Source organism: uncultured Senegalimassilia sp. (assembly GCF_934636665.1).
Classification (GTDB): Bacteria; Actinomycetota; Coriobacteriia; order Coriobacteriales; family Eggerthellaceae; genus Senegalimassilia.
In genome coordinates, this window is sequence record NZ_CAKUAT010000004.1 from 57672 (window position 1) to 115342 (window position 57671).

Consider the following 57671-nt stretch of genomic DNA (forward strand, 5'->3'; position numbering starts at 1 on the left):
TTCGTACAAGTCCTTCGCCATAGCGGCCATTTCCACCTTTCCATTGCCCGGCGGGCTATCCTGCCGGGTTCCTACAAATCACCGAGCGCAGTGCCCGCGATGCGGACCGCGCGTAATACCTTCGAATAGTCCATGCGCGTAGGGCCGATGACCGCCACCACGCCGGCGGAATCTCCGCGACCGTAGCGACTGGCCACAACCGATACGCCGGACAGCTCGGAGGCCTGGTTCTCCGAGCCGATGCGCACCGTGGGCCTGCCGTCGGTTTGGCATGCCGTATCGTCAAGGATGTGCAACAGCACCGTGTCATCCTCGAGCACCTGCATGACAGGGAGCACCGCCTGCGACTGGCTGAACTCGGGCTGGGACAGAAGCGAACTGAACCCCAGGCTATGGGCGCGAGAGCCCTCGCCTTCCCGCAAGCATGAAAGCACCTCGTCGAGCGTCATGCGCACAAGCGGGTCGGCGAACGCCTCCGACATGCCCCGGCCCAAGCCGTGCTCGATATCGTGCAGCGTGTTGCCGCCGAACACCTCGTTGAGCAGATGCTGCACGCGGGCCAACTCGTCACTGGAGACCTCTTCGGCGAAATCCATATGGCGGTTGAAGACCTGGCCGTCTTCGGTGACCACCACAACGAGCGCGTTGGTGGGCGTCAGCGAGATGAGCGAAAGCTGCTTGATGTGCAGATCAAGCACCGACGGGGCAAGCACGATGGACAGGCAGTCGGTAAGGCGCGTTAGGGCTTCGGAGGTTTGCTCGACCAGATCGTCAAGCTCCGAAGCGCTTTTCCTGAGTTTGTCCGCCGCCTCCTGGCAACGCTCGTCCTCTTGTTCGCCGCCTTCCTGAGAGAGCAGGTCGTCGACGAAAGCGCGGTAGCCTTGATCGGTGGGGATCCTGCCCGCAGAGGTGTGGGGCTGGGCGATATAGCCACCGTCCTCGAGAACCGAAAGCTCGTTGCGCACGGTCGCAGGGCTTACGCCGAGCTGATAACGTTCGGTAAGCGTGCGCGAACCTACCGGCAGAGCGCGCGCGACGTATTCCTCAATGAGCGCTGCAAGCACTTTTTGACGCCTATCCGAAAGCACGCTTCCCCACCATCCTTTCACCCACTACGGTATAATTATTTCGTAACTGCTAATATTAGCAGCGAGATGATGGGAGTGCTAAATATTGCACCGAATCGTAAGAAACGGACACTCTCATGCTAGATCGAACAGGGCGCCGTAGAGCTGATTGCCGCACAACCACCCGCGTTCGGTGGGGCGCCAGCGTCCGTCAACGTGCTCGCACAGCCCTTGCTCGGCAAGCGTATCAAACGTCGCCGGGGTCTTAGGAAGCAGCTGTGCGGCCCGCTGCACCAGTTCGTCCGAGACACCCTGCGACATACGCATGCCGAGCATCATGTCTTCAGCAGCCATTTCCCTAGCATCAAGATCATCGGTGACCTGTCCGTCCTGCACGCGCATGCGTCGCTCGGCGTTCTGAGTCATGCTGGCCGCGCTGCGCCCCAGGCCAAGGTAAGGAACGCCGGTCCAGTACGCGATGTTGTGACGGCACTCGAACCCGGGTTTCGCGTAGCTTGCCACTTCGTACCGTGCGTATCCGGCCTGCGAGAGGATGCGCTCCGCCGCCTGCATATGCTCGGCCTCGACGTCATCATCGGGTTCGGCAAGCTGTCCGGATAAGACCATGGCATCGAAGGGAGTATGCGGCTCGATGGTGAGCGGGTACACGCTGATGTGGGAAACTCCGCAATCAATGGCCGTTCGAACGCTGTCCTCGAATGACTCGATGCTTTGCCCGGGTATACCGCACATAAGGTCGACGCTGACGTTTTCGAACCTCTCCCGCGCGCATGCAACAGCCCGCTTCGCCCCTTGCGCATCATGGGCGCGTCCCAAAATTTCAAGCACGTGATCGTCGAAGCTTTGCACGCCGATGGAGAGCCTGTTCACGCCAAGCGCCCAAATATCGCGGACCATGGAAGGTGTCAGGCTTTCAGGGTTCGCCTCCATGGTGCATTCCACATCGGGTTCCAAACGCATGGAAAGCCCTAGGGTATAAAGCAACATAGAGAGCCGCGGCATACCCACATGGGAAGGAGTGCCGCCGCCCAGATACACCGTCGAGATGTTGCCGAGCTCCCCTTCTTTTGACTTGCGGCGGATTTGCAGGCACAGATCTTCCACGTACTCGTCGATTTGCGGGCTGTCGGCGGGCACGGCGGCGGTGGCGAAATCGCAATAGCTGCAACGCTTCACGCAAAACGGCAGATGCAGGTACAGCGCACGATAGGGATTATGCATGGCTTCCCGCAATCTCGAGCAGCTCGTCGAACACAGCGTCGAAATCGTCCACGCCCACGCAGGCGTTGATCTTCCCACGCGCCGCAGCGGCACCGGGAAGGCCCGTCATATACCACATGGCGTGCTTGCGCATGCGCACGATATTGCGCCCTTCGCGCTGCGCAAGCAGCCGCGCATGGCGGCGAGCCATGGCGATGCGCTCCTCGACGGTGGGCGCGGCAGGCTCCGGCAAGCCTGCAAGCGCCGCTGCGGCCTGGGAGAATATCCAGGGATTGCCTTCAGCGGCTCGTGCGATCATAACGGCATCGCAGCCGGTTTGCCGGGTAATAGCCACGGCATCTGCGCCGCATTTGACGTCGCCGTTGCCGACCACGGGCACATCCACCGCCTGCTTGACGCGCGCAATGACGCCCCAATCAGCGCACCCGCGATACAGCTGCTCGGCATAACGGCCGTGCACCGCAACCGCAGCGGCCCCGGCATCCTGCATGCGAACCGCGAATTCGGGCGCAGTTTCGCAGCCCATGGCCCAACCACGGCGAAACTTCACGGTAACGGGATGTTCCACCGCCCGGCTTACCGCAGACACGATGGAGGCGGCCAGGTCCGGATCGCGCATAAGCGCGCTGCCATCGCCTTTCGTGACGATCTTGCGCGCGGGGCAACCCATGTTGATGTCGATATAGGCAAGATTCTCGCCCATGACCTGCTCGATCCAAGCAGCTTGAGAAGCCATGGTGTCGGGCTCATGGCCGAACAGCTGCACGGCAACCATATCCTCGCCTTGCGCCAAATCAAGCAGATGACGCGTTTTCTCGTTGGCATAGGAAAGGCCCTTGGCGGAAACCATTTCGGTATACGTCAGATCGGCACCCTGCTGGCGGCACAGCGTGCGAAACGCCATGTCCGAAACGCCCGCCATGGGTGCAAGCAGCAGGCGATGGCGATTAAAGAAATCGTACATGCGCCCGCCCTACATCGCAGACAAGATGCTCACGCCGGAAACCAGCGTGAAGCCGAGCAGCACGATAAGGGCGATCACTACCACGATGCAGCCCAATCCTGCGGCCTTCGTACCGCCGCGCTGCGCCCGCTCGAGCTCTTCGCGAGCCTTCTTATCGTCGAACGCGTCGTCCAACCAGTTGTATTCGTCGCGCTTTGCGCCCATATTCCGCAACAGCCCCTAATCGTCGACCTTCAAAATAGCCATGAACGCCTCTTGCGGCACCTCGACGTTGCCGATGGCCTTCATGCGCTTCTTGCCCTGCTTCTGCTTCTCGAGCAGCTTGCGCTTGCGGCTGATGTCGCCGCCGTAGCACTTCGCAAGCACGTCCTTGCGCTTGGCCTTCACCGTTTCGCGCGCAAGCACGCGCCCGCCGATGGCGGCCTGAATGGGAACCTCGAACATCTGACGAGGGATGATCTCCTTGAGCTTCTCGGTGAGCACGCGGCCGCGATCGTAGGCTTTATCGCGATGCACGATGAAGCTGAGCGCGTCGATGGGCTTGCCGGAAAGCAGGATATCGAGTTTTACCAGGTTCGACGGCTTGTACCCATCGAAATCGTAATCAAGGCTGGCGTAGCCTTTGGTATTGGACTTGAGCTTGTCGAAATAGTCCATGATGAGCTCGGACAGCGGGATCTCCCACAGCATTTCCACCGTGTGCTGCGACAGGTAATTCATGGTGACGAACGTGCCGCGGCGCGCAACGGTGAGGTCCATGACGGCTCCGACGTAATCGGGCGGGATGAGGATCTTCGCCTTCAAGTAAGGCTCCTCAATGCGCTCGATCTCGCCGGGGTCGGGCATCTCCTGCGGGGAATGCAGGCTGATCATCTCGCCGCCTTGGCGGAACACGTGATACTCCACGGAAGGCGCGGTGGCCAGCAGGTCCAGGTTGAACTCGCGCTCCAGGCGCTCCTTGACCACTTCCATATGCAGCAGGCCCAAAAAGCCTACGCGGAAACCGAAACCGAGCGCATGGGACTTCTCAGGCTCCCAAATAAGCGCCGGGTCGTTGAGCGACAGTTTCTCAAGCGCCTCTTTGAGCGGCTCGTACTGGTCGGAGTCGATGGGGAACAGGCCGGTATACACCATGGGCTTGGCCTCGCGGTAACCCGGCAGGGGCTCGTCGACGCCGCCCTCGGCCAACGTGAGCGTATCGCCCACCTTCACCTGGGAAAGGTCCTTCAGGCCGGTGACCAGGTAGCCGACCTCGCCCACGCCGAGCTGTGGCAGCGGCTCCTCGGCGGGATGGCGCGCTCCCACCTCTTCGGCCAAGATGATCTTGCCGCTGGCCATGAGCTTGAGCTTCTGGCCCTTGCGCATGGCGCCATCCACCACGCGCACAAGCGCCACGACGCCGCGGTACGGATCGAAGTAGCTATCGAAGATAAGCGCGCGCAGGGGCGCATCGGCGTTGCCCTGGGGCGCGGGAATGTTGTAGACCACGGCCTCGAGCAGGTCATGGACGCCGACGCCGGTTTTGCCGCTTGCCAGCACGGCATCGTCGGCCGGGATGGCAAGACCGTCCTCGATCTCGGCCTTGACGCGCTCGGGTTCGGCACTGGGGAGGTCGATTTTGTTGATGAGCGGGATGATCTCAAGGTTGGCGTTCATGGCCATCATGGCGTTGGCCACCGTTTGCGCCTCGACGCCCTGGGTGGCGTCGACCACGAGCACGGCGCCTTCGCATGCGGCCAGGCTGCGGCTGACCTCATAGGTGAAGTCGACATGACCCGGCGTGTCGATGAGGTTGAACTGGTAGGTTTCGCCATCATCAGCGGTGTAGTTCACGCGAACGGCCTGGCTTTTGATGGTGATGCCGCGTTCGCGCTCGATGTCCATGCTGTCAAGCAGCTGGGCCTGCATGTCGCGATGAGCCACGGTGCCGGTCATCTCCAAGACGCGATCGGAGAGCGTGGACTTACCATGGTCGATATGGGCGATAATGCTGAAGTTTCGGATATGCGATGGGTCGGTCATGTGCCCTCTTGCTTTCTTAACGCCGTAGTATTGCGACGGCTACATGACGGGCTTGCCAGGCGCGTCAGCGCGCCGCGGACGATGTATTGCCGCCGTGCAACCATGATGTTTGCATAGAAACTTATTTTACCAGCTGACGGCCGTTCCCTGCCGCCATAGCACTACAATTCCACGTCAGCGGGCCCTGAAGCATCCGGCGATACCGTGACGAGCTGGGCTTTGACGCTTTGCCCGTTCACGCAAATCGCCCATGTGCCTTCGGACAGCTGAAGCCGAGCTGAACCGTCGGCCACCTTCGCCGACGAAACCTGCTCGGGGACGAATTTTGAACCGTCCTGGGAAACGAAGATAGGTTTGCAGACCAGAACCTGTTCGGCAGAGGTTTTGACGGATACGGTTCCGCTAGATTGAATGGCTGACGAAGGTGCGGCAACGTCGTAAACCTGTTTCTCGCCCGAATGGCAGCTGGAGCATTCCTGCCCCTGGTCGATAACATCATGTTGGCCAGAACCGCAGCCGACAAGCGCGAACGCCATCGCAAGCGCAAACACAGCGCCTGTGGAGATGACAGCCTTTTGAATACCCATTATTCAGCCCCTTTTGGATGAAACGTGCTATCGAGTTGTGCATTGTTCTGCACAACTGCAAATCAACAGGTGCAAAACCGTGCGATATCGGCTATTCTATCTCATTGCGTATCCGGCATATGCGTGCCCTTGCAATCTACGCAGGGCTTCCGCAGACAAGGCTGCATGAAGGATCATCGTGGTGCCGGGTGGCCGATTGGCTAGCTGAATGGGAAATCCTGTCCATTCCCGCATATGCGTTTATCACGCGTATTAAGCGCTTGATCGCATATGCCAATCCGTCACCTGTGCATCTCACCCACTCCTTCGCAGCTGCGCCGAATGCGCAAAGCAAGCCGAAAACGGCGAAACCACGTTAGAGCGAAGGAGTTTCACAATGGCAAACATCAAGAGCCAGAAGAAGCGCAACATCACCAACGAGAAGTCCCGTCAGCGTAACCGCGCCATCAAGTCCGAGCTGAAGACCGCTGTGCGCGCTGCACGTGAGGCCGTTGCTGCCGGCGACGCAACCGCTGCTTACGCCAAGGGTCTGTACGCTTGCCGTCTGCTCGACAAGGCCGTCTCCAAGGGCGTTATCCACAAGAACCAGGCCGCTAACCGCAAGTCCGGCGTGATGGCCCTCGTCAACACCATCGTCACCGACGAGGTGCGCGCCGCTTACGTGAAGCCCGAGGCCAAGAAGCAGGAGGCCACCGGCTCCAAGAAGGCGGCTCGCAAGGCTGAGAAGGCTGCCGCTTACAAGGCTGCTGCCGAGGAGAAAGCCAAGCGCGTTGCCGAGCAGCAGAAGCTCGAGGCCGCTGCCGCAGAGCGCAAGGCCAAGGAGGCCGCCGAGGCTGCTGCCGCCGAGGCCGCCGCTGAGGCTGAGGCCGCTGAGGGCGAAGAGGCTGCTGAATAGCAACTCGCCTACTGGTGAATCAAGAAAGGCTCCGGATTTCCGGAGCCTTTCTTTTTTATACAAATACGCATCCAACGCGATGATCGGGTGGGCTGGGCTCGAATCGAATGCGCACATCTCACCCGATCAACGAAGTATTCGAGCACGAACCGATGACGCAAAACGGGCTCGAATCGCACCATTACCCCCGCTTCGCGGTGACGTTCACCACCCATTCGCGGAATGCCTCATCAGGGTCGCCGCCGCTTTTCATTGCCTGCTCGGTATCACGAGCGGTGATAAGGGCCTGCCGCAACTCCTGCGGTGTGTACTTCCGCGCCCATGTCGCATGGTTTTTCACACGCCAGTCGGGCTGCTTAAGCGCGGCAGCTATCCCTCGCCCCTGCCCACGGGCGGCAAGGCTTTGCGCGCACATAAGCTCGCGGATGCGCGTGACGCACATAGGAAGAAGCGCGTGGGGCGATACCGATTTCATACGCTGCAAATCGAGCAGGCATTTTGCCGTGTCGCGCGCGGCGAACGCGTTCGTGAACTCCCAGGGCTTAACCTCAGCAGTGCGGCTGACAAGCGAGCGAACTTCTTGTTCCCCAACCGCAGCGGTACCGGAATGGGCAAGGGCCACCTTCTTGATCTCGGCATCAAGGTGAACGGTGTCCTCACCCACCAAGTTGACAAGGGCGATGGCCGCGCCTTCCGAAAACGTGACGCCATGCCCCACCGCCATGGAACGCACCAGCTTGGGCAGGTCGCGAGCCTTCGGCGGGGCGCAGTCGATCACCGCGGTCTTGCCGTGCTTGGCAACCGCTTTGTACAGGCGCGTGTTCTTCGCAAGCTTTTCGGCGATAAGGGCGAGCACGGTGGTCTCGCAAGGCGCATCCAAATAGCTGACGATTGGTTCCGAATCGGCCTTCTTCAGTTTATCGGCATCCCGAACCTCCACCAAGCGGACAGGAGATGCGAACGGAATGGTGTTGCATGCATTGACCACGTCATCGCCGGTGAATTCGGGCCCTTCAAACACGTCGGAGTTGAACGACAGGTCGCCCATGCTCGACAAACGCGCGCGAAGACGCTTCATGACGGCATCGCGCTTCAAGGCGTCCTCACCGGTGATGAGGTACACGGGAAGCAGGGATTGGTTGTTCTTCGAATCAGTCATAAGGCTATTCTACCGCAGCGTTTTCACGCTGATATGGTCCTTGGCGAATCTGCACGCCACATCCCCGTGCTCGTCGGTGCGCATCACCGCACTGCCTGCATTCTCAAGAGCCTCGACCGTCGATGCAGCAGGATGTCCGTAGCGGTTTCTTTCTCCCACCGAGCAGAGGGAAACCTGCGGCGACAACAGAGCGGCCTGATCTTGCGTCAGAGCGTTTTTGGACCCATGGTGTCCAACCTTGTACACGTCGACGTCGTCTATCAAGCCGGCGGAGAGCATTTCCGACACTTCCTCATGCTCGGCATCTCCCACCAACAAGCTTCGCCATTCCCGACTGCCGTCCCCATCGATATCGGTGTCGACGGTAAAGCACAGGCTATCGCAATTACCCCCTTCATCTCGGAACGCAACCGGCCAGACGCAGGCGAATTCGAAAACGCCGAACCGAAGCTTATCTCCTTGCGACACGCCCGTGACCTGCTCCTTCCCCACCAGCGATACAGCTTGTCCCCGGAGCTTTGCGCAGGATGCGCATGAGCACGTAAGGCCATCACACGCGAGAAGAACGCGGTCGACCTGCACCACGCCGTCAAGCGACGCCAGCGATCCCATATGATCATCGTCGGGATGCGTGATGATAAGGGCGTCAAGACGGGCGATATGGTGCCGCGCCAAGGCTTGGCGAAGCAAGGTATCTTGATTTCCCGTATCCACCAACACCGAATGCTTACCGCTGCGAATCAGGATGGCATCGCCTTGTCCGACATCAAGCGCGACAATTTCGTAGCCTCCATGGACGATGGGCACCTTCAACAGGGCGAACACGATAACGCAAACGATGCCGGTCACCGATAGAAACCGATACACATAACGATGATCCGGCTTTGGCCACCACAGCCATAGCCCGACCGAAACCACAAGACCGACAAGCAACGAGACCGAAGCGGGAGCAACGACCGGGATGCTCGCATAGGGAATCGACGCACAAGCCTGGACAACCTTGAGAAGCAAAGAAGCGCACCCGCAAGCAAGGGAGGCAACTATATCAGGCGACGACAGCAATGCGCAGGCAACCGCCCCTATGATGCCGGCTGCGCATACCGGACCGAAAAGCGGCGCAATAGCGATGTTGGCAATCGGAGCTGCTAAAGGAAGCTGGCTGAACAAGGCCGCCGAAAACGGTGTCGCAAGCACCGACGAGGCAAACGTCAACGCCAATGCCTCGCGGATAAAAGCCGGCAACCATCCCATGCAAGCCTTTAGCCACGAGTTGATCAACCCACCGAACACGACGATTCCCAGCGTGGCCAAAACCGACAACGCGAACGAAGACGACAACGCCGCCTGGGCATCGAGGGCAATCATAAGAGCGATGCAGCATCCGAGCGCAGATAACGACGATGCCCGGCGTCGGGCCGTCCACGACGTCATGCCGGCGAGCGTCATAAGCGTAGCTCGAATGGCGGAAGCTGGCATAGCGGTAAGCGCCAGATACGCGGCAAGCAACGCGATTTGAGCAGCTATTGAAATCGGTTTGGGAAAGCGCAAAGCACCGAGTATCGAGGCCACAAGCGCGGCTACGATAGACAGATGGGCGCCCGAGACCGCAACCACGTGCGCAAGCCCGCTGACCTGGAATTGCCGGTATACCGTCTCCGGCAAATCGGCCCTCCATCCACAGGCGATGGCAGCCGCAAGGCCAGAATCTCCGCGCAGCGGTTCAGTAAGCGCCCGCACAGCACGTTCCCGAAACGACAACAGCGCAGCACCTGGACCCTGAAGCACAACACGCTCGCAAGTTCTCAACTTAATATTTGCAGTAATGCCCCGTTGCCAGCCCCACAATGCACGATCTTCCGAAAGCTCCGATACCGTACCGTAACCGGTGAACCGCTGGCCATACATTGGAGCCTTGAATTCACCAGGGAAAGCAACTTTCGCCGTAAACGATCGCCCAGACCCTTCGGCCTGCACGCGAGCTGTGCAAGAAACGCCGAATTCGCCCTGTACGCCATCGGATAAGGCGGTGACATGCAACAGGCCCTGTGACCCAAGGGCCGCGTGCTGGGCTTGATGAAGTCGCGCACCTTGCGCAAAACCCAGAATGCTGCCGCCTAACAACCCCATCATAAGCACCAACGCAAGAAGGTGCTTTCGATAACGCCAAAGCAGGCAGAGGCAACATCCGCAACCAATGAGAGAACCCGCGCATAACGCAGCGCAAACGACGACCGAAAGGGAACGCGCCCAGAGCAAAGCGGCAACACATCCCGCCCAAACGCCTAGCGCAAATGCCAGCACGGGAGGGATAGCAGGACGCGAGGGAAACGATACATCGTCCTCCACGACCCGGTCGTCAGGAACAGCCAAGTCCCAAAGCAGCTCGCTTTGAGCGGCGCCTACCCGACGCAAATCGAATCCGCCAACGAAGCATACTTCTTATCGCCGATACCGGATACCCGCTTGAGGTCTTCAACGGTTTTGAACGGGCCGTTTGCTTGCCTGTCTGCAACGATACGCTGAGCCAATGCAGGCCCTACCCCATTGAGCTGCTGCAGCTGATCGACCGTTGCCGTGTTAATGTCGACTTTCCCGTTTACGAAAGCCCCACCTGATGACGCCGCAGGCGCACCGGAATCCGATGAAACAGGCGCCCCAGAGCCGGTAACTTGTTGCAAGCTGGGAACGATGATCTGCTCCCCATCCTGCACCTGACGGGCAAGGTTGAGCGCATCAACGGCAGCGTCCTCGGCAAAACCACCTGCTGCATCGACGGCCTGCTGCACCCGCGCATCGCCGGCAAGCTCATACAACCCGGGATTGGCGACCGACCCTCCGACATGCACAAACAGAGCAGCACTCTCGCTTTGCGCAGGATTAGCCTGCTCCGATTCATCGTACGAAACGTCGGCTTTCTCAACGGTGAAAGCGGAATCCGGCGCGACCACCGAAGCTAAGCCCACACCGCCTGCAACCAAAACGCAAATCGCCGCAGCCGTGATGCCGATCACCACGGGAAGTCGAGCGCCTCCCATATGCAGCTTGGCACGAACCGAATCCGCGTACCGAACGAAATCCATAAGAGCCCCTTTCCTTGATTTCGGAAAGCATAGCTCCGCCATCTTGCACAACCCTTGTCGAAAAGGCCGGTCTTAGTCGCATAAACCTTGCAGGATGAGTAAGAAGAAATCCGAGACGCGCGTCTTCCAAGCACCACGAAATGTCGTTGGAAGTTCGAGAGCGTCTCGAAGCAACGACAAGAAACCTTTCCATGCATCAAAAGCCAACGGCAAACGAATTCAAGTGACCGATCGACTCTCGCAAATCAGCTCCACTCGATACGCGCCTGTAATCAATTTCGATGACCGCACAACATGCCGAGTCTTGCTTGCGTATTGCCGAACACGCGAGAAGGCCGCGCAAAAAGCGCGGCCTTCTCGCTTGCATCTCATGTTGCGCCTGAAAATGAGGCGCCGACCCATGGCGATATTCGCTGGAAACGCTATTCCTTGCGAGGCTTTTTCTTCTTGTAGCCGGGGCACTTGTAGTCGTGCGGCTCCGCGGCGTCGGCGAGCTCGGACACCCATTGCTCGATAGGAAGCGCCGACTCAGCTTCAAGCACATCCTCGAGCTGCGCATGCGTTTCGGGGTTGCGCGGCATGAACAGCGTGCAGCAATCGGGGGCATCCTGGGACGAGATCTCGAACGTGCCGACCTGCTGGGCCATATCGATGATCTCAAGCTTGTCGGTGCCGATGAGGGGACGGAACACCGGCATATCCACCGCCGCATCGGTGCAGCGGATGTTATCCAAGGTTTGCGAAGCCACCTGGCCGAGCGACTCACCGGTTACCAGGGCCTTCGCCCCTTCCCGACGAGCGATCTCCTGCGCAACCTTGAACATAAGGCGGCGATACATGATGACGCGCAGCTGAGGAGGCACCGTCAACGAGATCTCGCGCTGGTAATCGCCGAACGGCACGACATACACGCGGCCGATGCATCCAGTCTTCTCAAGCACATGCGCGATATCGTCGACCAGATACTCGCTGGTGTCGCTGGTTTGCGGACGGCCGGAGAAATGCACGCCGATGCACACGGCGCCGCGACGCGCCATGCGCCACGTTGCCACCGGCGAGTCGATGCCGCTGGATAACAGACAGGCAACCTTGCCCGAGCTTCCAACCGGAAGGCCGCCGACGCCGCGCACGCTGCGAGCGTATACGTAAGCAGCGTTCTGCACCACTTCAACGCCCACCACCACGTCGGGGTTCTTCATCTGAACCTGCTTTTCGGGGTGCGCCTCGCACAGCGCAGCGCCGATGATGCGGTTCATATCCATGGAACCGACTTCGAAGTCGGTGTGGTTGCGACGAGCCTGCACCTTGAAGCTGGTGAAATCATCGACGTCGGCCATGGCCGCCAGCGCTGCTTGCTCCATTTGCGCCAAATCGCGCTCGCACTTGTAACCGGAGGATACGCGGGCAACACCGGGCACCTTGCGGATGAAGTCGGCGCAACGTTTCTCGGTCTCCCAATCAGTGCCCTCGCGCAGAAACACGCAAAGGCGGCCGGAGATGCGATGAATAGTCACCACATCGAAATCGGAGAGCAGCGCCTCAAGGTTTTTGAGCAGGCGCATCTCGAACGTGGAGCGGTTGTGGCCCTTCAGCCCGATTTCGTGATAGTGGACCAGGCAAATGCGCTGGAATTCGGTCATATGAACAACCCTTCGAAACATACGGTAAGCGGGTAAACGGAACAAACCCTCTGCCGTCCTGCAAGCCTTTACGCTGCTTGCATCACACGAACAATGCGGCAAATGATCAGCGTAGGCAGGCGCAGGACGCCAGAGGGTTCACACGTCAAACGAAAACTGCTTGGCGTAGAAAGGTTTAGTGGTTCTCGGCGTCGATGGTTTCCGGATCGTAGGAAACGTCGCCGCGGGCGATTTCGGAGAAGGCCATGGAAAGCGGCTTCTTATCTGCAGCTTTAGCGATCTCGACGGCGGTTTGCAGCTGGATGGCGCGATCGCGTTGGCCACGCATCATGTCGTTGATGTCATGGGCGCGCTTGGATGCCAGGGCGCACAGCAGGAAACGGTCGTTATCGGTTGCGTCCAGAAGGTCGGTGATCCTGGGTTCGATGATGCTCATAGGGTAGTTAACCTCGCGTTTTCTCGGCTTGTTCGTTCACATATGAGACGAGCTGCGAAACAGCTTCGTCAAGATTATCGTTCACAAGCTGTATATCATACTCCATTTTGCGGGAAAGCTCCACCCTCGCAGCCGCAAGACGCTGCTGGATGACTTCCTCGGTTTCAGTATCGCGTCCGCGAAGGCGCTGTTCGAGCACCTCCATGGAAGGCGGCTCGATGAAGATCAGGTGGGCTTCGGGCACCTTTTCCCTGATCTGGAACGCCCCCTGCACATCGATTTCAAGGATGACCTGCTGGCCTGCGGCCATATGCTCCAGAACGCTGGCCTTGGGCGTACCGTAATGGTTGGACCCGTACACCGCCCATTCGAGCAGGCCGTCGGAATCGATGAGCTGCTGGAATTGCTCCTTGGTTTTGAACTGGTAATGAACGCCGTCGACCTCGCCTGCGCGGGGGCTGCGCGTGGTGGCCGAAACCGAGACCCACGCGTCGGGAACCGCCTGCACAAGTCGGGCCACCAGCGTGCCTTTGCCAGCACCTGATGGCCCGGAGATGACGAACAGATTGCCGCGGCGCACTGCCTAGCCCAGACGCTCGAGAAGCGCGACCTGCTGACGCTCGCCAAGACCGCGAAGGCGGCGGCTTTCGGCGATCTGCAGCTCCTTCATGACCTTCTCGGCCTTGGCCTTGCCGTAGCCGGGAAGGGTTTCGATGAGCGTGGAGACCTTCATGCGGCCGATGACCGGGTCGTCTTTCATATCGACCACCTGGGCAAGCGTGAGCTTGCCGGCCTTGAGATCATCACGGACCTGAGCGCGCTTGATGCGAGCAGCCTTGGCCTTTTCAAGGGCCGCCTGACGATCTTCAGGGCTGAGTTGGGGAATAGCCATCAGTAATCTCCTTCGTGTAAATCAAGCGTTGTCGTGATACTAGCACGTCAACCGTCATCGACAACAACCAGTTACCCAAATCACAAAAAAGTTTTCGCAGAAAAATGGCCCTGCACCTGGGATTCCTCTGAATCTAACGCAAAGGCGCCCTTATTCAGCGACAAAACATTATGCACGAACGATGCCAGCTATGCCACGAACGCGCGAAATTCCCACTAGTCCAGCTCGGCCACGATGGCGTCGAAGGCGGCAGCCGGATCGGCGGCCTGCATGATGGGACGGCCGATGACGATGTGCGATGCGCCGTTTTCGAAGGCCTGCTTGGGCGTGGCGACACGGGACTGATCACCCAAGGCGCTGCCAGCGGGACGCACGCCAGGCGTGACGATATAACCCTCGGGGCCGAGCACCTCGCGAAGCATGGCTGCTTCCTGCGGAGACGCCACGACGCCGGAGATGCCGGAACGCTTGGCCTGCTCAGCGAGCACGTTGACCTGCTCGGACATGGGACGGGTAACGCCGGTGTCGGCCAGGGCGGCCTGGCTCATGGAGGTGAGCACAGTGATGCCCAACGTGATGGGCACGTCGAAACCGTATTCGGCAGCCGCGCGCTCGGCGCCCTTTTGCGCCGCGCTCATCATGGCGACGCCGCCGATGGTATGCATCGTCATCATGTCCGCGCCGCTAGCGGCCGCCGAATACGCCGCGCCCTCGACCTGATGCGGGATGTCGTGGAACTTCAGGTCCAAGAACACCTTGAAGCCGCGCTCTTTCAGAGCATACACCACCGCAGGGCCGTTGGCATAGAACAGCGTCATGCCGATCTTCATCCACGTGGCCTTGCCCTGCAGCTTGTCGGCCAGCTCGAAGGCCTCCTCGATGTCGCAGTCAAGGGCGACGATGACGCGGTCGCGCTCGGGGATATCGGAAAACGTGGTTAGCATTGCAACGCTCCAATCAGTTCGTTGACGTCTTTGACGCCATGACGCTCGCAATACTCGGCGATGCCGTCGATGACGTCGATGGTTGCCTGGGGATTGACGAAATTCGCGGTGCCCACCGCCACGGCGGTGGCGCCGGCGAGCAGGAACTCCACGGCATCGGTGCCGTTCGAGATGCCGCCCATGCCCAGAAGCGGCACCTTCACCGCGTTATGGCACTGCCACACGCAGCGCAGGGCCACGGGCTTGATGGCGGGACCGGAGAAGCCGGCGAAAGGACGCGACGTGAGCGTGCAGCGACGATCGGCGTCGATGGCCATGCCCATGAGCGTGTTGATGAGCGAGATTGCGTCGGCGCCGGCGGACTCGGCGGCTCGGGCGATCTCGGCGATATCGGTGACGTTGGGCGTGAGCTTGACGATGAGCGGGCGGGCGGTAGCCTGACGGCACATGCCCACCACCTTCTCGACGGACTCTACGTGCGTGCCGATGGTCATGCCGCCGGCATCGACGTTCGGGCACGAGATGTTGACCTCGTACGCGTCGACGGGTGCATCTTCGAGCGCCTCGATGACCTGAACGTACTCGTCGAAGCTGTGACCGGAAACGTTGACGATGGTGGTTGCGCCCACCTCGGCAAGCCACGGCAGCTCGCAGGCCTTCAGATGCTCGACGCCGGGGTTTTGCAGGCCGATGGAATTGAGCATGCCCGAAGGAACCTCTGCGATGCGCGGGGAGGCGTTGCCCTCCCACCCGTTAAGCGAGACGCCCTTTGTGGTGACGGCGCCCAAGGCGGAGACGTCCACGAAGTCAGAGTACTCGCGGCCGGCGGCGAAGGTGCCAGATGCCGTGGTCACGGGGTTTTTCATGGAAAGCCCGCCGAGGTTGACGGCCATGTTCACGTTCGTGGGGGCCGCGGTTGCGGGAAGCATGGGGGTTGCAGTCATCTACCACACCACCTTTTCAGCATCGAAAACCGGGCCGTCGACGCACGAGCGCTTCTTGCCGTCGACCGTATCGACCACGCATGACAGGCACGCGCCCACGCCGCAGGCCATGCGCTTTTCCAGGGAGATCTGGCACGGCACGCCAGCACCGACCGCCTGACCTGCCACGATCTTCATGAGGGGCTCAGGGCCGCAGCACGCCACGTACTGATACGGCTTCCCGTCGACGCCGGCGGCAAGGGCCTCTTCGACCAAAGAGGTGCAGAAGCCTTCTCGACCGAGCGTGCCATCGTCAGTTGCCACGCGCACATCGCGGGACAGAAGCTGCTCGTAGCGCTTCAGGCACACGAGGGCATCGGCGGTCTGCGCGCCGAGCACCACGTCCACGTGCACACCCGAACCGACGAGCTCCTGACACAGCATGAACAACGGGGCCGCGCCAACGCCGCCGCCCACGAGCAGTGCGCGCTGCGCACCGGCGGGCGCCTGCCAGCGTCGACCGACCGGCCCGATGAGCTCGGCGGATTCGATTTCGTTGGCCACATCAGGTGCGAGCGCGGCAAGATGGTTCGTGCCGAAACCCACCGTTTGGTACAGCACGTCGAGCGTGCCGCCGGCCGTATCGGCCGCGTACACCGAGAACGGGCGGCGCAGCACATGGCCTTCCATTCCGGGAATCTTCATATGCACGAACTGACCGGGTTCGATCGCGGCCGCGATGGCCGGCGAGGAAAGCGTCATGAGATACAGATTCGGGCCGACGCACTCGTTCTCCAGAATGCGGACCCGCTCGTTCACAAGCGCCACAGGGCTCCTTCCGTCACGGTGGCCGCGATGCGGCCCTTGCTACGTTGGAAGCGATTGTACCATTGCTGCAGCTGGCAGGGGAAAATGCCGACAGTTCGAACGCAAACGGACCACGAGCGCGCCCGAAGCGCCCATGCGGGGGTAGATAAGATGCGATGGGCGAAAAAAGGCGACGAGAACGGCGCCTCGCACAGCAAGCGAAAACGCCGCTGCGCGAAGCCCGCCCCGTCATCCTCTTCCCCATCGGCTCGCATTCCTACGGGGCTCATTAAGCGAACGCGATGACCATGAGCGTGCGAACCGGACTATCGGACCGCACGCCCATAAAGTCCATAGGCCTTATTGCACCGGATCGCCCTCAAGCGGCAAAAGATGCTGCGGGAGATCTTGAAGCGCGATCACCGTCAGACCGTTCGCGCGCATGGCCTCCAAGCCGGCGGCCATGGCCTGAGCGCCCGCAAGCGTGGTGATCTGCGTAACGCCGTGCTTGACCGCCTCGGTGCGAAGCTCGTACCCGTCGTCGCGGGTAGCATGGCCGAACGGCGTGTTGATCATCAGGGCTATCTTGCCGGCTATTAGCATGTCGAGCACGTTGGGCGCGCCTTCGCTGATCTTCTTAACCGGTGTACAGTCTACACCGGCGGCGCGCAGCGTGCGCGAAGTGCCGTCGGTTGCCACGATGTGAAAGCCGAGGCGCACGAAATCGCGCGCGATGGGCACGATGCCGCGCTTGTCGCGATCGCACACGCTCACGAACACCGTCCCCCCTTCGGGAAGCTTATAGCTGATGGCAAGCTGCGTCTTGTCGAACGCGCAGGGGAAGTTCTCCGCTATGCCCATAACCTCGCCCGTCGACTTCATCTCAGGTCCAAGGATGGTATCCGCGCCCGGGAATCGACCGAAGGGCATGACCGCCTCCTTAACGCTGAAATGGTCAAGACGACGCTCGTCGCTGGGAAGATGCAGATCGGCGATGCTCTCCCCCGCCATGATGCGGGCCGCGGCCTGCATCAAGGGCACGCCGGTGGCCTTCGAGGCGAACGGCACGGTGCGGCTGGCGCGCGGATTGGCCTCGATCATGTAGATGACCTGGTCCTTGATGGCGAACTGGATGTTGAGAAGGCCCACCACGCCCAAGCGGAGCGCCAGGCGGCGCGCGATGGAACGCAGACGTGCCTGGATGGCGTCGGAGAGCGAGAACGGCGGCGTGCAGCACGCTGAGTCGCCGGAATGGATGCCCGCCATCTCGATGTGCTCCATAATTGCGCCAACGTAGGTTTCGGTGCCGTCGCACAGGGCGTCAAGGTCCAGCTCCACGGCTCCCTCAAGGAAACGGTCGAGGTACACCGGATGATCCGGCGTGATTTTGGCCGCTTCCGCCATATAGCGCTTCAACTGGCGGTCATCGTAGACGATGCCCATGCCGCGACCGCCGAGCACGTAACTCGGGCGCACGAGCAACGGGAATCCGATGTCGGCAGCGACCTTTCGCGCCTGATCGATGGTGGTCGCTTGCCCAGCTGCCGGATAGGCGATGTCAAGCTCGTCGCATACAGCGCGGAACCTGTCGCGATCCTCGGCAAGGTCGATAGCCTCGGGCTTCGTGCCCATGATATTGACGCCGGCTTCTTGCAGGGCCGCCGCCAGCTTCAGCGGGGTTTGCCCGCCTAACGTGACCACCACGCCCTCGGGCTGCTCGATGTCGACGATGTCCATGACGTCCTCGAACGTGAGCGGCTCGAAGTACAGCTTATCGGAAGTATCGTAATCGGTCGACACGGTCTCGGGATTGCAGTTGACCATGATCGTCTCGTACCCCGTATCGCGCAACGCATAGCTGGCGTGCACGCAGCAATAATCGAATTCGATGCCCTGCCCGATACGGTTCGGACCAGCACCCAAGATCATGGCGCTTTTGCGACCCGGCGTGCGAACGGCCTCGTTTTCGTCCGCATCATAGGTTTTGTAGTGGTATGCCGTGGTGCCGGGGAACTCCGCCGCGCAGGTGTCGACCGTCTTGAACGCCGGCACGACGCCGAGGCGCTTGCGCTGAGCACGTACCTCCAGCTCTTCGGCGCCGACGAGGTGTCCGATCTGCACATCTGACAAGCCCATGCGTTTCAGCAGGCGGAAGGCGTCCGCATCGAGCTGCTCAAGAGACATGCCGCGAAGATTCTCCTCGACGGTGACGATATCGCGCATACGGTCGATGAACCACGGATCGATGCCCGTGACCTCATGCAACCGCTGCGTACTCCATCCGCGGCGAAGCGCCTCGGCCATATAGAAGATACGGTCTTGCGTGGGACGCCCGACCAGCTCATCGAAGCCGTCCTGCTCCAGCACGTCCTTGCATTTACCGTCGGCGTTCAGGCCGGCGCGCCCGTTTTCCAGCGAGCGCATGGCCTTGCCTAGCGCCTCCTCGAACGTACGCCCGATCCCCATGACCTCGCCGACGGCCTTCATGCGCGTGGACAGCACGTCGTCAGCGCCCTGGAACTTCTCGAACGCGAAGCGAGGAACCTTCACCACGCAGTAGTCTATGGAAGGCTCGAAGCATGCAGGCGTGGCCTTCGTGATATCGTTGACAATTTCGTCAAGCGTATACCCGACGGCAAGGCGCGCCGCGGCCTTGGCGATGGGGAAACCGGTGGCCTTGGAAGCAAGCGCCGACGAGCGCGAAACGCGGGGATTCATCTCGATGACCACCATGCGCCCGTTATCCGGGTTCACGGCGAACTGCACGTTCGAGCCGCCCGTTTCCACGCCCACCTTCTCGAGGATGGCGAGGCTTGCGGCGCGCATGCGCTGGTATTCCACATCGCTGAGCGTTTGAGCAGGAGCGACGGTGATCGAATCGCCCGTGTGCACGCCCATGGCGTCAAGGTTCTCGATGGAGCAGACGATGATGCCGTTTCCAGCCTTATCGCGCATGACCTCCATCTCGTATTCTTTCCAGCCTTCGATGGATTCTTCAACGAGCACCTCGCCGGCAGGCGACAGCTCAAGGCCCTGCGAAACGATCAAGCGCAGCTCCTCCTCGTTGTGCGCGATGCCGCCGCCGGCGCCGCCCATGGTGAAGCTCGGGCGCAAAACCACCGGATATCCGAGCTTTTCCACGATGGCAAGCGCATCCTCGACGCGATATGCATAATCGCTGCGGGCCGTTTCGATGCCAAGCTCCGCCATGCACTCGTTGAACAGCTTACGGTCCTCGCCGCGGTTGATGGCATCAAGGTCGCAGCCAATCATCTCGACGCCGTATTTCTCCAGAATGCCCGATTCCGCCAGCTTGACGGCGGCATTCAAGCCCGTTTGCCCGCCCAAGGTGGGCAGAAGCGCATCCGGATGCTCGCGAGCAATGACCCGCTCGATGAACTCGACGGTGATGGGCTCGACGTAGGTGCGGTCGGCCATGGCGGGATCGGTCATGATGGTCGCCGGATTGGAGTTGACCAGCACCACGCGATAACCCTCATCCTTGAGCACCTTGCAGGCTTGCGTTCCGGAGTAGTCGAACTCGCACGCCTGGCCGATAACGATAGGGCCCGAGCCGATGACCAGAATGGTTTCGATATCGTTGCGTTTAGGCATTCGCGGGCTCCTTCGCTGCTTCGGCACCGAACCGCCAGCCAGCCAAGCGGTCGACGGCGATGTCGATGTAAAGATAATCCTTGCGTCCCTCCATCAAGCGCGCGAACGCCGTGAATAGATAGTGCGCATCGGTCGGGCCCGGGGCGGCCTCGGGATGGTACTGCACGCAGAATGCGGGAACGTCCAAAAACGCCACGCCTTCCACCGTGCCGTCGTTAAGGTTGACATGGGTGAGCTGTATGCGCCCGAAGCGCTCGTTTCTCACAACGGGGGCGATGCCGGCACGCACCCAGAAACGCAGGTCATCGTGATGCTCGGCGTGCCCGCCGGACAGTTCGGGCACAAGCTCGCCCATGCTGGGGAACAGCACGCCGAACCCATGGTTTTGCGCCGTGGTCTCCACGCGACGCGTGAGAAGGTTCATCACGGGATGGTTGCCGCCTCGATGGCCGAATTTGAGCTTCTCGATATCAGCGCCGGCGGCCTTGCCCATCATCTGGTGTCCCAGGCAGATACCGAACATCGGTACCTTGCCCAACAGCTTCTCCACCTGGGAATACGTGCCCGAAACCGCATCGGGGTCACCGGGGCCGTTGCTTAGGAACACGCCATCGGGATGCTGCGCGAGCACATCATCGGCCGGCGTATCCCACGGCACGCACGTGACCGAGCATCCGGCGCGCACGAGCCCGTCGAGGATAGAGCGCTTCACGCCGCAATCGTAGGCAACCACGTGGAAGCGGGAAGCGGGCGCTTCGGTCAAGGCGAACCGCACGCTCTTTGGCGCATCATCGGCGGTATGCGCATAGGAGCGTTCGCACGACACCGTGGCGGCAAGGTTTTTCCCCACGATGCTCTCGCTCGCACGCACTTTCGCCAGCAGGCTGTGCGCATCGTGGTCGACAGTGGAGATGACCGCACGCTGGGCGCCATGATCGCGCACGTGGCGCACGAGCGCACGCGTGTCCACGCCCTCGATCGCAATCACGCTGTTGCGCTTGAGATACTCGGCAAGCGGCATATCGCTTCGCCAATTGCTCGGCGTTGCGCACATATCTCGAACAACCAGGCCTCGCAGGGCGGGCTTGCCCGATTGCGCGTCCTCAAGGTTCACGCCGTAGTTCCCGACCTGCGGATAGGTCAACGCGATGATCTGGCCTGCATAGCTGGGGTCGCTGATCACCTCGAAATATCCCTCGAGCGAGGTGTTGAAGCATATCTCGCCGAAAGCCTCCCCCGCAGCACCGCACGCGGTGCCGAAAAACACCGTGCCATCCTCTAAAGCCAAAGCCGCCCTCGCGCCAACCCCCTTCGAGGTCCCGCGTAGCAGCTGTTCTGCGATGTTGCTCACATGCAACTCCTTTCATATTGGCAAGCACGCACCGACTCCGTAAGACCGAAACCTCGAAGTCGAGGGCCGAACACCATGCGATGAAAGCCGACCGTCGCCTGCCAAATTCCTTTTCGGTCTCTCCGTACCGCCCTTAAAGGACTTGAAGAAGTATACATCTCAATAGATGGTTCGCTACTGTTTATGCAGTTTTATTACCTGTTGTTAACGTAATATGCATTGGAATTGCTTAACATTTTTGTGCAGGCGCACATAAACCCCTGGTGGGACGCAGATTTCGTGCAGCATTTTCATTGAGGGGAACCTCCCATACGTAGTAGGATGTCCGATATACGCGGAAATATTCCGGAATCGGGAAGGGGAACCGATGGGAATCGACGAACAGGCGACAAGCCAACCTCCAGGCGCGATGCGAGGCGCCATCGTGGGAACGGTGGCTTTGGTAACGGTGTTTGCGGCCGCCTCCGCGCCCATCCCGCTCTACGCCACGTGGCAGCAACAGCTGGGGCTATCCGCCTCCGACGTGTCCATGACCATCGTCATGTACCTGTTCGGCGTGCTTTCCGTCCTGTTCTTCGCCGGATCGCTATCCGATGCATCCGGGCGCAGGCCCACGGTGGGCGCCGCGCTTGCCTGCGGCGTTGCCGGCTGCCTGTTGTTCATCGGCCTGTCAAGCGGCCCCATGCTGCAGTTCGCTCGTTTCGTGCAGGGTGTTTCCTGCGCGCTCTCCATGAGCGCCACCTCCGCATTCGTGATTGACTGCGCCTCGGAGCGCCACCGCACGTTCGGCATGACCATCGCAAGCACGGGATACTTGATCGGGCTCACCGTCGGCTCCCTGGGCGTCGGATTTTTCGCCACCGTTTCCACCGCCTATTGGCAGGTGTTCGCCGCCATGGCCGCGATCATGCTTGTCACGATGCTCGCGCTGCCCTTCACGCCCGAAACGGTGCACAACCGTATCACCTGGAAAAAAGCCGTGAAGCCGATGGTGCACGTGCCGCCCCATCTTCGAACGCTGCTCCCCATCGTGGCCGGCGGCTATATCTCCACCTGGTCGGTCGGCTTCTTCTTCCAGTCGCTTTCCACGCCGGCATCGGTGGACTACTTCGGGGCAACCGACCCGCTCATCCCCTCCCTGGTGCTGGCGTTGGCCATGGCGCCAAGCGCGTTGGGAGGGCCTGTTTCGGCGCGCATGGGCACGCGACCTTCTATGGTCGTCGGCTACATCATCATGTTCGGCACGATCATCGCGCTAGGGGTGTGCATGGTTTTGGGGCTTTTAGTCCCCTATCTGGTGCTCGAGGTGGTGTTCGCGATTACTACGGGCATGATCTTATCCTCGAGCCTGCATATGCTCATCAGCGCATCCACCCCGCAGGAAAACGCCAGCGTGGTGACGCTTGCCAACCTGACCGGCTATGTGGGGTCGACCGTGGTCTCAACCATTCAAACAGGGCTCACCGCCACATTCGATTTGGCAACGGTGTACGCCTTCATCGCGCTCCTGGCCGCCATCTCCATCGTGCCGGGATGCATATCGATGGCCAAGCATCAACGATAACAGTTAGCGAAAGACCCTTCGCTTCCGGATAGGGAAATGCGTTTCGACGCTCCCCCATGCCATGCGACGGGCTAGCAATGACGAGGAGGGGACATGACCGACAACTGCGAAGCATCGAACGCGAAAGACTTGCGAAGCGCCATCATCGCGGCGTGCGCCATGCTGCTGACCTTCGCCGCGGTGGCGGTGCCTGTGCCGCTGTATGCCGAGTACAAGATTGCCCTGGGGCTGACCGACGCCGACATCTCGTTGACCATGGTTTCCTATCTTACCGGCGTGCTGACCACGTTGTTCGTAGGAGGGTCGCTCTCGGATGCGCTCGGTCGCAAGCCGCTTGTGGCCGCTGCCCTGCTATTCGGCTCGCTTGCCTGCGCGCTTTACATCTGGCTGCCTAACGGGGCCGCCTTGCAAATCGCCCGTATGGTGCAAGGCGTATCGTGCGGTCTTACCATGAGCGCAACCTCGGCTTTCATGCTCGACTGCACCTCGCAGCGCTATCGCACGTTCGGCACCACCATCGCCAGCACCGGATGCCTGATCGGCATGATGATCGGATCTTTAGGCATCGGCATATACGCCACGTTCTCGCGCAACTATAATCCCATGTTCGCCGTGCTCATCGTGATGATGATGCTCAACGCCGTCCTGCTTCCGTTTGCGCAGGAAACGGTCACGCAGCGGATCACCATCCGCAAGGCAATCAAGCCGCTCGTGCATATACCGAAAAACCTTCGCCCAGTGTTCCCGCTTGCCGCAGGATGCTATATCGCGGCATGGGGCACCGGCGTGTTCTTCCAATCGCTGTCCACGCCTGCTGCCGTAACGTACTTCCAGTCAACCGACCCGCTTATTCCCGCACTCATGTTCGCGCTGGCCATGGCCCCGAGCGCCCTAGGCGGCCCTATGTCCGCCCGCACCACCACGCGTTTCGCCGTATACGGTGGCACGGCATTGCTGTGCGTCACTTACGCGATCTTGTGGTTCACGTTGACGAAGGGCGTGACGGTGCCGTTCCTGATCGCCGATGGCGTGTTCAGCGTTTCCACCGGCATCCTGCTGTCGGCTAGCATGCACATGCTCATCAGCTACAGCGACCCCGCCGACAGCGCGAGCGTGGTGTCGCTCATCAACTTCACCGGCTATGTAGGGTCCACCGTGGTAAGCATCGCCATGAGCGCCATCGCCAACACCTTGCCTTTGAGCACCGTGCTGATGGTCGGTTTCGCCATTTCCATGGTGTTCATGATCCCCGGTTTCGCAACGAGGGCGCTGCACAAGTAGCGCGAATCACCTGCAACAGCACAATTGACCTATGCGAACGCAAAAAGGGACGTCCCGGATTCCATCCGGGACGTCCCTTCGTTTGTGCGCTGGTAAGTTTCGCGCTATTCGACGATCTTGCCGTCTTCCATAGTGGCATAGCCGCCGACGTACACGTCGGTTGCACGGCCGGTGAGCTCGGCCCCGATGAAGCCGGAGTTCTTCGCCTTGCTGCAGAAGTCCGCAGCGTCGACGGTCCAGGCGGCCTCGGGGTCGATGACCGTCAGGTCGGCGGTGCAGCCGGCCTCGAGGGCCACACGCTCCACGCCCAGGATAGCGCGCTGGTTGGCGCCCATGAGCTCGGTCATGCGCTCCCAAGAGATCTTGCCGGTGGCCACCAGGTTGGTGATGACCAAGCCCAGGCTGGTTTCCAGGCCGATCATGCCGAACGGCGCCAGCTCGAACTCGCGGTCCTTCTCCCATGCGGTGTGCGGGGCATGGTCGGTGACGATGGCGTCGACGGTGCCGTCGACCACGCCGGCGATAAGGGCTTCAGCGTCGGAAGCCGTGCGCAGCGGCGGGTTGACCTTGAGCGCCGTGGAGTAATCGTCGCCGATGTTGTCCTCGGTAAGGAACAGGTGATGCGGGGTGACCTCACAGGTGACCGGCAGGCCCTCGGCCTTAGCGGCACGGACCATGTCAAGGCCGCGAGCGGTGGAGATGTGCTGGATATGCAGCTTGCAGCCGGTCAGGCGGCACAGCGCGATATCGCGAGCGATCTGCAGCTCCTCGCCTTCAGCCGGCCAGCCCAGAAGACCCAGGCGCGTGGAGGCGACACCCTCGTTGACCTGACCGTCGCCAACCAGGTCCTCGTCCTGGCAGTGGCTCATGACCACGCGGCCGAACTGGCTGGCGTAATCCATGACGCGGCGCATCATGCCGGCCGCCTGGATGCCGCGGCCGTCATCGGTGAACGCGACGGCGCCGTGTGCGGCCATGTCGCCCATCTCGGAGAGCGTCTCGCCCTTCAGGCCCTGCGAGCAGGAGCCCGACACGTGCACGCGGCACTTGCCGGCCTGAGCGGCGATGGATTTCACATACTCGACGGCGACGGCGTTGTCGACGACCGGGTTGGTGTTGGGCATGGCGCAAACCGCCGTGAAGCCGCCATGGGCTGCGGCGCGGGTGCCGCTGGCGATGTCTTCCTTCTGCTCGAAACCCGGCTCGCGCAGATGCACATGCATGTCCACCAGGCCCGGGACGACGATCTTGCCAGCCAGGTCGCGCTCGACGCCCTTCTCCAGGGTGAGACCCTGACCGACCTCGACGATCTTGCCGTCGCGGATGAGGATGTCGGCGGTTTCGTTCAGACCGACCTGCGGGTCGATCACGTGCGCGTTCTTAAGCAGTAATGCCATCTTCGCTCCCTCCAAGCAGCAGGTACAGGGCGGCCATGCGGGTCAGGATGCCGGCATAGACCTGGTCAAGGATGACCGAACGCTCCGGGTGGTCGGCCATAAAGGAATCCAGCTCGACGCCACGGTTGATGGGGCCGGGATGGCAGACGATGCAGTCGGGGCGCATGAGCTTGTTGCGCTTCTCGGTGAGGCCGTAGAGCATGTTGTACTCGCGCAGGCTGGGGTACGGCGCGCCCTCGAGGCGCTCGCGCTGGATGCGCAGCATGTACACGACGTCGAGCTCGGGGAGCACCTCGTCGATGTTGTGCGAGATGTGGTCGACGCCAAGCACCTCGGGACGTGCGGGCAGCAGCGTGGGCGGGGCGATGGCGGTGACCTCGCAGCCCATGATCTTCAGAGCCGGGATGAGGCTGCCGCACACGCGGGAGTGCCCGATGTCGCCGACGACGCCGACCTTCAGGCCATCGAGACGACCCTTGGTCTGCCAGATGGTGTACAGGTCGAGCAGCGCCTGCGTGGGATGCTGATGCTTGCCGTCGCCTGCGTCGATGACGTGGACGCCGGACACATCGGCGATCTTGCGCGGCACGCCGGCGTGCTTGTCACGCACGACGATCATGTCGATCTTGTAGGAGCACAGCGTTTCCACCGTGTCCACCAGGCTCTCGCCCTTGACCGAGGAGGTGGAGCTGCCGCCGAAGTTCAGGCTTGCGGCGGACAGGCGTTTCTCGGCCATCTCGAAGCTCGAGCGCGTGCGGGTGGACGGCTCGTTGAACATGTTGACCACGGTGAAGCCCTTGAGCGTGGGCACCTGCTTGATGCGGCGCTCGTTGACCTCTTTGAACTTCACGGCCGTTTCCAGGATGGCCATGATGTCATCGGAGGAATACTCCGTGATGTCGATAAGATGCTTATGGTTGAAAGCCATTCCCTATTCACCTCCCAGCGGTGCGGCGCCGATGTGCGCGCCGTCGGACATTTCCAGAATCTCGACCTCGGACTTGCCGTCCACTTCCTCTAGGAACAGGCGCACGTTCTCCTGTGCGGCGGAAGGCACGTTCTTGCCGACGTAATCTGCGCGGATGGGGAGCTCGCGATGCCCGCGGTCCACCAGCACGGCCAGCTCCACGCGGGCCGGGCGGCCGATGTCCATGAGCGCGTCAAGCGCGGCGCGGATGGTACGGCCGGTGAAGAGCACGTCGTCTACGAGCACGACGTCCTTGCCGTCCATATCGAAATCGATTTCGGTGGAATGCACTTCGGGGGCGAAGTGAGTGGCGAAGTCGTCACGGTAGAAGCTGATGTCGAGCTTGCCGAGCGGCACCTTCGTGCCCTCGATCTGCTCGATCTTCTCAGCCAGGCGCTTGGCGAGCAAATCGCCGCGCGTGACGATGCCGACGAGCGCGAGGTTGTCCGCGCCCTTGTTGGTCTCGAGGATCTGATGCGCGATGCGCACCAGAGAGCGCTCGATCTCGTCTGCATCCATGCAGACGTTCTTGACCGTCCCTGCGTCAGTCATACACACCCTTTCTCTAGTCGAGTGCGTACAGACAGACACGTCTTTCGGGAAAGCCGCCGAGTTTTTCGGCCCGCCCGAACCTTGACGCCATGTCGCAAGGCATAAAAAACGCCTTTGCGGCTGACAAAGGCTTCATCTCAGATCCGCTCTTGTGAAAGCGAGCGATTCGGGTGTTACCTTGTCGGTCTCTCTGTACCGCATTTAAAGGAACTGTTGGAAGTTTATGCGGACCGGCCCGGTTTGACAACCCCGAATATCGAAAAAACAACCCGAGCGGTTGGTTTTTATGCAACGAGACGCAATCGGCGGGCGCAGATGGGCGAGTCGGCCCCACCCGCCGATGCGATGCGCATCAACGCTAGCCGACCAGCGCCGTCATACGGGCAGCCAGCGAATCCCAAGATACGGCGGTGGCGTCGAGCCCGGTTCCCTCCAAGGGCTGCGCCGCAGCCGCTTGAAGCTGTTCAAGCAGCGCATCGGAAAGTCGCTGCTCGAAGGCCGGCAGATCCTCTGGCACAGGCACGTCTACGCCCTCGATGCGCGGCGGCTCCACAAACGAAACGGGGGCTTCCGGAAGACTTGCATCGAGCCACAGCCGAACGCCGGGCAGGCTCGTGACCACCGCACGGCACCCGCTTGCAAGCGCCTCCACCGTCACAAGCGGCAGCCCCTCGAAAAACGAGGGCAGGACGAACACGTGGCTTCGGTTATAGGAAAGCACCAGGTCGTCTTGCGAAACGCGCCCGCCGAAAACCACCGGGAAACGGCAGCGGCCAGCCAGTTCGACGATGCGATCATATTGCGCCTGGTTGCTGTAGCCGCCGACCAAGCGAAGCTCCACGTCCTGCGGATCGAGCGGCAACAGGTCCATGGCGCGAATAAGGCTTTCCACGCCCTTGGCCCGGCAGATCTTTCCCACGTACAGCACGCCCAAAGGCCGGGAGGCGCGCAGGCCAACACGAGGGGCGAACTCCTGGGAGTTGTAACCGGTCCCCACGACGTGGATGCGATCGGCGGGAAGGTTGAACAGCTCGGCGATTTCGGCCTTCTGCGCCTCGTGCAGCGCCATCACGCCATCGAGCGAGCGGACAGCTGCCGTGATGCGGTCCTTCTCCAAGTCGTGGTTGCGCAGCTGGCGAAGGTCGGTGGAGTGGCACACGCCCCAGATCGGGCAAGGACGCCCCTTCGGGCCAACCGCTCGATCGCCCTGCCCATTCGCAGCCGGTAACCGATTTTCACCGGACAGGTCGTCAAGCACGTCGCAAGCCGTGGAGCATACCAGGTACAGGTGGTGGCAGATGATCGCATCGGGCTTGAAGTCGAGCACCGCCTGGCGGATGCGCTGCCCGAACGCGCTGCGGAAGGCTTGGGCCATCTCCGGGGTCATGTCGCGATATCGCGTGGCCTCGTAGGGCATGACGTCGCTCATGCCGACCACGGGAAACGGCAGCTCGGGCGTGCGGAAACGCACCGGGAAGAACTCGACGCCGGGAGCGAGCTGCGGCGAATCTTCTTTGTCGATGCCGGCGATGATGGCCACCTGGTGCCCGACGGCGGCCATGGAGGCCACCGTTTCGGCCAGGTACACGCCGCTGCCGGTGCTATCGGGCTTTTGGGCGGAGATGCAGAGGATACGCATGAAGGTCCTTTCGGGAACTGGATGGCGTTGGGTTCGGGAACATGACGGGCGACGCTACGAACTTGCGATATCGCGCAACGCGTTCAGGGCATCGTCGCAATCCTGCGGCGAGTTCATGGCCCCGAAGCTGAAGCGCACGACCCCCTGCTGCTGCGTGCCGAGCGCCGTATGCATAAGCGGTGCGCAATGGGCGCCGGGACGGACGCATACGCCCCATCCCTGCGCGAGCCTGTCGGCTATCTCGCCAGAATCGGCATCGCCGATGTTGACGGCCACGATGCCGCAACGCCTCCCCGATCCGCCGCCGAGCACCCGCACGCCACGGATGTCCGCCACGCCGTCCAGGAAACGCGCCACCAGGCCCTCGATGTGCGCCTGCACGTCGGCCACGCCGCGCTCCGCAAGCCAGGCGCACCCCGCTGCAAGGCCCGCCAAGCCGTGCGCGTTGGCCGTGCCGGCCTCGAGCGCCTCGGGCATGAAGCGCGGATGACGCTCGTCGAAGCTGTGCACGCCCGACCCGCCTTCCACAAGCGGCGCGATGTCGATGCCCGGACGCACGCACAACCCGCCAGTGCCCTGCGGCCCGTACAGGCTTTTATGACCGGTGAAGCACACGACGTCAGCGCCGATGCCCGATGCTGAGAACGCCCATGCGCCGGCGGTCTGCGCTGAATCGAGGATGAACAGCGCACCGGCCTTATGGGCGGCGGCGGACATGCGCTCGATGTCGTACACATCGCCGGTGACGTTGGAGGCATGCGTGACCGCGACCAAGCTGGCGCCGACAAGCGCACGCTCATAGGATCCCCAATCAAGCGAGCCATCGGGCAGGATGGCGGCAACGCGCACCTGGCAGCCGCGCTCGTCACGCGCTCGATTGAGCGGACGCAGCACGGAATTGTGCGAAGCGGCCGTGGTCACCGCGATGCCACCCGCAGGAAGCAGCCCCTCGATGGCGATGTTGAGCGCCATGGTAGCGTTCAAGGCGAACGAAACGCTGCCGGCGCCCCAGGCGTCGAGCAGGTCGGAAACCGCCTGACGTGCCCTGAACACCGCCATGCTCGCATCGAGCGCAGCCTGGTGCGAACCGCGCCCGGGGCCACCGAAAGACGTCATGGCCCCGCATACCGCATCGATGACGGCCTGGGGCTTGTGCATGGTGGTGGCCGCATTGTCCAGATAGATCATGGCATATACCCAATCGTTTGAATGTGATATCGGTTACCGGTTTCCACCGGAATCTTGAGAGCATCATGAAGGCAGATCGAGAAAGACGGATGCGCCCCTCGAAACGCACAAGATGGACTGCATGGCACAAGCCGCACAGCCCATCCGCGAGCAGCAACGCCGACAACGGCGCAAAACGCTACGCTGCGCCTTCCAGTTCGGCGGCCATGATAGCCGCGCCCAAAGCCCCCGCGAAGCGTGCGTCCGGGCATGAACCTACCGGGGCGCCCAGCTCGGCCTCCAAGCGCGAGCGGACGTACTCGTTTTCGCACAGGCCGCCCGTCAGGTGATAGCGCGCCGCAGGGACCTGCCCCACCAGCGTGCACACGCGTGCCACCACCGAATCGATGACGCCGCGGGCGATGTTCTCACGGGGCTCGCCCTTCCCTACCAAGGAGATGACCTCGGATTCCGCGAACACGGTGCACATATTGGAGATGACGGTAGGCTGCCCTGCCGCCGCCAAACGAGCAAGCTCGGCTTGGCTTACGCCCAGACGATACGCCATGATCTCCAAGAAGCGCCCGGTCCCCGCGGAGCATTTATCGTTCATGACGAACTTGCGCACCTTGCCGCCGGCCAAGCCGATGGCCTTGGTGTCCTGCCCGCCGATGTCGATGACGGTGCCGTCTTCGCCGAAGAGCACCAACGCGCCGCGAGCGTGGCAGGTGATCTCGGTGACTACCTTGTTCGCATATGGAACGGCGACACGGCCGTATCCCGTGGCGACCACCGGCGTCTCGCCCACCTCGAAGCCCTCGCAAGCAAGCGTGCCGCGCACCTGCTCGGCGACTTCCACGCTGGAAAACCCCGTAGGGATGACCAACTTGAACGCGATAGCGCCCGAGAGGTCCGCCACGACGGCCTTCGTAGCCGTCGATCCGATATCGATGCCGATGCCCGCCATGTACGTTGCTCCTTGCCTTCGGTTTCGCACCCCATGAGACGACGGCATTGCCGCGCATGGACCTTGATGCAAAACTATGCATACCTTTCAGCAACTATACTATACTGGCATTGGTACCAGCCCGACCCCATAAGAAAGGACCGCGCATGAGCACGGACAACCCTGCGAGCGGCGCTCTGTGCGACGGCGACCGCATACGCCTGACCACGCTCACCGACAAAGGCGGTTGAGCGGCGAAATGGGGTCCGGGAGACCTCTCCGAGATACTGCGCGACATCGCGCCGGCCGTGCCCGACCCGAACCTGCTGCTGGGCTTCGACACCGCAGACGACGCCGCGGTTTGGCAGGTGGATAAGGACAACGCCGCCGTGCTGACGCTCGACTTCTTCACGCCGGTGGTGGACGACCCGTACGAGTTCGGAGCCGTGGCCGCGGCAAACGCCCTGTCCGACGTGTTCGCCATGGGTGGAAGGCCCGTCACCGCGCTCAACATCCTGGCCTTCCCCAGCTGCATGGGCACCGAAGTGGCCGGAGACGTGCTGCGCGGCGGCGCGGACAAGGTGCGCGAGGCAGGGGCGTTCGTGGTGGGCGGCCATTCCATCGAGGACGACGAGCCCAAGTACGGCCTCTCCGTGTTCGGCCTCGTGCACCCCGAGCGCATGGTGCGAAACGGCGGGGCGCAGCCAGGAGATGCGCTGTACTACACGAAAACGCTCGGCACGGGCATCATGAACGCCGCCCTGCGGGCGAAGCTGCGCGGCGACGAGGACCTGCGCCCGGTCATCGACGGCATGATGGAGCTCAACCGCGCGGCCGCCGAGGCCATGCTGGAATGCGACGTGCACGCATGCACCGACGTCACCGGCTTCGGCCTGGCAGGGCATTTGCACGAGATGCTCGAAGCGTCGGACTGCGCAGCGCGCCTGGACTGGGACGCTCTGCCGTTGTTCGACGGCGTGTACGAGCTTTCGTGCGATTACTGCCGCCCCGGCAAGACATTCGGCATCATCGATTGGGCAAGCGCGTTCGTGGAACAGGGCGACATCGACGATTTCGAGTTCGACGACCGCATGGGCGTGTTGTGCGACCCGCAAACCTCCGGCGGCCTGCTTGTGGCCATCCCACCCGAGAACGCAAGCCATTTCGAAGCGGAGTGCGAGCGGCGCCAAGGCCGCAAACCCTCCCGCATCGGAGCGTTCGAAGCCGGGCCGGCAGGCAAGATCTTCGTGAACTGGTAAACGCGAAGGCCGGTGCACCGCAAAACGCTGATTGACCCGGCGCCGCACATAGCCTCAACAGGCATGACGCAAAACAGGGGAAGCCTTCACATGACGGCTCCCCCTTTCGTTCAGTACAAATCCACTTCGGTGATGGCCTCGAAGGCAAGCCCCCGCTGCGCAAGCGCCTGCTCAAGCGCTTCACGCTGCTCGGCCGGAACGCTCCAGGCAAGCCCGCACCCGGCCGAGATCTCGGAGGGCACCGGGATAACGCGACCCGGCAGCCCGCCGCCGGCCGCGGCGGCTTGCACGGCCATCGCATCGGCCGTGCTATGGAACGTCACCACCGCATGCGGCGTTTTGCATCGCTGCATCGCACGTACCGCCCGTGGTTAGGGGCGCACGACGACGCCGGCCTCAAGCTGCTTTTGGACGATGACGTACATGTTCGTCACCTCGCCCACCGCAAGCTTGTCGGCGATGCCGAAATGGTTGAGGCAGGTTCCGCAGCTGAAAATCTCCACACTGGCTTCGGCAAGCTTTTTCAGGTCGTCGAGCACGGGGCTGCCCTCGACGGTCAGATGCACGCCGCCATTGTAGGCCAGGATAGCCGCCGGCAGTTCGTCTTGCTGGGTGAGCGCGAACACGAACGCCTTCATAAGCGTGGCGCCAAGCTCATCGTCGCCTGCTCCCATGAACTCGCTCGACAGTACGACCACCTTGCTGCCCGCCGGCACGAGCGGCTGGCATTCCTCGCATACCTCGGCGGCAGCTTGAGCGCCCTTCGTGAAGGTCACGGCGAACTCGGCTTCGCCGCGCTCCTCGGAAGCGGTTTCGATCTTGAGCGACTTGCCAAGATTTTCCAGGTTGTGCATGGCGGTCTTGTTATCCACCACCACCTCAAGGACGCCCTCGCCCATGCCGGCAAGGGCCTTCTTCGCGTTCACCACGGGCAACGGGCACGCCTGTCCCTTGCAATCGAGCTTCTCCATGAGCATCTCCTTTCCGCGGCGTTTTGCGCCGCACTTGCGCAAACCTTTCCGCTACAGCATCTCGATAAACGCGCCCAGGCGGGTTTCCACCTGGCCGGCATCGTTGGTGGAATAATCGGTTTCAAGCTTCATATAAGGCACGCCGGCCTGCTCGCAGGCGCGCTGCACGCGCACCGCCTCGATATTGAAGGTATGGCACGCCTGCAACACCACCTCGACCACGCCGTCCACCTTGTATTTGTCCACCATGTCCATCATATGCTCGATGCGGCCGTCGTTGGGCGACATAACCGAGCAATTGATCTGCAGATAACGATCGGAGATGGCGCGCAGGATGTCGGGCGCATCCTCGTCGACGAACATGCCCTGCGTGCGCTCGCCGGAGCAATCGTCGATGCACACGATCACGCCGCCGGCGCGTTCGGCGGTCATGCCCACCTTCTGGATGACGCCGCCCGTAGGGCAGCCCGTGATCATGATGCGCTTGGCGCTTGCGGGCACCGGACGCTCCCCCGCCTCGTAGGCGCTGCGGCGCTTCTGCGCCAGGTCCTCGAGGGTTTGCGCATAGGAATCCACGTCGAAGCTGAACGTGGCGCGCAGCAAGGTGGCCATAAGCTCCACGCCGCTCATCGCGGGGGGCTCGTTTTGCTGCAGGTTGTACAGATCCATCATGGCGCGGCGGACGCGGTTGCGCTTGCGGACCGCCTCGCGCAGGGCCTCGTCGGTGATCTGGACGTCGAAGCGCTGCTCGAGCTCCTCTTTGAGCAACTTGCATTCCTCGTACCAGATATCGCCGGCGTAGCTGCGGTTGCGCGCCTGGGGCAGCTGCATGACGTGCACCGGCTTGATGTCGGCGAGCAGCTCGTACATCTTCTTCTTGCCATCGCAGGTGGTCTCGCCCAAGATCATGTCGCTAAAATAGGTGAAGGGGCATTTGTCGGTGAGCGCGAAGCCGTATGTGCCCTTGATGAGCGGGCACAGGTTTTTCGGCAGCACCGTCTCGGCATCGGGGATGGTCTCGTTGTTCATGCCGCACAGGCCCACCGCGCCCGCGCCCGCGGCATCCACCAGCTCAAGCGGGCTGTACGAGCACAGGTAACCGCACAGCTTGCCGCCTTCCTGCTTGTAGTCCATAGCGTTGACGAAGCTGGCGCGGCGCGCCTCGTCGAAGGTGTCGTAGATGCCGGGCAGGTCGATGGGCACCGCCGGTTCGTTTGCGGGGTCGAACATGAAAAGCCTCTATTCGTTTCTCGTCTGTGGTGATGCGCGCAAAAGGACATACGCGAAGAACGCAAGCATGCTTGCGCGTGCAGAATAAAGCGCGCCCGATGGCAGAAGACAGCGCGACTTTCGCTCGACTATAGCACCGCCGCCCAACCGCACCGTCGCGCAAAATGAAAACGGCACCTGCAATCCGCAAGTGCCGTTCGCAAAATCGGTGAAGGCGGGAAGTGTAACCGCAACGCTACTTCGCGCTATTCCTGGCGTACACGAACCAGTAGGCTAAACCGACCAGGACGCCGCCGATGATGTTGCCCACCGTCGCGGCGGACAGGTTGTACAGGATAGCCGTCACATCAAGCGCGCCGGCGTTGGCGACCGCAGCGCCGAACCCGGCGGACTTCATGAGCAGGCCCGTGGGCAGGAAGAACATGTTCGCCACGCAGTGCTCGAAGCCGGCTGCCACGAAGAAGCTGATGGGTAGCATGATACCGAGAACCTTGTCCACCACGGTACGCGCCGAAAAGCCGATCCACACCGCCAGGCACACCATGACGTTGCACATGATGCCCTTGGCCATGAGCACGAGCCAGTCGGGGGTGACCTTGCCGACGGCCACCGACACCATGGCGTCGCCCACGGCGCCGCCGTTCATCGAGCCGACGCCGCACCAGTAGATGAGCGCCACCACGATAAGGGAGCCGACCAAGTTGCCCAGCCACACGATGACCCAGTTGCGCACCAGGCCGCCGATCTTGATCTTCTTCGAAGCCAGGCCCGTGACCATGAGCATGTTGCCGGTGAACAGCTCGGCGCCGCAGCACAGCACAAGCACCAGACCCAAGCTGAAGCAGATGCCGCCGACCATGCGCTGAGCGGCGAACGGCACGGCCGAGTCGCCCAGAAACACCAGGAAATACGTTGCGCCGAACGCGATGAACGCGCCGGCGAGCATAGCCAGCACGAAGCACTTCGCGCCCGCCATGCCTGCCTTGCCCACGGCCAGCGTCTCGGCCTTCGCCTCGATCTCGGCGGGGCCGAGCGCATCAGGTCGTAGGGCTTTCACATCCGATTGATCCATTGCCATGGAAACCTCCCCCTGTTCGCGATGTCTCGTCTGTAGGAAAAACACGGTAATTCTTGCATAGCTACGCGCATGAAACGACCTCATTGGCGCGAACGGCGTGAATTGACCCGTCTGCGATAGCATTTGCCGGGCATTTGGCGCACTCGCCGCCTTGCCCCGAGCCGTTACGGGCTTGCCTGCTATATTGAGGTACGGAAAACATGCGGCGCACGCACAAACGGCGCCGCCGCACGCTATAAGGAAAGAGGATCCATGCCCGAACCACGTACCGACCTTTTACGCGCATTGCCCCAGGTCGAAGAGCTTATGCAAGCCGCTCCCATGAAGGCGCTCGAAGCGATCGTCCCCCGCTCGATGCTCGTCGACCGCGCTCGCGCGGCCGTAGATGCGCATCGCCAGCTCATCTTGGCGGGAGAGGCGGACAAGGTCGACATCGAGGCCATCTTGACCGACGCCGTCAACGGAGCGCTGGCAACGCTGCGCCCGAGTCTCAGGCGCGTCATCAACGCAACCGGCGTGGTCATCCACACCAACCTCGGCCGCAGCGTGCTTGCCGAACCCGCCGTGCAAGCGGTGATGGAGGCCGCGCGCGGCTACTCCACGCTCGAATACAGCATCGAGAACATGGCGCGCGGCAGCCGCCACGACCATGTGGAGCACCTGATCTGCGCACTCACTGGCGCCGAGGCCGCCATCGCCGTGAACAACAACGCGGCGGCCGTCATGATGGTGCTCGCCGAGTTCGCGGCCGGCCACGAGGCCATCGTCAGCCGCGGCGAGCTCGTCGAGATCGGCGGGAGTTTCCGCGTACCCGACATCATGGCGCAATCCAACGCGCGCATGGTGGAGGTGGGCGCCACGAACAAGACGCACGCCTTCGACTACGAGCGAGCTATCACGCCCGACACCGCCATGCTGCTCAAGGTGCACCCCTCCAACTACCGCATGATCGGCTTCACCGAAAGCGTCTCGAAGACCAACCTGCGCCGCATCGCCGATGCGGAGAACGCCCGCCGCGCCGCCGCCGGCGAAGCCCGCCCCGAACTGCTCGTCTACGAGGACCAGGGCTCGGGCGCCTTCATGCACCTCGACGTGTTCGGCGAATACGCCGAGCCCACGGTGCGCGAATCGCTTGCCGAAGGGTGCGACCTGGTCAGCTTCTCGGGCGATAAGCTGCTCGGCGGCCCGCAGGCCGGCATCGTGGTGGGCCGAAAGGAATACATCGACCGCCTGAAGAAGCATCCGCTCGCCCGCGCGTTACGCCTGGACAAGATGACGCTCGCCGCCCTTGAGGCTACGCTGCGCCTGTACCTGGACCCCGAGGACGCGCTTCGCCGCATCCCCACGCTGCGCATGCTCACCGAAGATGCTGAAACGGTGCGCGAACGCGCCGAGGCGCTGATGGCGGCCCTGGCCGAGCGCGTGACGCCCGAGCAGGCGCACCTGGAGATCGTCGAGGAGACGGGCCGTGCGGGCGGAGGATCGCTTCCCATGTGCGACATCCCCACGTTCTGCGTGCGCATGCGCTTCGAAACCGGCAACGCGCAGGGCTGCGAGGAGCACCTGCAGCGCAACCGCGACGTACCCGTGATCGGGCGCATCAAGCGCGAATGCGTGCTGTTCGATGCGCGCACCATCACCGAAGAGGATATCCCCGAGATCGCCTGCGCCGTGGCCAGCTACTTCACGGCCGTCGAAGCGGGAAAGGAAGCATAGCGCGCCATGGCAACCGAATCGAAACGAGACCTGGTGCTGGGGACCGCCGGCCACATCGACCACGGCAAATCCACCCTGGTCCAAGCGCTCACCGGCACCGACCCGGACAGGTTGAGTGAAGAGAAACAACGCGGCATCACCATCGAGCTCGGCTTCGCCCAGCTGAAGCTGCCCGACGGAAGCGCTATGGGCGTGGTCGACGTCCCGGGTCACGAGCGCTTCGTACGCCAGATGATCGCGGGCTCCACCGGCATCGACGTGGCGCTTGTGTGCATCGCCGCCGATGACGGCATCATGCCGCAGACCGAGGAGCACCTGGCGGTGCTGCAGCTGCTGGCCGTGCCCACCTGCGTGGTGGCGCTGACGAAATGCGACCTGGTGGACGAGGAATGGGCGCTGTTCATGGAAGACGAGGTGCGAGCGCGCCTGGCATCGACGCCGTATGCCCAGGCAGCCATCGTGCCCGTTTCCGCACGAACCGGGCGGGGACTGGACGAGCTGCGGGAAGCCATACAGCTTGCGGCCGGCGCCACCGCCGGCCGCGCCGAGCAGGAGGCGATGCGCCTGCCCGTGGACCGCAGCTTCACCATCAAGGGCGCCGGCACCGTGGTCACGGGCACGCTCTGGAGCGGTATCGCGCACGTTGGCGACGAGGTGGAGGTGCTACCCTCGGGCCTGCGCACCCGCATCCGCGGCATCCAGGTGCACGGGCAGGCGGTGGAGCAAGCAGCGTCAGGGCACCGCACCGCACTGAACCTGAACGCCGTGACCACCGACGACGTGCGCCCGGGCAGCTTCATCTCCACCCCCGATGCCGTCACCCCCACCGACCACTTCGACGCCGATATCACCTATCTCGGCCTGCCCGACCAGGACAAGCCGCTTGAAACCGGCTGCCGCGTGCACGTTGCCCACGGCACCACGGAATGCATCGGGCGCGTGCTGCTCATGGACGGCGTGAAAAGCATCTCCCGTGGCCAGACGGCCGCCGCACAGATCCGTACTGAATGTGATTTACCGGTTGCATACGGTGACCGGTTCGTCATCCGCTCATACTCCCCCGTCCACGTCATCGGCGGCGGCGTGGTGCTTCGCGCCCACCCGAAGCGCACCACCACGGTCAGCGAAGCGGACCGAACGCTGCTCGACGCGCTGCGCACGGGCGATGGCGCGAAGGCGGTGCAATCCGCGTTCGATGCGGCAGAGTTTCCCGTAACACCCGCCGATATCGCCCATACAACCGGGTTTCCCCTTGCGGAAACCGCAGATGAGCTTGAAACGCTCGCGAAGCGCGGCGGCGCAGAGAAGCTGCCCGGGACCGCGGGCGCGAACGTCCGGTTCGCAACCAAACGCATGCTGCAGAAGCTTTCGGGGGCGATCGAGAACGCGCTGCTTCGCTTCCATAGCGCAAACCCCGCCGCAACAGGCATGTCGAAAGAGGCGCTGCGCCAAGCCTGCATGCCCCGCTGCGCGCCCGACACCTTCGATGCGGTACTTGCACGCGCATGCGCGGAAGGCAAAGCCGTGGCCGATGGCGGCATGATCAGCCACCCGCAAGCCGGCGCCGGCGCTCGCAAGCTGGAGGAAGGCAACGCCGAAAAGCTGGCCGAGCTGCTAGCTGCGGCGGGTTCGAAACCGCCTACGGTTGCCGATCTGCTCAAGCAAGCGGACCTTGCGCCGAAGCAGGGATACAAGGCGCTCGGGCTGCTGGAGAAGCAAGGCCGGGCCGTCAAAGCCAGCGAGGAGTTCTGCTTCGACGCCGCTGCGCTGACCGCGCTCGAGCAGGCTGTACGAGATGCATTGGCAAACGGCCCCGCTTCCGCGGCCGATCTCAAAGATGCCATGGGCCTGAGCCGCAAGCACGCCATCCCTGTGCTCGAGCACTTCGACGATACCGGCGTCACCCGCCGCGTCGGCGATATGCGCGAGCTGGCAAGCTAGGCTGAGAACACCGATCGGTATCGCGATAAACCGATTCAGCAGCCCACCGAAGGGTGCAGACCCCGCCCAAACGGCGTAGTTCGCATGCCTAACACGCCTCCCTTTCGCTAAACATAGAAGGGAGGCGTGTTATTTTAAAGCGAACGGAAACGCGATGCCTTCCCCAACAACCCGCAACCGCCCCGCAAGCTAAAGCCAACGACATAAAAAAAGGAGCCCAAAAGGCTCCTTTTGCGTCTTCTATGGCGGAGACGCGTGCGAATCGAACACACCCGAGACGTTCTGCGCGCCTCACAACGGCTTTGAAGGCCGCGGGGCCCACCAGGACCCATCCATCTCCACGTGATTTCGTCATTGATTGTACCCGAACCGTAATCTGATGCGGCCCCATTCGATAAACGGCGCCTTTTTTCCAAAAAATGGTTGGATAACAGTAGCAAATACTAGGATTCGCGCAAAAACAGGATGCCGACGAGCGTGAGGACGACCATCGCGATTCCCATCATGCCTGCTGCCGCGATCACCCGTTGTTTGAGCGAAGGCCGCTCAAACCAGTCGAACAGCTTCTCTAGCGGCCGGGTGTCGACAAGCAATGGAATCGGCCAGTCCATGGCCAGCCACACGCATACATACGACACCGCGCAAGCGACCGCAGGCAAACACGCCATATCCCCTTGCGGGTTCATGCCGGAGGCGACGCATGCGTAGCCCATGAACACGCCCCAAGCGGCCACCAAGATGTCCCATGCCACCCCCACGCCTAACGGCAGGCGGTGCGCGATGCCGGACCAAAACTCCCACAGCCACTGCAAGGCCGCTTTTGCGCCGTGCACAAAAGCCTTGAATCCTCCCCGCTCCTTGATATCACGCGATTCGGATACGCCAGGCGCCGCAACAGACACAGCCGACTCGATCGCAGCAGGCGCGATGCCGGTATCATCCGAATCGACGACGCGTCCGATGTTGACGGACCGCAAAGCGTCATCCATTCCGAGACCAGGCTGGGGTTCGGGATCTTGCACGCAAACCCCACCAGCAGCAAGAGCTCCCCGGCGAAAATCAACGGGGCACCCCACCGCGTACATGAACGCCGCGCGCATCGCGCCCACCGTCCTGAAGCGGTCAGCGGGATCGAAAGCCGTCGCCTGGGCCACCACGTCGCGCACCGATTCAGGAACCCCATGCACACTCAATCGCTGCTGAACCGTCGAGGGAACGGGCGTCTCCTCGCACAGTAGGTAGAACAGCACCATGCCCAAGGCATAGATATCGCTGCGCACATCGGTTTGCCCGTAGCCGAACTGCTCGGGCGGCGCATACGCGCGCGTTCCGAAATGGCTCGTATCGCACGCGGCATCCTTATCGAAGGTGCGGGCGATGCCCAGGTCGATCACCAATACCGTATCCCCATCGACCATAAAGTTCGACGGCTTGATGTCGCGGTGGATAAGCGGCGGGTCAAAACGTCCGTGCAGCTCGACAATCGCATCGCATATGCCAGGAAACAGTCGTTTGGCCACGTCAAGCGATGGACAGGCCCTTGCCCGACTTACGCCCCTTCACGCACGCGACCGTGCCTATGAGCGCAAGCACGAATCCGATTGCGGCGAGCAAGGCGGATAAGTTGTTGATGATGGGCAAAAACGATGTCGCCAGGGCGATGATCCCCAGCACGAAGCCGGCGATTCCCAGCCCCGATTTCGACAGCTGTGGCGCCGGCGCGGTTTGCACGGTGTTGGTTTCCATGAGCATTCCCTTTCCCTAAACGATGCACTGACGTGCTGAAACGATGTCAATGCTAGAGAAAGCGCCTTGTGTTTTCATTAGCTGGCAGCTACGATTCCGAAACCTTTTCGGCGAAAAGGGAGGGCGGCCAGACGCGAACGAGGCAAAACCTTCTCAGCGAAAAGAAACTGCTCCCGCATGAAAAACAACGACGCCCAACCGGTCACCATCGGTTACCGGTTGGGCGTCGAAACAATTTACAGGACCGGGACTATCACGCAGCTCGCGATACCAAGCGCGGTGTGCACCCGCGCATACCCAGGCTATCGCGCAGCTAGGCAACATCAAGCGCGGATTGCAACTGCATCCCCGGCACACAACGCCAAGCGTGCGTCCCGCCAGTGCGATTAGCCTGCGATGCAGGTCGCAGATTAGGCCTGCATGCCCAGCTCCAGGGCACGCAGGTTGCCTGCCAGCTTGTCCTTCTTGCGCGCAGGCACCACGGCGGCTACTGCCGCGCGGATGGTCTCCTCGCTGCAGAAGCGGGTTTCGGCGAACAACTTGCCCACCAAGATGACGTTGGCAAGACCCTTCAGCCCCGCTTCCTCGGCAAGTGCCGTGGCGGGCACGGCACACACCGTGGCCCCTGGGATATCGGGGATGCGCGGCACGAGCGTGCTGTCCACGATGACCAGGCCGCCGGGCTGCACGCTCTGCTCGAACTTGTCGAGCGACGGCTGGTTCATGACGATAAGCACGTCGGGGTTGAGCACGAGCGGGCTGCCGATGGGCTCGTCGGAGATGCACACGCTGCAGTTGGCGGTGCCGCCGCGCATCTCAGGCCCGTAGCTGGGAAGCCATGAAAGCTCGCGATCCTCAAGCAGGCCGGCGTTGGCGATGATCTTGCCAGCGAACAGGATGCCCTGGCCGCCGAATCCGGCAAGCACGGCCTGCATGCAACGTTTCGGTTCGCTCATCGCGCACCCTCCTTGCCCTCGGCGCGGTTCTCGGGATGGGCCACCGGGCAGTCGGCGCTGCGCGCGGCCGCAGCCTGCGCCGCATCGGCGAACCCGTCGGCCACCACATCGCGGTACACGCCCAGCGGATAATACGGCAGCATGTTCTCGCGCATCCACGCGAAGCTGTCCTGCGGCGTGAGGCCCCAGTTAGTAGGGCACGTGGACACCACTTCCACAAGCGAATAGCCGATACCGTCGATCTGGTTCTGGAACGCCTTCTTGATGGCGCGCTTGGCCTGGCGCACATGCTTGGGCGTGTCCACCGTCACGCGCTCCAGATATGCCGGGCCGTCCAGGCTGCTCAGAAGCTCGCACACGCGAACCGGGTAGCCGGCGGTGGAGACGTCGCGGCCGTAGGGACTGGTTTGCGTGACCTGGTTCGGCAAGCTGGTAGGCGCCATCTGCCCGCCGGTCATGCCGTAGATGGCGTTGTTGATGAAGATGACGGTGATATGCTCGCCGCGCGTTGCCGCGTGCACGGTCTCGGCCATGCCGATGGAGGCAAGGTCGCCGTCGCCTTGATAGGCGAACACCACATTGTCCGGCAACACGCGCTTGACGCCCGTGGCAACCGCCGGGGCGCGACCGTGCGCAGCCTCGATCATATCGCAGCCGAAGAAGTCCGGCGCGGTGACGGCGCATCCCACCGGCGCGACGCCAACGGTGCGGCCTTCGATATCAAGCTCGTCGATGACCTCGGCGACCAAACGGTGCACGATGCCGTGCGGGCAACCCGGGCAGTAGTTCGTGACCACGGGCAGCAACGACTTCGGACGCGAGAACACCACGCGACCTTCGCCTTGTTTCTGCTCAGCCATGCTATTCACCACCCTTCCCCGCAAGCTTGCGGATCGCACCCAGCACCTCATCGGGCGTGGGAATGATGCCGCCCGTGCGTCCGAAGAACTCCACGGGAACGCGGCCGTTGACCACCAGGCGCACATCATCGACCATCTGGCCCATGTTCATCTCAACCGACAAAAACGCCTTCGCGTTCCCCATGCAGCCCTCGATGGCGTCCACAGGGAACGGCCAGAGCGTGATGGGGCGCAAAAGGCCTGCCTTGATGCCCTCGGCGCGGGCGCGCACGACCGCCGAATGCGCGATGCGCGCGGTGGCGCCGAACGACACGAGCACGATCTCGGCGTCCTCGCACATGAACGTTTCGGCGCGCTGCTCGCGTGCCTTCACCGTCTCATAGCGCTCGAAACGCTCGATATTCAGGCGCTCGAGCTCGTCTGCCGTCAGGTAAAGCGAGTCCACGATATTGTGCTTGCGCGCGCCCTTATGGCCGGTAGTGGCCCAAGGCTTCTCCGGCAGCTGCTCCACGCGCTCAGGAAGCACGACGGGCTCCATCATCTGGCCGAGCATGCCGTCGGAGAGGATCATGGCTGGCATGCGGTACTCGTCGGCCTTCTCGAAGGCCAGATACGCCAGATCGGCCATCTCCTGGACGGTGGAAGGCGCGAACACGAGCACCTGGAAGTCGCCGTGGCCCATAGCGCGCGTGGCCTGCCAGTAGTCGGACTGGGAAGGCTGGATACCGCCGAGACCCGGGCCGCCACGCTGCACGTTGACGATAACGCCGGGAAGATCGGCGCCTGCCATATACGAAATGCCCTCGCCCTTAAGCGATACGCCCGGCGAAGACGACGACGTCATGACGCGAGCGCCCGCGGACGATGCGCCGTAAACCATGTTGATAGCTGCGATCTCGCTTTCCGCCTGCAGATACGTGCCGCCCTCCTTGGGCATGCGCTTGGCCATATAAGCGGCAACCTCGGTCTGCGGCGTGATGGGGTAGCCGAAGAAAAAGCGGCATCCGGCACGGATGGCAGCCTCGGCCATAGCCTCGTTGCCCTTCATGAGCACCTTTTCCTGAGACATCAGCGCATCACCTCGATCGCAACGTCAGGGCACATAAACGCGCACGAGCAGCAGCCCGTGCACTTGGACGCATCGATCAGCCGGGCCGGATGATAGCCCTTCGCCGTGATGCGGGAGCGGTCAAGCTCGATGATATGGGCCGGGCATGCATCCACGCACAACCCGCAGCCTTTGCAGAAACCGTCATCGACCGTTATCGCTGCCATGAGCCTTCCTTTCTCGTCTGAGCCGGCACAAGCGGCCGGCCTATGGTTATCGAACACTCCCCCGAAAAAACTCCTTGAACAGAGGCATGGCCCCGCCCGAATCCACCGACGCGGACTTTGCCCTTACTCCCAGGGTTTTCGCACATGTACTGAAACAGGATAGCGCACACCCGGGATATCGGCATCTTCGAGCATACGACGGGGCACCGCGGAAAACGCCAGAGGCAAACCGGCCAGCGCGGCGACCTCCTGCGCGAACCCGACACCGCGGCTGAGCACTTCCCCGTCGGTGAAGTCGGCCAGGTGCGTGTTGTTCGCCACAGCCGTGGCATGCAGGTGGCTGGCCGCCTCGATCTCGCGAAGCACGGACAGCGCCTCAGTGGGATCATGGGTTAGGTTGCGGCTGCGGTTCACCACATACAACAGGTCGTAGTCCCCCTCGGCGACGCCGCGGGCGAACCTGCCGAGCGCCGTAGCGCCCACATCGTCGCCGCCTGCATCAATGAGCAGCAGCCTTCCCGCTTCCCTGCGCGCCCAATCTAAAGCTGCCGAAACCTGCCCGGAGATGGCGGGCGCATCAAGCGTGGTCCCCGCGTAGCGCGGGGCGATCACCTGAACGCCGGCATCCTCGAGAAGATCCCGGTAGTCGCTGCTTCGGAAATACGGGTTGACGACATCCAGGTCGGCAACGCGCACATCGAGTCCAGCATACCGGGCATCAAGGGCCAGGTTTATGGCCAGATTGGTCTTTCCGACCCCATAATGCCCTGTAACGACGGTGACCGATTTCAACCGTTTGACATCGAACTCGTTCAAGGCCGCTCCTACACCAAGCCCTCGGGCACCTTGGTCTTCGGCTTGCCCTCCTGGCTTTCGTCAGCCTCGCGGATGGCGGCTCGGCGGATCTTGCCGTTGACGGTCTTGGGAAGTGCGTCGACGAACTCCACGATGCGGGGATATTTGTACGGCGCCGTGCGCTGCTTGACCCATTGCTGCAGCTCGCGCACGAGCACCTCGTTGCCCTCGAAACCTTCCGCAAGCACCACCGTGGCCTTGACCGCCTTGCCGCGCACGGGGTCGGGCACGCCGGTGACGGCGCATTCGCGCACGGCGTCATGCTCGAGCAGCACGCTTTCGATCTCGAAGGGGCCGATACGGTACCCGGACGACTTGATGACGTCGTCGTTGCGGCCGACGTACCACAGGTACCCGTCCTCATCGACCCAAGCGGTATCGCCGGTGTGGTACCAACCGTCGTACACGGCCGCTTCGGTTTTCTCGGGATTGCGGTAGTACTCCAGCATGATGCCCGGGGCCTTCTCATGCACATCGATGCAGATCTCGCCCGTCTCGCCGACGTCGCAACGGCTCCCGTCGCCGCGCTGCACCTCGATGGTGAACGCCGGCGATGGATGGCCCATGGAGCCGGGCTTGGGCACCGCATGCGTGAGGTTTGCCACCGTCAGCGGCGTCTCCGTCTGGCCGAAGCCCTCGAAGATGGTCAGCCCCGTGTGCTCCTTCCAGAAGTCGAACAGGTCGGGGTTGAGCGCCTCGCCGGCGGTGGTGCAATACGTGAGCGTGCTCAAATCATGGGCATCAACGTCGGCCTGCATCATCATACGGTACATGGTGGGCGGGCAGCAAAGCGTGGTGACGCCGTAGCGGGGGATCAGATCCAAGATCTCATCGGCATGGAAGCGGTCGAAGTCGTACGTGAGCACGCACGCCTCCATGAGCCACTGGCCATAGTACTTGCCCCACACCGCCTTGCCCCAACCGGTGTCGGCGATGGTCAGATGCAGCCCGTCGGGCTTGACGTTGTGCCAATGCTTCGCCGTGACCAGGTGCGCCAATGCGTAGTAGGAATCATGCAACACCATCTTGGGGTTGCCGGAGGTGCCGGAGGAGAAGTACATGAGCATGGGATCGCCGACGTGGGTTTCCACGCGGGAGAATCCCTCATCAGCGCTGCGCACGCCGGTGTTGAAATCATGCCAGCCCTCACGCTGGGCGGGCACGGCGCACACGCCTTCAGGGCCGGAGAGAACAGCGCCGACCGGGCCGTCGACGGCAAGCCAGTTGTCATCCGCATCCTTCTCGGTCAGGCCGCCGCCGGCGCCGTTGACCAAGAACAGGTTCTCGACCGAAGGGCAGCGATCCACCACGTTGTCCACCACTTGCGCAATGGTGCCGATAGAAGTGCAGATGACGGCCTTGATGGAGGCGCCGTTCAGGCGATACTCCAGATCGTGCTCCTTGAGCATGAACGTCGCCGGCACCATGACGGCGCCGAGCTTGGCAAGCGCGGTGGCCACGAACCAGAACTGGTAATGGCGGCGCAAGATCACCATGACCATATCGCCTTTGCCCACGCCGTGCGCGGCAAGATAGTTCGCCGTCTTATCCGACCAGCGCTTCATGTCGGCGAAGGTGAACAGGTGCTCCTCGCCTTCGGGGTTGCACCACATCATGGCGCGGCGCTCGGGGTCGTTATCCGCGATGTCGTCCACCACATCATAGCCGAAGTTGAAGGTATCGGGGCACTGCACCTTGAAATCGGTGAGCACGCCCTGCTCGTCGTAGGTTTCCTCGCAGTAACGCAGATTGATGTTTCTCATGATGTTGCCGAACTTCCTTGAAATTTGGTGCGCGGAACCGGACCGCGCACAATGCGGTCGATAAGAAGGTTGGTTTTTGGCAAGCAACCCTAGGCGAGCGCTTGCCTAGATAATGTCTTCCTTCGCCTTCAAAACGACAGCCAGGAATTTGCACGGTGCGCCATCGATGGCGATCATGCCGTGCCCACGGCCGGAATCATAGAGCAGCATATCGCCGGGGCCGAGCTCCTCGGTGTGCTCCTCGTACTGGAAGCGCATGCGGCCCTCCAGGATGTAATCGAGCTCCTGCCCGCTGTGATAGGACAGATGGATGGGCTTGTCCTGAAGCTCAGGGCGAAAATCGGCCGTCACGAAGAACGGCTCGCACAGCTTGTTGCGGTAATGCGGGGCCTTGTGAAGGTATTCAAGGCCGCTGCGGCGCTTGACGGCCAGGCCCTCATCGGCGCGCGTAAGGGTATAGCCCGTCAGGTGCGGGGTTTCACCGGTGAGCAGCTCGATGGGGTCGACGCCCAGGTTCGCCGCGCACTTGTACAGGAAAGTGAACGAAAGCTCCTCGGCGCCCGATTCCTGCGCCTGGTACTCGGCCAGGCTGCGGCCGGTGGCATCAGCCATCTCCTGCATGGTCAGGCCCATATCCTCGCGCAGCGCGCGGATCCTGTTCGCCACCTCTTGATAATTCGGCTCCATGAAAACCTGACCTCCTCACATGCAATTACGTCAAAATCATAGTAAATAAATGGTACGCGCGAAATTGTTTCCAATATGTTTCATGCCGGCGAAGAAGCCTTCGCCGGCATGAAAACGGGATCTTATATTATTCCTGCGGCTTACGGACGAAGCGCACGGCGAAGTGCGCATCCGACGAGCCGGGGGCAAGGCGGGTTGCAAGGCAGTTGCGACCGCACAGCTGATCGAGCGTGAAGCCGGCGCCCTCCTCGCTGTCCAGGAACGCCTTCACCACGCCGGCGTTCTCCTCGCGCGTGACCGTGCACGTGGAGTATGCCAACGCACCGCCCGGGGCCACGTGGCCCGCCGCGGCCTTGAGCATTCCCAGCTGGGTTTCCACGAAACCGGCCAGGTCTTCCTCGCTCGTGCGCCAACGAATCTCAGGGTGGCGGCGAAGCGTGCCCATGCCCGAACACGGAGCGTCCACGAAGATGAACGAGAACATGCGATCGGGCATTATGTTGTCGAGCTCGAGCGCATTGCCGGTGAAGGCCTCGGTCACCACGACGCCGTACTGTTCGGCTCGCTTCTCGAGCAGACGCGTCTTGTAGGCGTGGTTGTCGATGGTGACGTACTCCTCGATCTGCGACCCGTACTTGCGGCAGGCGTTGGACTGCAGCAGGATGGTCTTCGTGGCGCGGCCGGCGCCGATCTCGAGCACGCTTTCGGGCTTCTCGTCGGGAAGCACGTTGGCGGCCACCATCTGCGCGGCGGCGTCGGAGACCAAGATCTTGCCCTGGTCGAGCTGACGGGCAAGCGCGGGCACCAGCAGGGCACGGCTTTCGGGCACGCGCAGGCAACCCTGCACGTTCATGTCGCCGAGCGCAACCGGCTGCACTTCCTCTTCCGCACGCTCAAAGGCCTTGAGCACGTGGTCATCGTCCACCTTGCAGGCGTTGACGGCCACATACAGCGGCGCCTGCTCGTTGGATGCACGCATGAACTCGATGGCGGCTTGCGGGCCCATCTCCTCCATGAGCTTCTTGGCCATCCACGTGGGGAACGCCTGGGTGCGGGCAAGCGCATCAAGATCGGTAGCCGGGTTTCCGAACGGGAAATCAATGCGCAGGCGCACGATCTTGTGCAGCACGGCATTGGCCACACGTGCCGCGGGGCCCGGGCTGAACGACTTCACCATTTCCACGCCCTGGTCGACCGCCGCATGAGCCTCCTTGCCCAGGAAGATGAGCTCGTACGTGGAGATCTGCAGCGCGTCGCGCGTCTCGCGGAAGATGTCCTCGGGCGTGTCGAGCGCACGGTCGATGATCTCGTCGAGCGTGCCGCGGGCGCTTACCGTGCCAAGGGCGAGCAGCGTGGCGAACGCGCGGTCTTCCACGGACATGGTGGACTTGTCGATCACCTGGGCGATGACGTCCTGCGCGAACGCGTTGCGCTCGCGGACGGTGCGCACCACGTCGAGAGCCGCCAAGCGAGCAGGCGTTGCGTTGGACTTGCGACGCGGGCGTGCCGGCTTGGCAGAACCGCGGAAGCCGCCCTTTTCGCCGCCGCGCGGCGCGCCCTGGGCACCCTGCTCAGGCTTGCGACGCGGGTCGCGAGCAGTATTACGGCCGCGGAAATCGGGCTTCGGCTCGCGCGCGGGACGATCGGAGCCGGCATGCTGCGCGGCCTCGGGACGCTGGCCGCCCTCGCCGCCCTCGCGCTTGAAGTCGGGCTTGCCGTCGCGTTTGAAATCGCGTTTCGGGCCGCGATCGCCCTTATATCCGCCGCGACGATCGTCACGGCCGCCGTTGTAGCCGCCGCGGCGCTCGTCGCGCCCGCCGTTGCCGCGATACTCGCGCTTCTCACCGTCGCGACCGCCGTTACCGCGGAAATCCCGCTTCTCGCCGTCACGGCCGCGGTATCCGCCCTTTCCGCCATCGCGGCGCTGGCCATCTCGGCCACCCTGACCGCGATTACCGCCACGACGGTCGTCGCGGCCGCCGAAGCCGCCTTTGCCGCCATCGCGGCGCGGGCCGCCCTGGCGATTGCCGTGGCCGCCGTGCTGGCCGCCCTTTCGATAGCCGCCGTTGCCGCCTTCGCGGCGCTGACGCGGCGCGCCTTCGTTGTTATGCTGTTCAGCCACGCGGGCCCTCCCAAGTCTTAGTGTCTTCCTTGATTCCCTGAATGCCTGCGGCAAACGCCTTGGCCGCCATGGCCGCCTTGCCTGCAGGCTTCACTTCTAAAAGCTCGATGACGCCGTCCGCGGCGCCCAAGTACAAACGCTTCGCGGCGAACCGCACGCTGCCCGGCCCCATGCCCGCGCATGCCGCATCCGCCTGGTCGGCTGGCGCCGGTTGCGCGGCGAGCACGGTGACGTCCTTGCCCGCGACGGTCACATGCGCCGGATGGGCGGCGCTTGATGCGCGCACCTTGCGGCACGCCTGCTCCACCGTGTCGGCAGGGCTGAGCGAAAGCTCGTCCTTGCCGATCTTCTCGGCGTAGGTGACGCGCTCCTCATCCTGGCGCGTCCAGCGGATGCACCCCGCCTCCAGCTGCGAAAGCGCCGTGAGCAGCGCGTGCGCGCCCAGGTCGGCAAGCAAGTCGGTAAGCAGCGCAACGTCCTTGTCGCCCACTTCAAGCGATCGGCACACGCAGTAGTCGCCCGTGTCGAGCCCCTCCTCCATGCGCATGATGCACACGCCGGCCTCCTCGTCGCCGGACAGGATGGCGCGCTCGATGGGAGCGGCGCCGCGCCAGCGCGGCAACAACGAAGCGTGTACGTTCAGGCAACCATGCTTGGGGATGGACAGCACCTCGGCGGGCAGCAGCATGCCGTAAGCGGCAACGCAGATGACATCGGGCTCAAGCGCCGCGAGCACCTGCTGCTGATCGACGTCGCGCAGCGTCTTGGGCGTGAACACGGGGATGCCGCGCTCGCACGCCTCGACCTTCACCGGGCTGGGCACCAGCTGCTTGCCGCGGCCGCGTACGGCGTCGGGGCGCGTGTAGACGGCCACCACGTCGTGCTGCGAGGCAAGCTCGGAGAGCACCGATGCGGCGAAGTCGGGCGTGCCCATGAATACGATGCGCATGTCCCCTACGCCTCCACCGAAGTCTCGCCGGGGCGCGCACCGGCTGCCAGGGCGCGCTCGTAATCCTCGAGGGCCTTCAGGCGGACCATGGGCTCGGCGCGCTCGAACATGGTGACGCCGTCAAGGTGGTCGGTCTCGTGCTGCAGGCAGCGGCCGAGCAGCCCGTCGCCCTCGATCTCCCAAAGCTGGCCATCAAGATCGTAATAACGGCAGCGGGCGAACGGCGGGCGCGCGATAGGCACGGAGATGCCGGGGATGGAAAGGCAGCCCTCGTCCTCCGCGACCGGCTCGCCTTCGCGGGCGACGATGACGGGGTTGAGCATGACGATGGGCTCGCGGACGCCGTCCTCCTGGTCGCAGTCGATGACCACGAGGCGTTTGAGCACGCCCACCTGGGGCGCGGCAAGGCCGCAGCCGGCGTTCTTGTACATGACGTGGGCCATCTGCTTGGCCAGGCGCTTCAAGCTCTTGTCATTGAAATCGCAGGGCTCGCACACCGTGTTAAGCAGCGGGTCGGGCGATTGCACGATTGAAAGCATATGCATTTCCTTTTGCGGGTAGGTATGGTTGGCGGCGGGTGCGCAAAACGCCCGCCTTTCTAATCCGATTATTGTGACATGCGCGCGCACCTAACGCCCTTGCGGGCGCAAAGTTCCACAAAACCCCTGCTCGGCATGAATGGAAACGAAGGTCTGCCAATGGCGGCCGACAAGATGGTCGCGCCATGCGAGCGCGATGCCGGGAAGCGCGACAGCGCTACCTGCCCGAAGCCGCGCTTTCGGCGTGGGCCCTTTTGCGGGCGGTCAGCTCGCGCTGCATGGCGGCCACGGTCTCGAACATAAGCTCGTAGTCCTCGGGCGACATGGACGCAGGGGCCGACATCTGCGCGCGCATAGCGGAGACGGCCTCCTCCGCATCGCCGATGGAAAGCTCCTCGACCAAAAACGCCGCCAGGTCCTCGGGCACCGCCGATTCGGGAACGCCCCTTGTCAGGAAGCCGGCCGCACGAGGCTCGGCCATGCTCGCCGCGCCCACGATGGCGGCCGGCGCCGCCCCGGGATCTTCGGCCAAGGTATCGAGCATGCTGGCGGATACGGCTGCGCACGCCGGATCGTGCCACTGCACCGAGGCAAGGGCGTCGGCGTGAACGAGGGCCAGATCGGTACGGGCGGCGCACAGCGCCAGCAGCTGACGCTCGAACCTGCGCCGGTTCATCTCGGACTGCGGCAGGCGGCGGCGCGCCGGGGCCACAGGGGCTCCGTGATCGCCACGACCGCCGGCAGCAGGCGCTTCCGCATCGAAGACGCGCGGGGGCTTAAGGGCCGCCAACTGCCCCAACACGTCGTTCTCGTCGGCGCGGGCGCGGCTGGCGATCTGGCGTGCGTAGTCCTTGGCGAGCAGCGAGTCCTTGATAGGCGCCAGAACGCTGAGCGCATCGGCGACGGCGCCGGAACGGCCTTCCGCACGTGAAAGGTCCCAGTTCCCCAACCTTCGGTCGATGCCGTATTCCAGCAAGGGCTTCGCCTGGTCGATCAGGGCCTGCAGCTCACGGCCGCCGTGGGCGTCGATGAACTCGGCGGGGTCGAGGTTATCGGGCAGCGTCACGGCGAACAGGTCGATGCGGGCGACGCCGGCCTCGGGCGTCATGGAGGAGTCGATAAACTGCAAGGCGCGATCGGCGGCGCGCTGACCTGCGGCGTCGCCGTCGAACAGGTACACGATGCGGTTGCGGGCATGACGCGACAGCACGCGGATGTGCGTGCGCGTGAGCGCCGTTCCCAAAGTGGCGACCGCATTGCGGATGCCGGCCTCGTGCATGGCGATGACGTCGGTGTAGCCCTCCGACACCACGGCCACGCCCGTTGATGCCATGGCCGCCTTCGCCTTGTCGAGCGCATACAGCATGCGCCCCTTGTGGAACAGGGGCGTTTCCTGGCTGTTCAGGTACTTCGGCTCGCCCTTGCCGATCACGCGCCCGCCGAAGGCGATGCATTGCCCCTGCTCGTCTTTGATGGGGAACATCACGCGATTGAAGAATCGGTCGCGCACCCGCCCGTCGGAGCCGACGACGGCCACGTTGGCCTGGATCATCTCGTTGGATTGAAAGCCCTTCGACGCCAGATGACGCACGAGCGCGCCTTGGCCGGGCGCGAAGCCGAGCATCCAGGTTTTCGGGATATCGCCGCCCAGCCCGCGCTGCGAAAGGTATGCGCGCGCGGCTCCGGCCTGCGGGCTTTTGCTGCGCATGAGCTGCATATGGAAGAACTCCGCGGCCTCCGCGCACACGGCACGCAGCCGCGCTTTTGCGCCCTGCCCCATGCCGGGCCCTCGTTTGGCCTGATCATCGGCGATGTCGATATGGGCTCGCTCGGCTAGGTAGCGCACCGCCTCGGGAAACGACAGGTCCTGGGACTTCATGACGAAGGCGAACACATCGCCGCCTTCCCCGCAACCGAAGCAATGCCACAGCTGCAGGGCCGGGTCAATCTTACACGACGGTGTTTTCTCGTTATGAAACGGGCAGCACAGCCAGAAATCGCGGCCGCGCTGCTTTACCGGGCCCGTCTCACCCATGATGGCCACCAAGTCGCTGGCCTCGCGGACCTTTTGGATATCCTCATCGCTGATCGCCATGGATGTGACCGAACCCCCGCCTGATGACCGTATGCCTGATAACGGCCGCGCAAAGGCGTGCCGTTTTGCTTTTCTGAGCAAAGTATACCGCATAGAACCTATGTTCCCGTATCAGCGGCACCTGCGATACAATATGTCCGTAACATCTCGACATGCGGAAAGGAAACGCCGTGAGCGAGCCCGCATACCTGCAACTCGAACCCGATGTGGAACAAGCCATAGCCGAGAACCTGCGCTGCGGGCGCATGCATCCGCAAAGCTTCCCCGACGATCGCGTGCTCCGACGCGAGGACAACCCTCACGATGCGGCAACGCTGGCGCGCCCGGCGTTCTCGCGCGACATCGATAAGATCATGAACATCCCCGCATATAACCGCTATGCCGGCAAAACGCAGGTGTTCAGCCTGGTGGAGAACGATGACATCTGCCGCCGTGGGCTGCATGTGCAGCTGGTGGGTCGCATCGCGCGAAACATTGGAAGGCTGCTGGGATTGAACTGCCAGCTCATCGAGGCCATCGCGCTCGGCCACGACCTGGGTCACACGCCGTTCGGCCACGCCGGGGAGAAGTTCCTGTCGAAGTGCCTGCAAAGCCGCACGGGCCACTGCTTTCACCACAACGTGCATTCCGTGCGAGTGATGGACCGCCTCTATCCTCGCAACATCAGCCTGCAGGTACTTGACGGGGCGCTGTGCCACAACGGCGAGTTCGCCCAGCAGGTGCTTCGCCAAGGCGACACGGAATCGTTCGCGCAGCTCGATGCGCTGGTCGATGAATGCGCGCTCGACGAGTCCGCTATCAAGCACCTGCGCCCCTCAACGCTGGAAGGCTGCGTGGTCCGCTTGGCCGACATGATCGCCTACCTGGGAAAAGATCGCGACGATGCTATGGCCATGGGCGTGCTGCCGTCCCTTGATGGTTTCGAAACCGACGTCATCGGGCGCGACAACGCGCGCATCATCAACAACATCACTGTCGACGTGGTCAATCACAGCTTCGGACAGAACGATATCCGCATGAGCCGCCAGGTGTTCGAGGACGTCAAGCGCGCAAAACGCCAAAACTACGAGCGCATCTACGATTGCGAAGGCTGGCGCGCCGGAAGCGGCAACGCCGTCGGCGAGATGTTCGAGGACATATACGACAGGCTTTTGATCGACCTGCAAACCGGTGACGAACGGTCACCGGTCGTATCGCATCACGCCAAGCAACTGGCGGCGAAGTCGCACAGCATCACCGTGGAGGATTACCTTGCGCATACCAACCCCGATCAGGTGGTGGTGGACTACATGGCGTCCATGACCGACCGCTACTTCATGGAGCTGTACCGCTACCTGTTCCCCAACAGCGAAAAGCACATCCTGGCGCGAGGATACTGCGCCGGTCTGCCATCTATCGAAAGGAACGACCAATGAAGTTCGTCATCGCATCCGACCTGCATGGCGCGGCGCCCGCCGTCCGCACTTTGATGGAGCGCATCGACCAGGAAACGCCCGACCGCGTGCTCCTGCTCGGCGACCTGCTCTATCACGGCCCGCGAAACGACCTGCCCGAAGGCTATGCGCCCAAAGAAGTGCTCGCCGCCCTTAACGGCATTGCCGAGCGCATCGTAGCCGTTCGGGGCAATTGCGATGCGGAAGTCGACCAGATGGTGCTCGATTTCCCCTGCTTGAGCGACTTTTCCCAAGTGTGGGCCGATGGGCATCTGCTCCATCTAAGCCACGGGCACTTGGCCGGCAACTCGCCCGACCAGCCGCCGGCGCTGCCCCAAGGAAGCGCGTTGCTGACCGGCCACACGCACATCAAGCGCCTTGAGCTCGTCGATGGCGTGCTGTTCGTGAACCCAGGGAGCACCTCCATCCCCAAGGACGGCTGCGCAAGTTATGCCGTCTACGAAAACGGCGTTTTCGCCCTGAAATCGCTTGACGGCGAAACGCTGCTGGAAGCAGGCTGGGAATAGCGCGAAATCACCGGGAACAAGAAGGCCGCAGCTCACAGCTGCGGCCTTCTTCCTATGTACGGCTCATATCTCAAACGCTAGACTACGACAACCTTCCGCGCTCGACGGTGTAGGAGACATCGCAGATGGCGGCCGTGGAAGCGCGATGGCTCACCAGCACCACCGTCTTGCCCTGACGGGCTTCGAGCAACGCCCGCAAAACCGCCGCCTCGTTGAGACTGTCAAGGTTGCTCGTGGGTTCGTCGAGCAGCACGAACGGGGCATCGTGCAGGAACATGCGCGCAAGCCCGATGCGCTGGCGCTCGCCTCCCGACAAGGTGTCGCCCAACTCGCCGACCGGCGTATCCAGGCCTTGCGGCAGACGCTCGATTAAACCAGTCAACGCCGCCTTCCTGCAGGCCTCAGCAAGCTCCTCGGGCCTAGCATCGGGTTTGGCAAGCGTGATGTTATCCCCCACCGTGCCGGAGAACAGGTGCGTCTCCTGCGTCATATAGCCCTCGATGGTCCGCAGGCTTTCCGTGCTCACGTCACGGATATCCTGCCCGGAAATGCGTATACAACCGTCGCTTGGATCCCAAAACCGCATGAACAGCTTGCAGAGCGTCGATTTGCCTGAACCGCTCCTGCCCGCCAAATGCACGATCGAACCAGGCGTCACCTCAAGGGATACGTCCTTGAGCACCGAACTTGCGCCATACGAGAAGTCGACATGTTCGGCGGCCGCACCCGAGAACGCATCTGCCTTGCAGCCGTCCGCCACATCCCGGGTTTGCGGCTGCTCGTCAAGCAGGTCAAGTACGCGCGCTCCGCTGGCCAACGTCTGCTGCAAGCCGCTGCCCAGGTTCGCAACGGCGATCACCGGGCCGAAAGACGACATCAACGCGGCCACGCACACGAACGCCTGCCCGGAATCGATGACGCCATGCGTGCACAGCGCGCAGGCTAGCGCGACCATGGCAACGTCAAGCCCCAACACCAGACCGTTCGTTGCCGCCATGCTGCGAGCCGCACGGCCCTTCAGGCGATCCTCGACCTTCGACAGCGAGTCCATACGGCCATCAAGCTGCTCGGCGCGCGCATGTTCTTGGCCGAACTGCAGCGTTTCGCGAAGGCCGCGCAAGCTATCGAGCATGAACGCGTTCATGCCGCCGAGGGCATCGCGCAGCTCCCTGCCGCCATCCCCCGCCGCACGTGATGCGACCCACGGCGCCACAGCTCCAACCAGGACGTATGCGACGAACGCGCCGATGGCAAGCTGCCAGCAGACGCTGCCGATGAAGACGATCATAACGCCGCAGACCAGCACGGCGATGAGCACCGGGGAGAGGGTGTGCGCATAGAACACCTCGAGCAGCTCAACGTCCGAGGTAACGAGCGACACCAGGTTGCCTTTGCTTCGGCCCTCGAGCTTCGCCGGGGCAAGCGTGCGCAGCTTGCCGAACACGCGATCGCGGACAAGCGCCAAGATCTTGAACGCCAGATAGTGATTGCACATCTGCTCGCCATAATGCAGGGGACCGCGCAAAAGGCCGCAAGCGGCGACCAGGGCGATACCCGCGCCCACGCCGATCGCCGGCCCGAATCCCGCGCCGCCCGTAAGCACCAAAGCAGCGCCAACCGTAAGGAAGATGGCGCACAAAAAGCCGACAACGCCTAGAATCACCGCGGCGAGCATAACCGGCACAAGCGGCTTGACCAACTTCAGCAGACGGCACATGATCGAGATGTTCGACCTACGGCGCATCTGGGGCTCGCCGACAACCGCAGCAGTTCCATCGGCACCGGGACCTTGCGCTTCGTCGGCTTCACCAACGTCAGCGGTGTGTTGCTCCGCCCGCGACGCGAACGCCTCAAGCCCCATCTGCCGGCCCCATAGCTTCGCGTACGCCCCATCGGCGGCGCAAAGCTGCTCGTGCGAGCCGCTCTCAGCCACGCGACCATTTGCCAGCACGAAGATGCGATCGGCTTCGGAAACCGACGCCAGGCGATGCGAAATCATGATGACGGTGCGGCTTTTCGCCAGCTCATGGATAACGCCGACGATAGCCTGCTCGCTGTCCGCGTCCACGTTCGAGGTCACCTCGTCGAAGATGTAGACGGGGGTATCGTGCAAAAGCGCCCGGGCAAGCGCCAAACGCTGGCGCTGTCCGCCGGAAAAGTTCCCACCCTGCTCGGACACGGGCGCATCAAGCCCGCCCGATGAGCGAACGAACCCGTCGATGCGGCACCGCCGCAAAACGTCCCAAAGCTCGTCGTCGGTCGCCTTGGGGCGCGCCATCAGCAAGTTCGAACGCACCGTTCCAGAGAACAGGTAGCTGGAGAACGGGACGACGGTGACCGTTTGGGCCATGCTTTCGCGGGAAACCTGGCCAAGCGGCACGCCACCGATCTCCACATCGCCATCAAAACCCAGATTACGCCCGCACAGGATGCCGGCCAACGTGGATTTGCCCGAACCGCTCTCGCCCACAATGCCGGTGAAGCTACCGGCAGGGGCGGCGAAATCGACATGCTCGAGCACCGTACGCTGCC

At 62.7% G+C, this 57671-nt stretch carries 50 protein-coding genes, 1 tRNA gene and 1 pseudogene (2 of these 52 cut by a window edge); 8 read left to right on the top strand and 44 right to left on the bottom strand.

Annotated features, from left to right (window positions below):
• The 7 genes from dnaJ to Q0G75_RS02345 form a co-directional block, all read right to left on the bottom strand.
• Positions 1-21, bottom strand: partial view of a molecular chaperone DnaJ gene (gene dnaJ, locus Q0G75_RS02315; protein ID WP_294414704.1) — the 5' end (the start) only. 1104 nt of this gene lie to the left of the window's left edge; only the first 21 of its 1125 coding nucleotides appear in the window; the start codon lies at positions 19-21; the stop codon falls past the left edge of the window.
• 50 nt (positions 22-71) lie between these two features.
• Positions 72-1088 carry a heat-inducible transcriptional repressor HrcA gene (gene hrcA, locus Q0G75_RS02320; RefSeq protein WP_294414705.1) on the bottom strand — a complete coding sequence of 339 codons (1017 nt, stop codon included), beginning with the start codon at positions 1086-1088 and terminating at the stop codon, positions 72-74.
• Between the two features lie 114 nt (positions 1089-1202).
• Positions 1203-2309 (bottom strand): radical SAM family heme chaperone HemW, encoded by a 1107-nt coding sequence (gene hemW, locus Q0G75_RS02325; protein ID WP_294414706.1) that lies wholly within the window; start codon positions 2307-2309, stop codon positions 1203-1205.
• Positions 2302-3273 (bottom strand): tRNA dihydrouridine synthase DusB, encoded by a 972-nt coding sequence (dusB, locus tag Q0G75_RS02330; RefSeq protein ID WP_294414707.1) that lies wholly within the window; start codon positions 3271-3273, stop codon positions 2302-2304. The genes hemW and dusB overlap by 8 nt, the downstream gene beginning before the upstream one ends.
• A gap of 9 nt (positions 3274-3282) precedes the next feature.
• Positions 3283-3477, bottom strand: coding sequence for a hypothetical protein (locus tag Q0G75_RS02335; RefSeq protein WP_294414708.1), 195 nt, complete (start codon positions 3475-3477; stop codon positions 3283-3285).
• A 15-nt stretch (positions 3478-3492) separates the two neighbouring features.
• The gene (lepA, locus tag Q0G75_RS02340; protein ID WP_294164171.1) at positions 3493-5295 is read right to left on the bottom strand and encodes a translation elongation factor 4; all 1803 of its coding nucleotides are present in this window, start codon (positions 5293-5295) and stop codon (positions 3493-3495) included.
• 161 nt (positions 5296-5456) lie between these two features.
• A complete protein-coding gene (locus Q0G75_RS02345) occupies positions 5457-5882 on the bottom strand; it encodes a hypothetical protein (protein ID WP_294414709.1) in 426 nt (141 codons plus the stop codon).
• Positions 5883-6258: 376 nt separating this feature from the next.
• On the opposite strand from Q0G75_RS02345, the pseudogene rpsT reads away from it, so the two are divergent.
• A pseudogene (gene rpsT / locus Q0G75_RS02350) lies at positions 6259-6516 on the top strand (30S ribosomal protein S20); the annotation flags it as partial.
• Positions 6517-6958: 442 nt separating this feature from the next.
• Here the strand turns inward: rpsT and holA are convergent.
• The 12 genes from holA to carA form a co-directional block, all read right to left on the bottom strand.
• Positions 6959-7936, bottom strand: coding sequence for a DNA polymerase III subunit delta (holA, locus tag Q0G75_RS02355; protein WP_294414710.1), 978 nt, complete (start codon positions 7934-7936; stop codon positions 6959-6961).
• 9 nt (positions 7937-7945) lie between these two features.
• Positions 7946-10066 (bottom strand): DNA internalization-related competence protein ComEC/Rec2, encoded by a 2121-nt coding sequence (locus tag Q0G75_RS02360; RefSeq protein WP_294414711.1) that lies wholly within the window; start codon positions 10064-10066, stop codon positions 7946-7948.
• A gap of 269 nt (positions 10067-10335) precedes the next feature.
• Positions 10336-11016 (bottom strand): ComEA family DNA-binding protein, encoded by a 681-nt coding sequence (locus Q0G75_RS02365; protein ID WP_294414712.1) that lies wholly within the window; start codon positions 11014-11016, stop codon positions 10336-10338.
• Between the two features lie 422 nt (positions 11017-11438).
• Positions 11439-12656, bottom strand: coding sequence for a tRNA uracil 4-sulfurtransferase ThiI (gene thiI, locus Q0G75_RS02370; RefSeq protein ID WP_294414713.1), 1218 nt, complete (start codon positions 12654-12656; stop codon positions 11439-11441).
• Between the two features lie 175 nt (positions 12657-12831).
• Positions 12832-13092: a DNA-directed RNA polymerase subunit omega gene (locus Q0G75_RS02375; protein ID WP_042434108.1), complete on the bottom strand. Its 261-nt coding sequence runs from the start codon at positions 13090-13092 to the stop codon at positions 12832-12834.
• Positions 13093-13099: 7 nt separating this feature from the next.
• Positions 13100-13672: a guanylate kinase gene (gene gmk, locus Q0G75_RS02380; protein ID WP_294414714.1), complete on the bottom strand. Its 573-nt coding sequence runs from the start codon at positions 13670-13672 to the stop codon at positions 13100-13102.
• Positions 13673-13675: 3 nt separating this feature from the next.
• On the bottom strand, positions 13676-13984 hold the full coding sequence (gene mihF, locus Q0G75_RS02385) for an integration host factor, actinobacterial type (RefSeq protein ID WP_042434102.1): 309 nt from the start codon (positions 13982-13984) through the stop codon (positions 13676-13678).
• Positions 13985-14199: 215 nt separating this feature from the next.
• Positions 14200-14928 (bottom strand): orotidine-5'-phosphate decarboxylase, encoded by a 729-nt coding sequence (gene pyrF / locus Q0G75_RS02390; RefSeq protein WP_294380290.1) that lies wholly within the window; start codon positions 14926-14928, stop codon positions 14200-14202.
• Positions 14922-15872: a dihydroorotate dehydrogenase gene (locus Q0G75_RS02395; RefSeq protein WP_294414715.1), complete on the bottom strand. Its 951-nt coding sequence runs from the start codon at positions 15870-15872 to the stop codon at positions 14922-14924. The genes pyrF and Q0G75_RS02395 overlap by 7 nt, the downstream gene beginning before the upstream one ends.
• A complete protein-coding gene (locus tag Q0G75_RS02400; protein ID WP_294414716.1) occupies positions 15873-16679 on the bottom strand; it encodes a dihydroorotate dehydrogenase electron transfer subunit in 807 nt (268 codons plus the stop codon).
• A 339-nt stretch (positions 16680-17018) separates the two neighbouring features.
• Complete coding sequence (gene carB, locus Q0G75_RS02405) at positions 17019-20273, bottom strand: carbamoyl-phosphate synthase large subunit (protein WP_294414717.1); 3255 nt, start codon at positions 20271-20273, stop codon at positions 17019-17021.
• On the bottom strand, positions 20266-21624 hold the full coding sequence (gene carA / locus Q0G75_RS02410; RefSeq protein WP_294414718.1) for a glutamine-hydrolyzing carbamoyl-phosphate synthase small subunit: 1359 nt from the start codon (positions 21622-21624) through the stop codon (positions 20266-20268). The genes carB and carA overlap by 8 nt, the downstream gene beginning before the upstream one ends.
• A 367-nt stretch (positions 21625-21991) precedes the next feature.
• Here carA and Q0G75_RS02415 point away from each other — a divergent pair, with 367 nt between their 5' ends.
• Together Q0G75_RS02415 and Q0G75_RS02420 are read left to right on the top strand one after the other, a co-directional pair.
• Entirely contained in the window at positions 21992-23188 is a 1197-nt protein-coding gene (locus tag Q0G75_RS02415; protein WP_294414719.1) for an MFS transporter, read from the top strand.
• A gap of 93 nt (positions 23189-23281) precedes the next feature.
• A complete protein-coding gene (locus Q0G75_RS02420) occupies positions 23282-24469 on the top strand; it encodes an MFS transporter (RefSeq protein ID WP_294414720.1) in 1188 nt (395 codons plus the stop codon).
• Between the two features lie 104 nt (positions 24470-24573).
• On the opposite strand, the gene Q0G75_RS02425 is transcribed toward Q0G75_RS02420, so the two are convergent.
• The 6 genes from Q0G75_RS02425 to Q0G75_RS02450 all read right to left on the bottom strand — a co-directional run bounded on the left by Q0G75_RS02425 (position 24574) and on the right by Q0G75_RS02450 (position 31158).
• Complete coding sequence (locus Q0G75_RS02425) at positions 24574-25866, bottom strand: dihydroorotase (protein WP_294414721.1); 1293 nt, start codon at positions 25864-25866, stop codon at positions 24574-24576.
• Positions 25850-26794: an aspartate carbamoyltransferase catalytic subunit gene (locus tag Q0G75_RS02430; RefSeq protein ID WP_294414722.1), complete on the bottom strand. Its 945-nt coding sequence runs from the start codon at positions 26792-26794 to the stop codon at positions 25850-25852. The genes Q0G75_RS02425 and Q0G75_RS02430 overlap by 17 nt, the downstream gene beginning before the upstream one ends.
• A 3-nt stretch (positions 26795-26797) precedes the next feature.
• Entirely contained in the window at positions 26798-27385 is a 588-nt protein-coding gene (gene pyrR, locus Q0G75_RS02435; RefSeq protein ID WP_042434078.1) for a bifunctional pyr operon transcriptional regulator/uracil phosphoribosyltransferase PyrR, read from the bottom strand.
• Positions 27386-27743: 358 nt separating this feature from the next.
• Positions 27744-29024 carry a glycosyltransferase family 4 protein gene (locus Q0G75_RS02440; RefSeq protein WP_294414723.1) on the bottom strand — a complete coding sequence of 427 codons (1281 nt, stop codon included), beginning with the start codon at positions 29022-29024 and terminating at the stop codon, positions 27744-27746.
• 54 nt (positions 29025-29078) lie between these two features.
• A complete protein-coding gene (locus tag Q0G75_RS02445) occupies positions 29079-30212 on the bottom strand; it encodes an aminotransferase class V-fold PLP-dependent enzyme (protein ID WP_294414724.1) in 1134 nt (377 codons plus the stop codon).
• Between the two features lie 178 nt (positions 30213-30390).
• Complete coding sequence (locus Q0G75_RS02450; protein ID WP_294414725.1) at positions 30391-31158, bottom strand: acyl-CoA dehydratase activase; 768 nt, start codon at positions 31156-31158, stop codon at positions 30391-30393.
• A 176-nt stretch (positions 31159-31334) separates the two neighbouring features.
• On the opposite strand from Q0G75_RS02450, the gene selD reads away from it, so the two are divergent.
• Complete coding sequence (selD, locus tag Q0G75_RS02455) at positions 31335-32396, top strand: selenide, water dikinase SelD (RefSeq protein ID WP_294414772.1); 1062 nt, start codon at positions 31335-31337, stop codon at positions 32394-32396.
• 110 nt (positions 32397-32506) lie between these two features.
• On the opposite strand, the gene Q0G75_RS02460 is transcribed toward selD, so the two are convergent.
• From Q0G75_RS02460 to Q0G75_RS02475, 4 genes are all read right to left on the bottom strand, one after another.
• Positions 32507-32749 carry a DUF3343 domain-containing protein gene (locus Q0G75_RS02460; RefSeq protein ID WP_294414726.1) on the bottom strand — a complete coding sequence of 81 codons (243 nt, stop codon included), beginning with the start codon at positions 32747-32749 and terminating at the stop codon, positions 32507-32509.
• A gap of 18 nt (positions 32750-32767) precedes the next feature.
• Positions 32768-33367: a sulfurtransferase-like selenium metabolism protein YedF gene (gene yedF / locus Q0G75_RS02465; protein WP_294414727.1), complete on the bottom strand. Its 600-nt coding sequence runs from the start codon at positions 33365-33367 to the stop codon at positions 32768-32770.
• 51 nt (positions 33368-33418) lie between these two features.
• Positions 33419-34597, bottom strand: a complete 1179-nt coding sequence (locus Q0G75_RS02470; protein ID WP_294414728.1) for a double-cubane-cluster-containing anaerobic reductase — start codon at positions 34595-34597, stop codon at positions 33419-33421.
• Positions 34598-34832: 235 nt separating this feature from the next.
• Complete coding sequence (locus Q0G75_RS02475) at positions 34833-35675, bottom strand: formate/nitrite transporter family protein (RefSeq protein WP_294414729.1); 843 nt, start codon at positions 35673-35675, stop codon at positions 34833-34835.
• 252 nt (positions 35676-35927) lie between these two features.
• Here Q0G75_RS02475 and selA point away from each other — a divergent pair, with 252 nt between their 5' ends.
• Together selA and selB are read left to right on the top strand one after the other, a co-directional pair.
• A complete protein-coding gene (selA, locus tag Q0G75_RS02480) occupies positions 35928-37391 on the top strand; it encodes an L-seryl-tRNA(Sec) selenium transferase (RefSeq protein ID WP_294414730.1) in 1464 nt (487 codons plus the stop codon).
• 6 nt (positions 37392-37397) lie between these two features.
• Complete coding sequence (gene selB, locus Q0G75_RS02485; RefSeq protein ID WP_294414731.1) at positions 37398-39332, top strand: selenocysteine-specific translation elongation factor; 1935 nt, start codon at positions 37398-37400, stop codon at positions 39330-39332.
• A gap of 243 nt (positions 39333-39575) precedes the next feature.
• Here selB and Q0G75_RS02490 read toward each other — a convergent pair.
• The 14 genes from Q0G75_RS02490 to dnaG form a co-directional block, all read right to left on the bottom strand.
• Positions 39576-39672: transfer RNA gene (locus Q0G75_RS02490), tRNA-Sec, on the bottom strand.
• Between the two features lie 103 nt (positions 39673-39775).
• Entirely contained in the window at positions 39776-40852 is a 1077-nt protein-coding gene (locus Q0G75_RS02495) for a protein kinase (RefSeq protein ID WP_294414732.1), read from the bottom strand.
• 1 nt (position 40853) lies between these two features.
• Positions 40854-41078, bottom strand: a complete 225-nt coding sequence (locus Q0G75_RS02500) for a hypothetical protein (RefSeq protein WP_294414733.1) — start codon at positions 41076-41078, stop codon at positions 40854-40856.
• Between the two features lie 410 nt (positions 41079-41488).
• On the bottom strand, positions 41489-42034 hold the full coding sequence (locus tag Q0G75_RS02505) for a 2-oxoacid:acceptor oxidoreductase family protein (RefSeq protein ID WP_294414734.1): 546 nt from the start codon (positions 42032-42034) through the stop codon (positions 41489-41491).
• A complete protein-coding gene (locus tag Q0G75_RS02510) occupies positions 42031-42894 on the bottom strand; it encodes a thiamine pyrophosphate-dependent enzyme (protein WP_294414735.1) in 864 nt (287 codons plus the stop codon). The genes Q0G75_RS02505 and Q0G75_RS02510 overlap by 4 nt, the downstream gene beginning before the upstream one ends.
• A 1-nt stretch (position 42895) precedes the next feature.
• Positions 42896-43963: a 3-methyl-2-oxobutanoate dehydrogenase subunit VorB gene (locus Q0G75_RS02515; RefSeq protein WP_294414736.1), complete on the bottom strand. Its 1068-nt coding sequence runs from the start codon at positions 43961-43963 to the stop codon at positions 42896-42898.
• A complete protein-coding gene (locus Q0G75_RS02520) occupies positions 43963-44169 on the bottom strand; it encodes a 4Fe-4S binding protein (protein ID WP_294414737.1) in 207 nt (68 codons plus the stop codon). The genes Q0G75_RS02515 and Q0G75_RS02520 overlap by 1 nt, the downstream gene beginning before the upstream one ends.
• A 123-nt stretch (positions 44170-44292) precedes the next feature.
• On the bottom strand, positions 44293-44985 hold the full coding sequence (locus tag Q0G75_RS02525; protein WP_294414738.1) for a hypothetical protein: 693 nt from the start codon (positions 44983-44985) through the stop codon (positions 44293-44295).
• A gap of 8 nt (positions 44986-44993) precedes the next feature.
• Positions 44994-46787, bottom strand: a complete 1794-nt coding sequence (locus tag Q0G75_RS02530) for an AMP-binding protein (protein ID WP_294414739.1) — start codon at positions 46785-46787, stop codon at positions 44994-44996.
• A 105-nt stretch (positions 46788-46892) separates the two neighbouring features.
• A complete protein-coding gene (locus Q0G75_RS02535; protein WP_294414740.1) occupies positions 46893-47474 on the bottom strand; it encodes a helix-turn-helix domain-containing protein in 582 nt (193 codons plus the stop codon).
• A 127-nt stretch (positions 47475-47601) separates the two neighbouring features.
• On the bottom strand, positions 47602-49596 hold the full coding sequence (locus Q0G75_RS02540; protein WP_294414741.1) for a transcription antitermination factor NusB: 1995 nt from the start codon (positions 49594-49596) through the stop codon (positions 47602-47604).
• On the bottom strand, positions 49589-50545 hold the full coding sequence (gene fmt / locus Q0G75_RS02545; RefSeq protein ID WP_294414742.1) for a methionyl-tRNA formyltransferase: 957 nt from the start codon (positions 50543-50545) through the stop codon (positions 49589-49591). Before fmt ends, Q0G75_RS02540 begins: the two co-directional genes overlap by 8 nt.
• 5 nt (positions 50546-50550) lie before the next feature.
• Positions 50551-51084: a peptide deformylase gene (gene def / locus Q0G75_RS02550; RefSeq protein WP_294414743.1), complete on the bottom strand. Its 534-nt coding sequence runs from the start codon at positions 51082-51084 to the stop codon at positions 50551-50553.
• A 217-nt stretch (positions 51085-51301) separates the two neighbouring features.
• The gene (gene dnaG, locus Q0G75_RS02555) at positions 51302-53179 is read right to left on the bottom strand and encodes a DNA primase (protein ID WP_294414744.1); all 1878 of its coding nucleotides are present in this window, start codon (positions 53177-53179) and stop codon (positions 51302-51304) included.
• Between the two features lie 170 nt (positions 53180-53349).
• On the opposite strand from dnaG, the gene Q0G75_RS02560 reads away from it, so the two are divergent.
• Positions 53350-54594 (top strand): HD domain-containing protein, encoded by a 1245-nt coding sequence (locus Q0G75_RS02560; protein WP_294414745.1) that lies wholly within the window; start codon positions 53350-53352, stop codon positions 54592-54594.
• A complete protein-coding gene (gene yfcE, locus Q0G75_RS02565) occupies positions 54591-55139 on the top strand; it encodes a phosphodiesterase (RefSeq protein WP_294414746.1) in 549 nt (182 codons plus the stop codon). Before Q0G75_RS02560 ends, yfcE begins: the two co-directional genes overlap by 4 nt.
• 82 nt (positions 55140-55221) lie before the next feature.
• Here the strand turns inward: yfcE and cydC are convergent, their stop codons facing one another.
• Positions 55222-57671, bottom strand: partial view of a thiol reductant ABC exporter subunit CydC gene (gene cydC, locus Q0G75_RS02570; RefSeq protein ID WP_294414747.1) — the 3' portion only. Its footprint extends 1027 nt past the window's final position; 2450 of the gene's 3477 nt are visible here — the last part of the coding sequence; the start codon falls outside the window, past its right edge — the gene reads right to left on this strand; it ends in the stop codon at positions 55222-55224.

Coding starts and splice junctions, on each gene's coding strand:
- Q0G75_RS02360 (WP_294414711.1), bottom strand. CDS start 10,066: ATGATGGGGTTGTTAGGCGGCAGCATTCTGGGTTTTGCGCAAGGTGCG.
- mihF (WP_042434102.1), bottom strand. CDS start 13,984: ATGGCTATTCCCCAACTCAGCCCTGAAGATCGTCAGGCGGCCCTTGAA.
- Q0G75_RS02445 (WP_294414724.1), bottom strand. CDS start 30,212: ATGATCTATCTGGACAATGCGGCCACCACCATGCACAAGCCCCAGGCC.
- Q0G75_RS02475 (WP_294414729.1), bottom strand. CDS start 35,675: ATGGCAATGGATCAATCGGATGTGAAAGCCCTACGACCTGATGCGCTC.
- Q0G75_RS02535 (WP_294414740.1), bottom strand. CDS start 47,474: ATGGAGCCGAATTATCAAGAGGTGGCGAACAGGATCCGCGCGCTGCGC.
- Q0G75_RS02375 (WP_042434108.1), bottom strand. CDS start 13,092: ATGAGCATCATCGAACCCAGGATCACCGACCTTCTGGACGCAACCGAT.
- yfcE (WP_294414746.1), top strand. CDS start 54,591: ATGAAGTTCGTCATCGCATCCGACCTGCATGGCGCGGCGCCCGCCGTC.
- yedF (WP_294414727.1), bottom strand. CDS start 33,367: ATGGAGAAGCTCGATTGCAAGGGACAGGCGTGCCCGTTGCCCGTGGTG.
- pyrR (WP_042434078.1), bottom strand. CDS start 27,385: ATGACTGACGCAGGGACGGTCAAGAACGTCTGCATGGATGCAGACGAG.
- Q0G75_RS02420 (WP_294414720.1), top strand. CDS start 23,282: ATGACCGACAACTGCGAAGCATCGAACGCGAAAGACTTGCGAAGCGCC.
- Q0G75_RS02510 (WP_294414735.1), bottom strand. CDS start 42,894: ATGGCTGAGCAGAAACAAGGCGAAGGTCGCGTGGTGTTCTCGCGTCCG.
- Q0G75_RS02345 (WP_294414709.1), bottom strand. CDS start 5,882: ATGGGTATTCAAAAGGCTGTCATCTCCACAGGCGCTGTGTTTGCGCTT.
- Q0G75_RS02430 (WP_294414722.1), bottom strand. CDS start 26,794: ATGGCTTTCAACCATAAGCATCTTATCGACATCACGGAGTATTCCTCC.
- lepA (WP_294164171.1), bottom strand. CDS start 5,295: ATGACCGACCCATCGCATATCCGAAACTTCAGCATTATCGCCCATATC.
- Q0G75_RS02470 (WP_294414728.1), bottom strand. CDS start 34,597: ATGTTCGACCCCGCAAACGAACCGGCGGTGCCCATCGACCTGCCCGGC.
- dusB (WP_294414707.1), bottom strand. CDS start 3,273: ATGTACGATTTCTTTAATCGCCATCGCCTGCTGCTTGCACCCATGGCG.
- Q0G75_RS02460 (WP_294414726.1), bottom strand. CDS start 32,749: ATGCAGCGATGCAAAACGCCGCATGCGGTGGTGACGTTCCATAGCACG.
- Q0G75_RS02335 (WP_294414708.1), bottom strand. CDS start 3,477: ATGGGCGCAAAGCGCGACGAATACAACTGGTTGGACGACGCGTTCGAC.
- Q0G75_RS02500 (WP_294414733.1), bottom strand. CDS start 41,078: ATGGAAACCAACACCGTGCAAACCGCGCCGGCGCCACAGCTGTCGAAA.
- selA (WP_294414730.1), top strand. CDS start 35,928: ATGCCCGAACCACGTACCGACCTTTTACGCGCATTGCCCCAGGTCGAA.
- Q0G75_RS02515 (WP_294414736.1), bottom strand. CDS start 43,963: ATGTCTCAGGAAAAGGTGCTCATGAAGGGCAACGAGGCTATGGCCGAG.
- Q0G75_RS02365 (WP_294414712.1), bottom strand. CDS start 11,016: ATGGATTTCGTTCGGTACGCGGATTCGGTTCGTGCCAAGCTGCATATG.
- Q0G75_RS02425 (WP_294414721.1), bottom strand. CDS start 25,866: ATGGCATTACTGCTTAAGAACGCGCACGTGATCGACCCGCAGGTCGGT.
- def (WP_294414743.1), bottom strand. CDS start 51,084: ATGCTTTCAATCGTGCAATCGCCCGACCCGCTGCTTAACACGGTGTGC.
- carB (WP_294414717.1), bottom strand. CDS start 20,273: ATGCCTAAACGCAACGATATCGAAACCATTCTGGTCATCGGCTCGGGC.
- fmt (WP_294414742.1), bottom strand. CDS start 50,545: ATGCGCATCGTATTCATGGGCACGCCCGACTTCGCCGCATCGGTGCTC.
- pyrF (WP_294380290.1), bottom strand. CDS start 14,928: ATGCTAACCACGTTTTCCGATATCCCCGAGCGCGACCGCGTCATCGTC.
- Q0G75_RS02520 (WP_294414737.1), bottom strand. CDS start 44,169: ATGGCAGCGATAACGGTCGATGACGGTTTCTGCAAAGGCTGCGGGTTG.
- dnaG (WP_294414744.1), bottom strand. CDS start 53,179: ATGGCGATCAGCGATGAGGATATCCAAAAGGTCCGCGAGGCCAGCGAC.
- Q0G75_RS02415 (WP_294414719.1), top strand. CDS start 21,992: ATGGGAATCGACGAACAGGCGACAAGCCAACCTCCAGGCGCGATGCGA.
- holA (WP_294414710.1), bottom strand. CDS start 7,936: ATGACTGATTCGAAGAACAACCAATCCCTGCTTCCCGTGTACCTCATC.
- Q0G75_RS02450 (WP_294414725.1), bottom strand. CDS start 31,158: ATGGCGGGCATCGGCATCGATATCGGATCGACGGCTACGAAGGCCGTC.
- Q0G75_RS02440 (WP_294414723.1), bottom strand. CDS start 29,024: ATGCGTATCCTCTGCATCTCCGCCCAAAAGCCCGATAGCACCGGCAGC.
- Q0G75_RS02505 (WP_294414734.1), bottom strand. CDS start 42,034: ATGAGCGAACCGAAACGTTGCATGCAGGCCGTGCTTGCCGGATTCGGC.
- Q0G75_RS02530 (WP_294414739.1), bottom strand. CDS start 46,787: ATGAGAAACATCAATCTGCGTTACTGCGAGGAAACCTACGACGAGCAG.
- Q0G75_RS02395 (WP_294414715.1), bottom strand. CDS start 15,872: ATGACTGCAACCCCCATGCTTCCCGCAACCGCGGCCCCCACGAACGTG.
- thiI (WP_294414713.1), bottom strand. CDS start 12,656: ATGACCGAATTCCAGCGCATTTGCCTGGTCCACTATCACGAAATCGGG.
- hemW (WP_294414706.1), bottom strand. CDS start 2,309: ATGCATAATCCCTATCGTGCGCTGTACCTGCATCTGCCGTTTTGCGTG.
- selB (WP_294414731.1), top strand. CDS start 37,398: ATGGCAACCGAATCGAAACGAGACCTGGTGCTGGGGACCGCCGGCCAC.